This window comes from Chryseobacterium sp. FH1, assembly GCF_000735135.1.
Taxonomy (GTDB): Bacteria; Bacteroidota; Bacteroidia; order Flavobacteriales; family Weeksellaceae; genus Epilithonimonas.
The window spans coordinates 1-57,671 of sequence record NZ_JPLZ01000004.1 but is presented as its reverse complement, the minus strand read 5'-3'; the positions used below and the strand labels follow the sequence as shown (position 1 = coordinate 57,671).

Sequence of the window (57,671 nt, the reverse complement as noted above, 5' to 3'; positions counted from 1 at the left end):
TACCAGATCATCAATGAAAGAATAGAATTTCAGGTCGCAGGAGGTGAAGTTCATGCTTACTCCAAAATGAAAAAAGAAAAGAAGAAAGGCCTTTTTTGGTAAGTCTGTTAGTACAAAGTAAAATGTATCAAGTACAAAGTATTACATTATAAATACATTTTACATCATACATTAATACAATTTTAAATGATTCAACTAAAAACAATAGAGGAGCTTCGGTTGATGAAGCAAAGTGCAAGATTGGTTTCCCAGACTTTGGGGATGTTAGCTAAGGAAATAAAGCCGGGAGTTACAACTTTACATCTTGACAAATTAGCTTACGATTTTATCAAAGATCACGGTGCAGAACCAGCATTTTTAGGTTATGGCGGATTTCCTGCATCGCTTTGTATTTCTCCGAATGACCAAGTTGTTCACGGTATTCCAAACACAGAACCGGTAAAAGAAGGGACGATTTTGTCCGTAGATTGCGGTGTTTTCTGGAATGGTTTTGTAGGCGATCACGCTTATACTTTCGAAGTCGGTGAAATTTCTGCGGAAGACAAAAAATTGTTGAAAGTTGCGAAAGAATCACTTTATAAAGGAATCGAGCAGTGTGTGAGAGGAAAACGTGTTGGTGATATTTCCAACGCGATCCAAAAACATTGTGAGAAAGAAGGCTATGGCGTGGTTCGCGAATTGGTTGGGCACGGCGTTGGTAGAAAAATGCACGAAGATCCTCAAGTTCCTAACTACGGAAAACCTGGAAGTGGAAAAGTCCTGAAAGACGGAATTGCACTTGCTATCGAGCCAATGATCAACCTTGGAACCGAGAAAGTGAAGTTCCACAATGACGGTTGGACGGTGACGACTTTGGACAACAAAACATCTGCGCATTTCGAACACGATGTTTGCATCATCAACGGAAAACCTGTTTTGCTTTCTACCTACGATTACATCTACGAAGCTTTGGGAATCAAATCCGATGAGGAAAAAGCGTTTCAGCTGGATTTTTAATTAATGAAAAAATTCACCAAATTTCTACTCAATAAAATTCCAAGACCAATGCTTATTAACTTAAGCATTTTTTTGCGTCCTTTGATTGTTCTCTTTTTCAAAGGTGATAATTTTACCGATCCGATCGATGGTAAATCTTACCACAAATTCTTACCATACGGCTACGGAAAACAACGTGCAAATGCGCTTTCGCCAGGAACTTTGTCATTAGAAAGACACCGCCAAATGTGGCTTTATCTTCAAAATGAAACTGATTTTTTCACAGCTAAACTGAAAGTTTTGCACATCGCTCCGGAACAGGAATTTTTGAGAAAATTCAAAAAAATGAAAAATCTGGATTACACGTCGGCCGATCTTTTCTCACCGATTGTGGATGTGAAAGCGGATATTTTGGATCTGCCTTTTGCAGATAATACTTACGATGTCATTATTTGCAACCACGTTTTGGAACACATCATCGATGACAGAAAAGCAATGTCAGAACTTTATCGCGTGATGAAACCAAAAGGCTGGGGAATCGTGCAAGTTCCGATGAGAAATTCTCTCGAAACAACTTACGAAGATTTCACAATTACAGATCCGAAGGAACGTCAAAAACATTTTGGACAATACGATCACGTTCGTTGGTACGGAATGGATTACTTCGATCGATTGAAAAGTGTTGGTTTTGAAGTTGATGCTAATTTCTATTCTCAAAAATTCTCAGAAACGGAAATCAAAAGATTTGGTTTGAACAAAAATGAGATTCTGCCCGTTGTGAGGAAATCCTAATTTACATTCAATTATTTTTCGGTCAGAAATTTATACTTGTTAACGAAATAATCCAAGATGCCGACGCTCAAATAGTACACGCCTCCAAATAGCATATTCATCAAAATATCATTGTCATTAATCAAAAGATATGACAGCGATAAGATCAAAATGAAAAACCACAACAGCAATTTTCCTGCATAAACACTCGCAAATCTCGCAATCATTTCCTCATCTCTCACTGCTTGGGATTGAATCAAACATTGTATCAAAATTACCAAGTAACCACACAAAAGTTCCTCTTGTTGGAATAAATCAAAGGTGTAGAAGTACAAAACCGGACCAGATAAAACCAATCCGAAAATCAAAAACTTGAGAAACATATTCGCCTTTGTCATTTTCGAAAAAATTAAAATCGAGAAGATGAAAAGCGGATAAACCAAGAACACGGAATAAAGCGCATATTTATAAATCAGAAGCTGAGGTGTTTCCATGCCATCCGAAATCCAAAATAACCTAAAGTAGAGCAACGATAAGTAGAGGGAATTGAGGCTGAAGAGGATTGGGAGTGGTTTGTTTTTATCAATCATTACAGCCGTAAGATTTCCATTTTTTTTCTTCATTATCATATTTTTCTGAAATTAAAAATCCTCTATAATACTGGATAACAAAGCTATTGTTCTTCAATTTGTGATACTCGATTCCAAAATTTGCTGTTGGAGTCAAAGTTATGGCAATTTCTTTTCCTTCAATTTTCTTAATGATAATATCACTTCTAAATCTTTGAATTCTGTCAACCGTGAAGGTCGAGATTAATTGTGAAGTTAAGAAAATAGGAAGTAATGGGAGTAGAACTGTTGATTTTTTTTTGAATACTTCTTTTTTATATTTAATTAGATTAAAAAAGAAAGTGACTATTGAAATAAACAAAATCGCAACGAAAGGAATTAACAATTTGAATTATAACAGCATAATCTATAAATGGTGTAATGATTCCAAGAATTATAATCACCCATGTGAAATATTTCAAATTACTTTTCATTTGCAGAGTATTTTTTAATTTTCATCAATGTCAAATCTCAAATATCCAATTAAATTTTGATTGCCAAATTACTTCACAGTACAATTTTTTATAAAATTTATTATAAGTAAAATTGGTAATCATTTTTGTAGCTCAGGTAAGTGGTTTGTGAAAATTAGAACATAGTTTTGTTACGAGCAAATTTATCAACATCAAAGATGAATATTGAGATCAATTTTGATTTGAATAAGGAGCATATATCGCTTCAAGGAAATCAAAATTAAAGAATTGTTTCAAACAATTGTTTGATTGCAATATGTTAAATATTCATTAAAATTATTTTTTAACTTATTGAAAGTCAATTGTCATAGTTTTGTTGATTATATTTGATAGATTTTATTATTGAATACGTAACGTGTATTTTGTATTTAATCAATAAATTTGAACGTTTGTTTGAAAACATATCTAAAAAATTAGTATTTATGAGGAATATCGCGCTTGGCTTTTTTGTTGTTTTAGGTCTTTTGACTTCTTGTTCCAAGTCAGAAAACAAAGACGAGAAAAAAGAATTACCGCCTCAACCATATCAATATATTGTTGCGAAAAGTGGGCCCGCTGAAAATTTGACACAATATCCTGCCAGATTGGAAGGTGTAGAAAACGTAGAGATCCGTCCGAAAATTGACGGTTTTGTAGAAAAAATCTACATCGACGAAGGTAGTCAGGTCAGCAAAGGACAATTGCTTTTCCTCATCAGAAATCCTCAATACGAACAGTCTGTTTTAGCCGCACAAGCTACGATGAACAGCGCAAGAGCAGCGGTTGCTACTGCACAGATGCAAGTCACCAAAACCAAACCTTTGGTTGATAAAAAAATCATCTCGGCCTATGAACTTCAAGCTGCAGAATTGGGTCTCAAATCTGCAAAAGCATCGTTGGCCGAAACGCAAGCTCAGTTGACCAATGCTCAGGTCAATGCAGGCTACACCAAACTTTACAGCCCAGTAAGTGGCGTAGTTGGAACATTGCCTTACAAAGCAGGAAGTTACATCAGCACAGCGACTACGCAGCCGTTGACTACGGTTTCAAATGTTTCAAAGATATTCGCTTATTTTTCAATTAATGAAAAACAGCAGTTGGATTTCTTCAAACATTCCGAAGGCGCAACAATCAAAGAAAAACTGAAAAATTCACCATTGGTGGATTTGATTTTATCAGACGGAAGCAAATATGACGAAAAAGGAAAAATTGAATCCATCAGTGGATTGGTTGATCCAAACACAGGTTCATTCTCTATGAGAGCAACGTTTGCAAATCCTAAAGGCTTGCTGAGAAGTGGCTACAGCGCAACAGTTCAATTGCCAAACAATCTGGAAGACGTGATCATCGTTCCTCAAGCGGCAACTTACGAACTTCAAGGGAAATTTTTCGTTTACCTGATTGGCGCGGACAACAAAGTGAAATCTGCAGAAATCAAAGTTGAAGATCTTCCAGACGGATTGACTTACGCTGTGACTTCCGGATTGAAAGCTGGTGACAAGGTGGTTGTAGAAGGTGTTGGACTTTTGAAAGATGAAACCGTCGTAGTGCCGAAAGAAACGACTTTGCAAAATGTCATCAATAAAAAATAGTCTTTCCAAATTATTTTATTAATGTCAAAAGTGAGAATTTGAAAGCTTTTAATGCTGAAAGTCTTTTATCCTTCATCTTTTTTCTTTTAGTCTAAAAATATATGTTTAAAAAATTTATAGAACGTCCGGTATTATCCACCGTTATTTCAATCATCATCGTGATCCTTGGTGTATTGGGAATCGTGACTTTGCCGGTTTCTCAATATCCAGATATCGCGCCTCCAACCGTAGTGGTGAACACAAGTTATCAAGGTGCGAATGCCGATGTTATCTTGAAAAGTGTAATCGTTCCCCTCGAGGAGCAGATCAATGGTGTGGAAGGAATGACGTATATGACTTCTTCCGCGACCAACGACGGGTCGGGATCGGTGACTGTTTATTTCAAGCAAGGTGTTGATCCGGATATCGCCGCGGTAAACGTTCAAAACAGGGTTTCCAGAGCGAATTCTCTTCTACCTCGAGAAGTTACACAAGCCGGAGTTACCGTTTTGAAGAGACAAAGTTCCAACGTATTGATCTTCTCGCTCTACAGTGAGAATCCTGCGTATGATATGACTTTCCTTCAGAATTACACCAACATCAATATCGTTCCACAAATCAAAAGGGTAACGGGCGTTGGTGATGTGACGGTTTTTGGTTCTAAAGATTACTCGATCAGAATTTGGTTGGATCCAAACAAAATGGCTTCCTATGGACTTGTGCCATCGGATATCAGTACGCTTTTAGCTGAACAAAATATCGAGGCGGCGCCAGGAAGTTTAGGTGACGAGAGTAACCAGAGTTTCAGATATACTTTAAAATATAAAGGAAGATTAACCGAGATTCCAGAATTCGATAATATCATCATCAAAGCTACTGAGAATGGACAAACCTTGAAACTGAAAGATGTGGCAAGAGTTGAACTTGGTGCGCAAGATTATACAGGAACTAGTGTCACGGACGGAAATCCTTCCATTGGTATGGCGGTTGCACAAACAGCAGGTTCCAATGCTCAAGAAGTTATCGACCAATCGATTGCGGTTCTTGATAAAGCACAGGAATCATTTCCGAAAGGTGTGAAATATGTTGCGCTTGTCAACGCCAACGACTTTTTGGACGCGTCCATCGAGAAAGTGATCCATACTTTGTTTGAGGCGTTTATCCTTGTATTCATCGTGGTTTTCTTATTTCTGCAGGATTGGCGTTCAACTTTGATTCCGGCGATTTCGGTTCCGGTTGCAATTGTGGGAACATTTTTCTTTCTAAGTATTTTTGGATTTACGATCAATCTATTAACACTTTTTGCCTTGATTTTGGCGGTGGGAATTGTGGTCGATGATGCAATTGTAGTTGTAGAGGCTGTTCACAGTAAATTGGAAAATGGCGAAAAATCACCACTACGAGCTTCTGTGAATGCAATGGATGAGATCAGTGGCGCGATTATCAGTATTACTTTGGTAATGGCGGCGGTTTTCATTCCGGTGAGTTTTATCTCTGGTTCTGCCGGAGTTTTCTACAAACAATTTGGATTGACATTAGCGATCTCAATTATATTATCCGCCGTCAATGCATTGACGTTAAGTCCAGCTTTATGTGCGATTTTCCTCAAGCCTCATTCTCACGAAGAAAAGAAAAAGAATTTCTTGGAAAGGTTTTTTACCAATTTTAATATCATTTTTGATGCGATGGTGAAACGTTATACACGGGGAATTTTATTTTTATTAAGAAAAAAATGGATGGCCTTCGCAGGACTGGCGGTTTTTGCTGGAATTTTTGTTTGGTTAATGAACACGACACCGAAATCCTTCGTTCCAAGTGAAGATATGGGCGGGATTTTTATGGACATCTCGCTTCCAATTGGTTCCAATGAAAATCGGACGAGAGAAGTGATGCAGAAAGTGGAAGACATCGTCAAAAAACAACCGGAAGTTCTACACATCTTCAAAGTTTCTGGTCGAGGAATGATCAGTGGAAGTGGTTCCAACAACGGAATGCTCATCGTAAAACTGAAAGACTGGAAAGACAGAACAGATAAAGGAACCGACTTGCAATCTTTTGTTGCGAGGATGTACAAAGAAACTGCTGGAATCAAGGATGCAAAGATGACTTTCTTCGGAAGGCCAACGTTGCAAGGTTTTGGTAATGCCGCAGGTTTCGAAATGCAGATCCAAGATCAGAAAGGTGGAAGCATCGCAGACTTGACCAAAGTGACCAATGATTTCATCGATAAAATGAATCAACAACCGGATATTCAAAGAACTTTTACCTCTTTCAACCCGAATTATCCGCAATATATGATTGATATTGATATTGCTGCAACCAAAGCTGCAGGATTTACCATCAATGATATTTTAACGACAATGCAAGGTTATTACGGTGGTGTTTACGCGTCGAATGTCAATCTCTTTGGGAAGCAATATCGTGTAATTTATCAAGCACCTTTTGAGGACAGAGAAAATCTGGAGAGTTTCAATATGATCCAAGTTCGAAATTCGAATGGCGAAATGGCACCATTAAGCAGATTCATTACCGCAAGAAAAGTTTATGGTCCGCAAGCAATCGGAAGATTCAATCTATTTACAGCAATATCACTGAACGGAACACCAAATCCTGGTTTCTCTTCTGGAGACGCAATCAACACCGTTGAAAGAGTTGCAAAAGAAACCTTGCCACAAGGTTACGGCTACGAATTTTCTGGTTTGACGAGAGAGGAAGTTACCGCGGGAGGACAAACCGTTTACATCTTTATTTTATGTTGTGTGTTCGTTTATTTCCTTTTGGCAGCGCAGTATGAAAGTTACATTTTACCATTTGCAGTAATGTTGTCGTTGCCGGTTGGTTTGGCTGGGGTAATGATGTTCAGCAGCTGGATTGGTGGTTCTAATAATATTTACACTCAGATTTCACTCATTATGTTGATTGGACTCTTGGCCAAGAATGCGATCCTGATTGTAGAATTTGCCCTGGATGCGAGGAAAAAAGGTTACACAATTGCACACGCGGCAATTAGTGGTGCTAAACAAAGACTTCGTCCGATTTTGATGACCTCGTTTGCGTTCATTTTCGGTTTGATTCCATTGGCGATTTCCACTGGAGCAGGAGCGGTTGGTAACCAATCCATCGGAATTGGAGCGATTGGAGGAATGCTTTTCGGAACTATATTCGGTGTGTTTTTTATTCCGATTTTGTTCGCTGTCTTTATGTATCTGCAGGAAAAAGTGAGCAGCAAGAAAGTGTCTGATAAATATGAAGGCGAACTTAGCGAATAATCCAAAGCCACGTAGTGGCGCAATCAAAAAGCCTAGGGTAAAGCCCTAGGAATGCGCAATTAAACTTGAGAAAAATGAAATTAAAAAATCTAATCATATTAGCAGGTGTCGCTGGTTTCTTTTACTCGTGTAAAGTCACGGATACTTACAAGAGTCCAGACATCGAGCAAAGTCGACAGGACAATCTGTTCCGACAAAAAACCAATAATGACAGTACTTCTGTAGCCAACGTTGCGTGGAACCAAATCTTCACAGATGTCAAACTTCAGAATATCATCAATAAAACCATTCAGAATAATCTGGATTTGAAAGTAGCGGTCGCCAGAATCCAGGAAGCAAGTGCCGTTTTCAAACAATCCAAATTGCAGAATCTCCCAAGTCTGGATGGCATTGCTTCTGTGACAGAAACCAAAAATAGTGCAGCGGCGCAAGGTGGAAACTTCGTGATGCCCGATTTGCTGGTGTACAGATTAGGAATCTCAACAGGTTGGGAAATCGATGTTTGGGGAAGAATCAAAGCGCTTAAAAACTCGGCCTACGCAGGATTTCTTCAAACTGATGCGGCAAAACGCGCCATTCAAACACAAATGGTAGCGCAGGCGGCGACGTTATATTATCAATTGATTTCGCTGGATAAGCAATTGGAAATTACAAAACAGACCATTGAACTTCGTAAACAAGATGTAGAATCTGTAAAGTTGTTGATGGACGCGGCATATCTGACAGGAGCTGACGTGGAACAAAGTAAGGCAAATCTTTATTCGGCGCAATTGTCGGTTCCGGATTTGGAAATGCAAATCCAGCAAACCGAGAATTCCCTGAATATTTTAATGAATGATAATCCGCAATCGATTGACAGAAATTCCATCGATTCTCAGGTAATTTACACAGATTTAAAAACTGGAGTTCCTGCTTCATTATTGAAAAATCGTCCTGATGTTCAGTCGGCCGAATTAACTTTCCGTCAGGCTTTCGAGAACAAAAATATGGCGATGGCGCAGGTTTATCCAACGATTAGCATCACAGGAACTTTGGGATTGTCATCCAGAACTTTGGAAAGTTTTTTCACTAATTCTCTGTTCTACACACTTGGAGGAACGGTGACACAAAATATTTTCCAAATGGGAACCAGAAAAGCACAGGTAAGAATTATGGAAGCCCGTAAAATGCAGGCTTATTATACATTCGAAAAAGCTTTACTAACTGCAGGTTCCGAAGTTTCGAACTCATTATTGTCCTATCAAAAAGCGAAGGAGAAAGAAGACACAAGACAATTACAAATCCAATCTTTGGAGAAAGCGTTAGAATTCAACAAAGAACTATTAACCTATTCATCCAACGTGAATTACGTCAATGTTTTGACATCCGAGCAAGCTTTGCTACAAGCCAGACTTTCCGGAGTGAATGACAAATTGCAACAACTTCAGGCCGTTACCGAATTCTACAGAGCACTCGGAGGCGGACAATTTTAGACACCAAATTTTTACCTATTATATTTAAAACCTAACCGTTCTTGTTAGGTTTTTTTCTTGAGTCAGAGTCCCTCTCCTTTGGAGAGGGATTTAGGGTGAGGATAATCCATTTTCAAATATTTAATATCAATCCTATCAAAAAAATCCTTAGCTTGGTATAACTAAAAAAATACAAACTATGAGCAAATTTTCAATCGAAGCTTTCGTCAACGAGACCAAAGAAAATTCACAGGAAAAAGACCATTTCGAGCTGGAGAAACCAGAACTTCTGGAAATCAACCTCAACAACCAAGCGGTTTGGACTAAGGCCGGAAGTATGGTCGGCTACGTTGGGAACGTCAATTTCGAAAGACAAGGAATGCTTTCCGGTGGACTGGGCAACCTTCTCAAAAAAGCAATTTCTGGCGAAGGCACAAAACTGATGAAAGCCGAAGGAACCGGCAGATTGTACGTTGCAGACAACGGCAAAAAAGTAAGAATCCTTTACCTCGAAAATGAATCCATCTCCGTCAACGGAAACGACGTTTTGGCCCACGACCAAAGCATCAAAAGCGACATCAAAATGCTAAAAAGCATCGCAGGCGTTATGGCAGGCGGACTTTTCCAAGTGAAACTTACGGGAACCGGCCACATCGCCATCACCACGCACGGCCATCCTTTGACGCTTTTGGTAACGCCAGACGCACCTGTTTTCACCGACCCAAACGCAACAGTCGCGTGGTCCGGAAACCTGACACCAGAACTCAAAACCAACGTTTCTCTCAAAAGCCTCATCGGCAGAGGAAGTGGCGAAGAATTCCAAATGAAATTTTCCGGCAACGGTTGGGTGTTGATTCAGCCGTACGAGGAAGTTTACATCGTAACAAAATAAATTTTTAGGAGCTATTTGACTCCGTCGAACAGTTTGCTTAATTTTTGTTTAGGAGCTGTTTCCCGCTATCCACTATTACTCCTCGCGCCAAAGCTTTTCCCAAGGCTTGCTGTGGGGTAACCGTTACTATCGGGGCTATGAATGTCCAAAAACCTCAGAACATTTTCTCTGAGGTTTTTCGTTTTTAAGAATCTTTGATGAGTTCTAACGTCTTTGCGAATCTTAAAAGCAGTCACTTTTACCAAAAAATATTTGCGTGCTTTGCGTTTAAAAATCAGCCATAACTCCACAAAACACTAAATTTGCCTTATGTCCGCTTTAGAAAAATTCGGGGTTGAGATTTTTACGCAACATAATATTTTTGAAAGAATCTCTGCCGACAAACCTTTCCGTCCCGATAACCCTGCTTTTATCTTTATTAGAAGCGGTTGTATCAAACTGCGACAGCATTTCAGCGACCTCGAACTGTCGGCCAATATGTTTATGGTGACCGATCCGCAGACCGTTTACGAACTCATTTCTGTAAGTGACGATTTCCAGTCGAGGATGGTTTCTTACAAACGGGAATTTATTTCCGCTTTGTCTTTGAAATTTAATCGGTTAATAACGTACCGATATTTCCGTCAGCAGATGAATGTGGGCGTTCCTTTTCATCAGGATGATATGGATATGGTTTGGAAAAGCGTAAACTTTTTAAAATATATTCTCGATTCTCAGACTGAAATGACTTATAAAAAGGAAATGGTGGAACATCTCTTCTCGGTTTTCTGTTACCAGATGGCTGGAATTATATCCAGCGAGGACAGCAATTCGATGAATCAGATGTCGAGACAGGAGGAGATTGTTTTCGTTTTTCTCAATGATTTGGCTTCTCATCATCATAATGACAGAACGGTAGAGTTCTACGCCGAACGACAGTCGATTACAACCAGACATCTTTCGTCAGTCGTCAAAACTATTACGGAAAAGTCAGCGAGTCAGATTATTGCTCTAATTGTAATCAATGAGGCAAAAGTGTTATTAAACTCTTCTAAAAAGCCAGTTTCAGAGATTTCTACAATTCTTGGTTTCAGCGACCAGTATTCGTTTTCCCACTTTTTTAAAAAACATTTGGAAGTAAGTCCTTCTCAATACCGAAATCAGTTCGAAGGCTAAAATCCTACATTTGAACATCTTTTTCCAAATCTCAAACATTTGTTTGATATTGCATCCGTCGTAACTTTGCTACGTAAAACAAGGTAAAATGACAAAGAATATAAAAACAGCACTGTCACTCGTGATGGCTATCTTTCCTGCGCTGTTTTTTTCACAAGAAATAAAACAGATGACAGCAAATGAAGTTGCCGAACTTGCGCTTCAAAACCACTACCAATTGAAAGTTTCGGCACAGAATATCAATATTGCCAAACAGCAGATCGATATCACCAAACTTCAGAAACTCCCTTCCATCACAGCTTCTACAACTCAATTTTATTTGGGAAATGTGGTGGCAATCGACAAAGATTTCTCAAACTCAACCGCGATTCCGATGCCTCATTACGGAAGTACGTATGGTGTGCAGGCAACTCAATTGATTTTCAAAGGTGGATTGGTCAATAAATCGATTGAACTGGCGGGACTTCGCGAACAGCTTTCTGAACTGGATTTAGAAAAGAATCAGCAGGACGTGAAATTTTTAGTGATTTCTAATTATCTGGATGTTTATAAAATCATCAATCAACAATCGGTTTTTGATAATAATAAAAAACTGGCTCAGCAACGTTTGAAGAACATCAACGATTTTTACAAACAGGGAATGGTAACGAGAAATGAAGTCATCCGTGGTGAACTGGCGATTAAAAATCTTGACCAAAGCATTCTGACTTTAGCCAACAACAGAAAAATCCTCAATTACAATTTAAATATCGGTTTAGGATTGCCAGCCGATACCGAAATTATTCCGGTTGAAAATTTGGAAAATAAAGAATCAGGAATAGGGATGGATTATTATTTAAATCTCGCTCACGACAGCAATCCACAATTGAAATCTGCACAAACCAACATTGGTGTTGCCGACAAAAATATTGAAATCATCAAAACCGACAGGATGCCCACGCTTTCCGGTTTCGGTGGGTACAGTCTGCAAAGACCGATTACCAATAGAAATCCTGTATTGGATATGTATGCGAGCGGTTGGCAAGGTGGAATTTCTTTAAGCTACAACATCGATAATCTGTATAAAACCAAAGAAAAAGTAAAGCTGGGCGAATTCCAGAAAATGCAGGCTAATGACGCTTTGACTTTGACCCAACAGAATATTGATATGAATGTTAATGCTTCGTATGTAAAATATCAGGAAGCAATTCAGCAGGCCGATATTTTAAATGATGCGAAAAGGCTGGCGGAAGAAAACTATAAAATCACCGAAGCGAAATACCTCAATCAATTGGCGGTACAGGCAGAAATGATTGATGCGCAAAACCAGAAACTACAATCTGAACTGGACTTTGCGAATGCGGAAATCAATGTGCTGTATCAATATTATAATTTACTGAAGTCGACTGGAACACTTTGATTTCAAATGTAAATTTTCAAAGAATTTTTCTTCGCCCCAACATTAAAGGGAGGAAAAATTCTCTTGAAAATGAGTCAAAATTACTCCCTTTAGGGCTGGGGAAATAATTTTGACCAATTTTTAAATGACTAAAAGTAGTAATAGAAAAAAAATAAATAAACATAAATTCAACAAGTTGATTTTACTAAGCTTGTACATAAGCTTCGCGAAGCAAATTTATTTGCCTTTGCACTATTAAAATTTAGCGGTTTCAAATGAAGTCTTTGCGTTTAAAACGGCATTGCGAACTTAAAACATTTATAAAAAAAAACCTCTCTGAACTTTATGTTCAAAAAAATATAAAAACAATGGAAAACAAGGAACAAAATACTCAAAATACTCAAAATACACAACCACAAGCGCCGGTAAAACCTGTGGTATCAAGCGCTGAAGCTAAGAAGAAACAAAACAGAAAGAATAAAATCAGAGCCATCATTTCAAACGTTATCGTTTTTGCAGTGATAGGTTTCGGATTGTTTTGGCTGATTCGTCAGTACTTTCACATCGGTGACAAAACCTATACGGAAGCGGCTCAGGTGGAGGAATTTATCAATCCAATCAACACAAGAGTTTCGGCTTATATTAAGGAAATAAAATTCATCGAACATCAGCAGGTGAAAAAAGGCGATACGTTGGCCATTTTGGATGACCGTGAAATCATCACGCAACTCGGACAGGCGGAAGCAGCGTATCAAAACGCATTGGCTCAACGTTCGGCTACAGGTTCTTCAATCAATACCGTTTCCAACAACGTCAGCGTGATGGAATCCAACATCGCCGGAGCAAAAGCAAGATTGTGGAACGCCGAACAGAATTTAGGCCGATACAAAAACCTTTTGGCGGCAGAAGCGGTGACGAGACAGCAATTTGACCAGGCCAAAACCGAATACGATGCGCAAAAAGCAGCCTACGAAACGTTGGTCAATCAGAAACAGTCGGCCAACCTTTCGACAACCGAAGTGAAAAGCAAATTAGGCATCAACGATGCAGAAATCAAAAGAACAAAAGCCGCTTTGGATATGGCGAAAATCAATCTTTCCTATACCGTTATCACTGCGCCTTACGATGGTGTGATGGGAAGAAGAACGATTTCTGAAGGACAGTTAATTCAACCCGGACAGCAAGTTGCCACCATCGTTTTAAACAATCAAAAATGGGTAACTGCCAATTTCCTTGAAAGCCAGATGCCAAATATTAAAATAGGTGAAAAATTAATGATGACTGCCGATGCCTTAGGCGGAAAACAGTTTGAAGGAAAAGTCACCGCAGTTTCCGCAGCAACAGGTTCAAGATATTCAAGTGTTCCGACGGACAACTCAACCGGTAACTTCATCAAAGTACAACAGAGAATTCCCGTAAGAATTGAGTTTACAGATGCCAACAAAAAAGAAGACGTGGCGAAACTGAGCGCGGGAATGAATATGAATGTTTCTTTAAATGCAGACAGATAGAGAATCGACGAATAGATAATAGAGTTACAGACAAAGTTTTTAAGAACCCTTATCTATCATCTATCGGTCTATTATCTCTAAGTCTTAAAAAAAAATTATGTACAACAAAGGTCTTTTCAGCGATTGGGTTCCGAAACCCGTACAGCTTCTGATAATGGTTTTACTGCTTATCGTGGTGATGCCGTTGGGAGGCGTTTACACCGGAAACATCAGTTTTATGGTGGGCGGAACCGGTGTGATGCAGGAATATTTTCTGTGGGCAAACTATGCCACCACCATTGGGATGGGAGCGTGTATGCCTGTGGTTTTAAGAATGAAAATGCGGTTCAAAGTCCGTGATAAAATAGTGATGTTATTGGTGCTTCTCGGTGCACTAAGTTATATCAACGCCACCACTTTCGAACCGATGGTGATTGTAATGACCTCTTTGGTTATCGGATTTTTAAAAATGATGATTACTATTGAATTATTTTTACCTTTAATGGCAATGCTGGGCGGACGTGGGATTTTTTACGGCGTTTTCTACACATTTGTTTTAATATTAAATCAGGTCTCCGCGTATTATGCAGTGGAAGTTTCGATACTTAAAAACTTTCAGCAGTTCTTTATTTTGGCAGCGGTGTTGTGTTTCGTCCTGGCATTATTGTGTTGGGTTTTGATGCACGATAAATATTTTGCCTTAAAAGTTCCGTTGCATTACATCGATTGGCTCAGCATCATTCTTTTTGTGTCAACGTTTATGTTTTCGGCGTACGTATTTTCGTTTGGGAAACAGCAGGATTGGCTCATTTCAAAAAACATCATCAACGCAAGCATCGCTGCATTTGTGAGTTTCGCTTTATTGGCCATCCGACAGCTGACTTTGAAAAGACCGTATATTTCATTTCATATTTTTACCAAAAGCAATGTGCTGAACGGACTGTTTATGCTACTTTGGCTGGGAATGTTTTTGGGAACAACGTCGCTTCAAAACATCTATTCTGTAGGAGTTTTGGGCTACGACCAATTGACGAATGCAAAACTGAATGTCATGATGACGCCAGGATTATTACTAGCCGGAGTCATCGCTGTATTTTGGTTTAAAAAAGAAAGACCGCTCAAAATGTTCATCTTTTCAGGCTTTGCTTCAATGACGGCTTATGCTATCATTATGTACTTTTCGATGGTGCTGGAATTCAATTATGAAAGCTGGTACTTACCGATGTTTTTGAAAGGCTACGGAATGTGTTCGCTCTTTATCTCGGTTTGGTATTACACGTTAGACAAATTGGAACTCAACGAAATGCTGGCCGCCATCGGACTGGTTTTGGTATGGCGAACATTTCTTGCGGTAGGATTTTTCTCAGCCTTGTTTTCGTGGTTTCAGTATCAATTTCAAATCGTCAGTTTAGGAGATTTGGCAGTCTATATGGACGGAATGACCATCACGCCACAAACCATTACCACCAATATGAAAACCATTCAGCTCAACGCCATTATCTCCGCCAACAAAAAGATATTTGGCTACGTCATCATTGCCGGTTTTGGAATAATGCTCTACGTGATCACCCATCATTTCGGAAAACGCACTGAGTATTTAAAAGTCATCAGAATCCTCAATGGAAAATCGGTCATCGCCAGACGCAGAGCGCGTGAAAGAAAGAAATTAGAGGAAGACCTCAAAGGCGCCACTGGTCCGGCCTTATAAAGAAACCTTGTTTTTACCCGTAAAGTCTCGTTTTGTTTTCAAAGCGGGGCTTTGCTTTTCATTAATACTAAGCTTTATTTTTTCGTTTTCGCCATTTTCTAACTGCAAATATAATTGTCGGAATGATCAATAAAAATGGCCAGTAAGAAATCAATCCAAGCAAAAATCCTATAAAATTATTCCATCCAGCTGCAACTGAATCTGCAAATTGACTCCCAAATCCAATCTTTGAAGTCACGGAATCTCTCGGTTTGTTTTTTATTAATGTGAGTTCAATTGTGCTGTATTTTACCTTATCATCAATGAACTTTAATCTTCCCTTTGACGATTCTATTTCCTCTTCCAGTGCGCGAATATTCTCCTGGATTTCGAGAATGTCTTTTGTCGAATTGCTTTTTTTAAGAAGATCGCGGTATTTTTCTAAGTAAGTCAGTTTGTTCTCAAGTCTGATGGAAACATCGGTGTACTCTTCTGTAACATCGTCTGTGCCTACGTTTTTTGAGATAACATTTCCAAGACCTTTATCCATAGATTGCAAAAGATTATCAAAATTCTGATTAGGAACTCTGATCGTCATTTTCAACATTTCATGATCTTCGCTGTTGCTGAAGAATTCTCCCTGCTTATAGGCGTTATTTTTTTTAAGATTTTCTGTAATGATTTTTTGAGACTTATTAATATCTCCAACTTCTATTTCTATTCTTCCGTTCTTGATTATTTTGCTTGATGTCTTTAGCGATTCGGATGGAGGAGAGGCAGTTTTTTCTGAAATGCTATTTGGAGGAGGTGGAGATTTATCTACTTCGGTTTCATCAATTACTGAAACCAGAGAAGCGTCTACAGAAACTGCCTCATCATAATTTTCTTGTTTTCCGCAAGAAATAAAGAAAATTAAAATTAACAAATATAAATTTCGCATAGATTGTTTGATATTTCGGAAACGACAGCAATAATTGTGCGAAAAAAAAGATCTTTTAGATGAATACTAAAAGATCTTTTGAATATTAAATAAAATTTTAATTATTATCCTATTTCAATTCCATTTCCAACAGTCTCATCTGGCGTTACAAAAGTCAATTTGCCATCTGATTTTGTAGTTAATAAGAACATGCCTTGAGATTCAATGCCACGGATTTTTCTTGGAGCGAGATTCAGTAAAATCATCACTTGTTTTCCGATCAATTCCTCTGGTTTGAAACTCTCTGCAACACCGGAAACTACGGTTCTTACATCAACGCCGGTATCAACCGTGAATTTTAAAAGCTTGTCTGCTTTTTCTACTTTTTCTGCGGTAAGAATAGTTGCAGTTCTCAAATCGATTTTCATAAAATCATCGAACTGAATTTGATCTTTTTCAGGCAACAAAATTTTAGGAATTTGAGCTTCTGCTTCCGCACCTTCAGCTTGTGAAACTGTTTGTAGCGCAATTGCCTTTTTGTTTTCCTCTTTTGTATTCTCTAATTTTTGTATTTGGAACTCTATTGTTGAATCTTCGATTTTTGAGAAAAGAAGAGACGCTTCATTGATTTGATGTCCGATTTCGATTAAGATATTTTTGGTTTCAATATCTTCCCAATTCAGCTTTTCAACATTGAACATTTTCAATAATTTGTCTGAACTGAAAGGCATAAACGGTTCTGATAATTGAGCCAAAGCCACCGCAATCTGGGCTCCAACAAATAACGAATGAGCTGCTTTTTCAGGATCAACCTTAATGGTTTTCCAAGGTTCTTCAATCTGAAGATATTGATTTCCAAATCTAGCCAAGTTCATCAACGCGGTCAAAGAATTTCGGAATTCGAAGTTTTCTAGATATTGTGCAATTTCTGCCGCTGCTCTTTTGATTTCAACTAATTCTTCTGCGTTTTCATTTCCTGCAGGAACTACGCCATCGTAATATTTATGGATCAAAACCGCAACTCTATTTATAAAGTTACCGAAAATTCCCACCAATTCAGAATTGTTTTTGGTCTGGAAATCTTTCCATGTGAAATTGTTATCTTTAGTTTCAGGCGCAGACGAAAGCAATGCATATCTTAAAACATCCTGCTGTCCTGGAAATTCTTCTACATATTCGTGCGCCCAGACTGCCCAATTGCGAGAAGTTGAGATTTTTTCATTTTCAAGGTTCAAAAATTCGAATGCTGGAACGTTGGTTGGCATGATGTAATCGCCGTGCGCCTTCATCATCGCTGGAAAAATGATGCAATGGAAAACAATATTGTCCTTTCCGATGAAGTGAATTAAATCAGATTCTGGGCTTTGCCAGTAGTCTTTCCAGTTTTTGCCGGTTTTTTCCGCCCATTCCTGAGTGAAAGAGATGTAACCAATTGGCGCATCGAACCAAACATAAAGCACTTTTCCCTCCGCATTTGGCAATGGAACTGGAACGCCCCAGTTGAGGTCGCGTGTCATTGCCCGTGGTTTTAGACCATCGTTTAGCCAAGATTTTACTTGTCCGTAAACATTGGTTTTCCAATCGTCGTGGTGGCCTTGTATGATCCAAGAATTCAGGAAATCTTCGTACTCATTCAAAGGCAAATACCAGTTTTTGGTTTCTTTCAGAATTGGAACATTTCCACTCAACATAGAATGTGGGTTGATTAATTCTGAAGGAGAAAGGGTAGAGCCACAATTTTCACATTGGTCTCCGTAAGCATTTACATTACCACAATTTGGGCAAGTTCCAACGATGTAGCGGTCTGCCAAGAACTCGTTGGCTTGCTCGTCAAAGTATTGCTCAGAAATTTCTTCCGTGAATTTGTCCTTATTATATAGTGTTTTGAAAAAATCCTGACTTACGTCGTAATGTTTCGGAGATGTTGTTCTGGAATATTCATCAAAAGAAATTCCCAAATCGCTGAAAGATTTTTTGATGATGCCGTGATATTTGTCCACAATATCTTGAGGGGTTACACCTTCTTTTTTTGCACGAATGGTAATTGGAATCCCGTGCTCATCGCTTCCGCAAATAAAAGCCACGTCTTTTCCCAATCTTCTTTGGAATCTTGCATAGACGTCTGCCGGAATGTAAACACCCGCCAAATGTCCTATATGAACCGGTCCGTTTGCGTAAGGCAATGCGGCGGTGATCAATTTTCTGTCTGACATTATAATCTAAAATTAGAGATGCGAAAATACGATTTTCTGTTGGAAAATGATAGTTGAAGTTTTATTATTAATTTGATGATTAATGTTAATAAGTGTTCTAAAATTGATAATTATAATTTTAACATTTGTTGGTTTTAATTTCATTTTTCATTAATATAGGATTAATATTGGTTAATTTAGGAGTATAAAACGTTAAACAATCGTTTAAAAATATGTTAAAATTTCACATTTGTATAAAAACTGTTAAATGTTTTAAGGTTTTGTATATCAATTAATTAAACTGGTATTAATGTTGAAAATATCTTCGCAAACTTACATTAATTCAGAAATTTCAAAATATTTTAACAGAATGATGATTTTTTTATAAATTGCGAAACAGGATTAAATGTAATTCTAAAAACAAATTTGAAAATAATATAAACCTTAAAAATTTATTTTTTGTGAGAAACTATAATGTATTAAAAATTGCTCCTGCATTCCTATTGCTCGGATCAATGTTGCATGCACAACAAACCACAGATACGGTAAGTAAAGAAACCGAGATCGAGCAGGTTGTGCTGATTGGTTATGGTAAGCAGAAGAAAACGGATCTTACAGGATCTATAACTTCTATTACAGCGAAAGATTTTAATAGTGGAGCAAACTCTCCTGCTCAGCTTATCCAAGGGAAAACACCAGGTGTGACTATTGTAAATAATAGTGGTGCGCCAGGAGCTGGTGCTTCTATCAGAATTAGAGGTATTGGATCCTTAGGTGGAGCGCAGGCTCCATTGATTGTGATTGATGGAGTACCGCAGGATTTTAGTGGCATCAGTGGTGCTGCAGATCCGTTATCATTGATTAATCCAAATGATATTCAAACATTTGACATTCTAAAAGATGCGTCTGCTACTGCTATCTATGGTAATAGAGCATCCAACGGGGTAATTTTGATTACAACAAAGCAAGGGTCGGCAGGAAAGCTAAAAGTGAACTTTTCTACGATGATGTCGGTTTCTACTAAAATGGGAACCACACCAGTTTTGAATGGAGATCAGTATCGTGATTTTGTGAACAGTTTTGCATCTGATAATTACAAATCAAAATTAGGGACATCTAATACAAATTGGCAAGACTTGATTTATCAAGAAGCTTGGGGAACAGATAATAATTTGTCTTTGACAGGCGGTATCAAAGGATTGCCTTACAGATTATCAATCGGTTACAATGACCAAAATGGTATCGTGAGAACCAATTCTTTTAAAAGAACATCTGTTGGTTTGAATTTGAATCCAAAATTCTTTGATAATCACTTAACAGTGAATGTTAACTTAAAAGGAACTTTCAATGACAATAGATTTCCTGCAGAAGGCGTGATTGGTAGTGCCACTTACTTCGATCCAACTCAGCCAATCTACTCTGGAAATTCTAATTATGGTGGATATTACGAGTGGCTTTTGAATAATACTTTAAATGTAAATTCTAATGCCAATCCGTTAGCCCAATTGGATGCAACGCGCGATATATCTTCTGTTTGGAGAGCATTGGGTAATATTCAATTGGATTATAAATTTCATTTTTTACCAGATTTGCATTTTAATGTGAATGCAGGTTATGATTATTCCAAAGGGGAAGGTTCAAAAGTCATAAGCCCTATTTATAAATCAGGATTCTTATTTCAAGGATCAGATAGATCTTATTCGATAGAAAAGCAGAACAAATTATTGGAAACATATTTCAATTATGTTAAAAACATAGAAGCAATTGATACCAATGTAGATATTACTGCTGGTTATTCCTACCAAGACTTCCAAACACAGAGTCCTTTAATTGTTACAAATCAAGGAAATGGGCAACCTGGTGGAACAACTGCTCAAGTGGATAAGAAAGCTGTTTTGCTATCATTTTTTGGAAGAGGTATTTTTACAATTGCAAATAAATATATCATTTCAGCTTCTGTAAGAAGAGACGGTTCTTCTAGGTTTTACAATGGAACAAGAGATAATTTGTGGGGTAATTTCCCAGGAGTATCTTTAGCTTGGAAAATCAACGAAGAAAATTTCTTGAAAGATTCATCAATCAGTACATTAAAGCTGAGAGCAGGTTGGGGTAAAACAGGACAGCAAGAATTGGGTGACAATTATTACCGTGCATTTGCAAACTATTCTCCAAGTCAGCCGGGTTCTTATTATCAATTCGGGTCAGATTATTATTATATGTTGAGACCAGATATCTATAATCCATTGTTGCAATGGGAAACTACAACTACACAGAATATTGGTATAGATTACGGATTTGCTAATAACAGAATTACTGGGTCGATAGACATTTATCAGAAAAAAGCAAAAAACTTATTGGTTACTGATGCGCCAATTGCTGCTGGAGATTTAAGTAATACTAATACTATCAACGCCGGGAATATGGATTCCAAAGGTATTGAAGGATCTATCACTTTTGTACCTATTAAAAATGAAAATACAAATTGGGAAGTTTCATTCAATGCGACACATTATAATTCAGAGATTACAAATCTGATACAAGGTGCTAGTGATTCTTATTATTTGCCAGTTGGAGGTATTGCAGGAGGTGTAGGTAATACGATTCAAGGCCACGCTGTAGGATACAATCCTTTTGCATTCAGAGTTTTCCAACAAGCTTATGGAACAGATGGAAAACCTTTAGATGGTGTTTTTGTAGATAGAAACGGAGATGGAATCATCAATGCAGATGATATGTATTATTACAAATCAAACCAGCCGGATGTGACTTTAGGCTTTAATACAAAATTTGCATATCACAATTGGGATGCAAGCCTAAGTGCAAGAGCAGTACTTGGAAACTACGTGTATAACAATGCTTCTTCCAATAGCTCACTTCAATCTGCTGCAACCAATGATTATCTTCAAAATGTGTATTTCACAGCAGCAGATTACAGACTGAATACGCCACAATTTACCTCTGATATCTTTGTGGAGAATGCTTCATTCTTCCGATTGGATAATGTAAATCTGGGTTATAATTTCAAAGATATTTTTTCTCCAGGAACTAATTTGAGAGTATATGCAATGGCGCAAAATGTATTTGTCATTTCTGATTATACAGGCGTAGATCCTGAAGTATTTGGCGGTATCGATAATGGTTATTATCAAATGCCTAAAATTTATTCACTTGGATTTAATTTTAATTTTTAATAAGAGAAAAATGATACGTAAAAATTTTAAAATAATAACACTATCAGCTGTTCTTGGACTTTTGTCGTTGACATCATGTGTTAAAGATTTGGAACAAGAACCAAATATAGGAATGACTTCTTCTAATTTATTCAGTGATTTTTCAAATTACCCGAATGCTTTAGCTAAGATTTATGGAGGTTTCGCTAATGGAGGCCAAGAAGCAAATGGAGGAAATTCTGATGTTGGAGGAATTGATGGTAACTTTTCCCAATACACTAGAATGCTATATACTTTGCAAGAGTTACCAACTGATGAAGCTGTAATAGCTTGGAATGACGGTAATCTGCATACAATGCATAAGATGACTTGGGACTCTTCCAATGAGTTTATCGCAGGAGCATATTACAGATTTTATATCCAAATTGCTACTTCAAATGAATTCTTAAGAAACGTAACAGACGATAAATTAGCATCTAATAATATTACAGGGGCAAATCTTACAGAGGCAAAATACATGAGAGCCGAGGCAAGATTTCTTAGAGCTCTTTCTTACTATTACGTTCTGGATTTATTTGGAAATGGACCATTTGTGGATGAGTCTTATTTGCCAGGTTCTGTAACTCCTCCTCCAAGAATTGCACGTGCAGATCTATTCAAATTTGTAGAATCTGAACTATTGGCAGTTTCTGATGAATTGAGAGATGCAAGAACAGGGCAATACGCAAGAGCTGATAAAGCCGCCGCATGGGCGTTATTGGCAAAATTATACCTCAATTCAAAAGTTTATGATGGTAGCGATCACAATAATGATGTCATCACTTATTGTAACAAGATTATAGAAGCTGGATATGGACTAAAGTCAAAATATGAAGATTTGTTCCTAGCAGATAATGATCTTAATAATCCTGAGTTTATCTTCCCAATTGCTTTTGATGGTGTGAATACACAAACATCCGGAGGTAGTACATATATGGTTCATGCCCCAGTTGGTGGTACAATGCCTGCTGAATCTATGTTTGGAGTTGCCGGTGGATGGGGAGGTCTTAGAACAACTTCTGCATACGTAGGATTATTTACTTCTAATGACAAAAGAGGTAACTTCTACACAGATGGTCAAACTTTAGAAATCAATGATTTGGGAAGTTTTAATGACGGTTATGCCTTCGTAAAATATAAAAATCTTACAAGTACTGGAGCTTTTGGAAAGGATGCTGCAAAAAACTTTTGTGATGCAGATATACCATTGTTTAGATTAGCAGATGTTTACCTTATGTATGCGGAAGCTACTTTAAGAGGCGGAAACGGGAACTTAACAACTGCTTTAGGATATGTGAATGCACTAAGAACAAGAGCAGGTTACACTTCATCTTTGGGATCCATCAATTTAGATTTTATACTTGATGAGAGAGGTAGAGAGTTAGGATGGGAAATGACGAGAAGAACAGACCTTATACGTTATGGTAGATTTACAACAGCTGCGAAACTGTGGCCTTGGAAAGGTGGTGTGAAAGATGGAACTGCGGTAGCAGATTACAGAAATCTATATCCAATTCCTGCGAAAGACATTATTGCAAATCGTAATCTAATTCAGAATCCTGGCTACTAAATATATTATACAAATGAAAACAAATATTTTAAATAAATTAATTCTTGCTTTTGTGGCTATGTTAAGCTTAGTCACTTGTAGCGATAGAGAATTAGTGATGGTAGAAAGTACAGCACCACCTATCGTTATGGATTTATCAACAAAGCAATTATTTTTGGATCAGAATTTTCCAAGTAATCCAGCGTTAACTGTTACTTGGTCTGCAGGTGAATATTCTGTACCCGTAGCTGTTAACTATAGTGTTGAAATTTCTTCTGATGAAGCATTTACTGCACCTTATCAACTGAGTGTTGTCACAGAATCTAAGACTAATTCTACATTTACAGTCAATCAATTGAATGAGGCTGCGAAAAGAATTGGATTAGTTCCAGACGCACCACAAATGATGTATTTTAGAGTGAAATCCTATTTAGGAGCAAATGATCTGGTTGCGACATCTAATGTTACTAATTTGACCATCACACCTTACCTAGCGAGTCCAACATATGATTTTACTGATATATTCCTGATCGGTGATGCTACTGCAGGAGGATGGGATAACTTAACTACAAATGGTAATTTGCTCCCACTTACAAAAACCTCAGATGCTACAAAATATACTTTTACAGGATATTTCAAAGTAGGAGGTTTCAAGATGATCAAGGTTAAAGGTTCTTGGGATGCGCAATTTGGATTAGGAGCATCTAATGGACAACTGAGTACAGATGGTGGTTCTGGAAATATAGCAGTAGCTGCTGCGGGTTACTACAAACTTACAGTTGATACTGCTGCGCTAAGTTATACATTTGAAAAGATCACAGATCCTGTTTCAACCTATGCGAATATTTCGATTATTGGTACTGTAAATGGTAATTTCGACACAGATACGCAACTTACAAAATCAACTTTTGACCCACACCTTTGGACTGCATCATCCTTAAATTTAAAGTCTGGTGAATTCAAATTTAGAGCGAATAATGCTTGGGATGTAAGTTGGGGCGCAGATTCTGAGTTCTTTGGAACTGCTACTACCAGTGGAGGAAATATCCCTTTGGCAGCGGAATGGATCTATGACGTGTACTTCAATGATGTTTCAGGTAATTACACATTGATCCCTGTTAGATAATCTCCTATATAATTTAATATTAATTTAGATTTTATGAAAAATATTATAAAACTACTATTCGCATCTTTCTTTGTAGTGCTTACAACTTTAGCTTGTACAGATGATGCAGATAGAGACTGGACTAAGCCTGAAGCTAGTTTTAGATTGAACGACACTTCTCTCGGAAGTAACATTCTTTATGAGACCATGAAAAACAACCCATTTGTTTTAACTTGGGACAAAGCAAGTTCATCAGATTACACAATCGTTTTTTCTGACACAGAAGATTTTGCTAATAAAGTGACACTAGGAACAGCAACGACAAACACTTTTGTAACTACAGTTGGGGATGTAAATAGTAAGTTGCTCCAAGCAGGATATTCGCCCTATGCTTCAAAATCTGTGTACATTAGAATAGAGTCCGGAGCAGAAGTTTCAAATGCTATTACTTTTGCAGTAACTGTATATCCTGTTGCAGGTCCAATTATCACAGCACCAACTGCTGGCTCTGCTTTGGTACTCAACTCGGCAGATCAAACTGCGATTGCAACTACAATCACTTGGAATGATTATTCCAATTATGGAGTTGATGTTAAGTATTTGGTGGAAGTGGCTAAAAAAGACGCAACTACTTTTACTTCTATAGGAGAAGTGACAAATGTTAAATCTTTAGCGGTAACAAACAAAGATCTTAATACAGCAATTGTAAATTCTGGCGCGACTATGAATCAGCCAAATGATATTGATGTAAGAGTTACTGCAAGCACAACTTCAACTGGTGGTTCTATCGGTTTGAAATCTGCGATTGTAACATTCAAAGTGACACCTTACCAAGTAGACTATCCTAACTTCTTCTTAGTTGGACAAGCTTCTGCAGCTGGTTGGGATGCGGCAACTTCGATTTCTCTACACAAGAATGATAACTTTGCAGAAATCTACACTTATCTAGAGCCTGCTGAATTCAGATTCTTGGGTCAAGCAGATTGGAATCCATTAAACTATAGCATTGATGCTGATGGCATCAAGGATGCTTACAAATATTTCAAAACAGTCTCTTCTAACGTGGAAAAAGCTGGCGGAGACGAGAATATGAAATTTACGGGAGCTGCAGGAATCTATAAAGTAGTTGTTAACGCAGATTTCGGAGTTAAATCATTGACTGTTACGCCAACAACGAGTGTTTGGGATGTTCCCAATCTCTATATTGTTGGGACTATCAATGGTTGGGCAGCAGATGCCGCTCTTCCATTCAGTCCACTTGGAAATGGAAAGTTCGAGTACATTGGTCAATTGGCAAATGGTTCTGCTTTCAAATTCCTTGGTCAGCAAGCTTGGGATGGTTTAGAATGGGGTAATATCCATTCGGAAGGCAACACTGGCTACTTAGGAATCAAAGGAGATAACAACAATATCAAATTTGACGGAGGAGACAATTACTTCAAAATCACTGTTGATCTTAAAGTTGGAAAATACACTATCACTCAGCTTTAAAATTGAATAAATCAGATGTAAAAGTGTTGCCAATGTGCAACACTTTTTTTATATTGTAAGACATATATAAACCTTAAAAAAAATGAAAAAATTCACCATTGGAGCAGCTTTGCTTACTATGATGTTTAACGGAGTCTATGCTCAGAGTTTAAAGTCGCCAGACGGAAAATTTGAGATGAATTTCCAACTGAAAAATGGCGTTCCAGTTTATAATTTAAAATATAACGGAAATGTGGTTGTAGAGGATTCTAAATTAGGATTGAGATTGTTCAAAGATTCATCTATCAAGTTTGCCTCCGAGATTGCAAAACCGGAGGACGCCAGTTTCGATCTCAACAATGGCTTCACAAAAACTGCCGAAAAAAGAGATTCCAAAAACGAAACCTGGCAACCAATTCTTGGAGAAAAGAAAAATTATATCAACCATTACAACGAGCTAGCATTGACGCTGAATCAAACTTCTTCCGACAGAAGCATCGTTGTGAAATTCAGATTGTTCAACGACGGATTAGGTTTCAGGTATGAGTTTCCTCAACAGAAAAACCTTAACTATTTCGTCATCCGCGAAGAAGATTCCGAGATTGATTTTCCGACAGATATGAAAGCCTGGTGGATCGTGGCAGATTACGATTCTCAGGAATATCAATACCAAACTACAAAAATCTCCGAGATTCCAGCGCAGTGGCCAAAGGCTTATGACTCGAATGCATCGCAGACTTTGATCAAAAATGCCGTTCAGTCACCTTTGATGTTGAAAAAAGAAGGCAAAGAACCACTTTACGTGAATGTTGGAGAAGCGGCAGTTCTGGATTATCCGGCTTCCCATTTGGAAGTGGACGCTCAGAATTTCAAATTCAAAACACATTTGACGGCTGACAGACAAGGGGCAAAAGCTTATGTTCAAACGCCATCTACGACACCTTGGAGAACCATCATTGTTTCGCCAAAGGCTGAGGTGGTGATGGATTCCAAAATGATGTTCAATCTGAATGAGCCAACAAAATACAAAGACACATCATACATCAAACCAACCAAATATATGGGCGTTTGGTGGGAAATGATTATCGGAAAATCACAATGGGCATATTCCACAGCAGAAAATGTTCACATCGATAAAACCGATTTCTCAAAACTGACACCCAACGGAAAACACGCCGCCAACAATACAAAAGTCAAAGAATATATCGATTTTGCATCTGCAAACGGTTTCCAAGGATTGCTGATAGAAGGCTGGAACACAGGTTGGGAAGATTGGTTCGGTCATTCCAAAGAATTCGTTTTCGATTTCATCACACCATATCCAGATTTCGATATCAAAATGTTGAATGACTACGCACATTCCAAAAACATAGATTTGATCATGCACCACGAGACTTCTGGCTCTGCAACAAACTACGAAAGATGGGCAGACAAAGCTTTCCAATTGATGAACAAATACGGTTACAAATCTGTGAAAACAGGCTACGTGGGCGACATCATTCCAAGGGGTGAGCACCATTATTCGCAATGGACCAACAACCATTACTACAGAATTGCAGAGAAAGCAAACGAATACAAAATTATGGTCAACTCGCACGAATCTGTGCGTCCCGGCGGAGAAAGCAGAACCTATCCAAACTGGATTTCTGCAGAAGCGGCGCGTGGAACGGAATATGATGCCTTCGGCGGAAACAATCCAGATCACCACGTTATCTTGCCATTTACAAGATGGATGGGCGGTTCTATGGACTACACGCCTGGTATTTTCCAAACCAAATTGGACTATTATTTCCCAGGCGACAAGCGTTTCGTGAAAACCACACTGGCAAAACAGTTGGCACTTTATGTGACGATGTATATGCCTCTTCAAATGGCGGCTGATTTACCCGAGAATTATGCAAAACATATGGACGCTTTCCAGTTCATCAAAGATGTGGCGGCAGATTGGGACGATACCAAAATCCTTTCAGCGGAACCGGGCGAATATGTACATACTGCAAGAAAAGCAAAAGGAACAGACAACTGGTTTGTAGGAGGCATCACAGATGAAAATGCTAGAGACTACACCGTAGATTTCTCGTTCCTGGACAAAGGCAAAAAGTACGAAGCAACAGTTTACGAAGATGGTAAAGATGCCGATTACATCACCAATCCGCAGAGTTACAAAATCTACAAAAAAACAGTGGACAGCAAAACCAAACTTCCAATCCACTTGGTAAGAAGCGGTGGTTACGCCATTTCCCTGAAACCAATAAAATAAAAATTCCCCTTCAACGCCCTCTCCATTTGGAGAGGGTTGGAGTGAGGATTTTTTAGGAGCTTAATCCCGCTTTCCGCTACTACTCCTCGCGCCAAAGCTTTTCCCAAGGCTTGCTGTGGGGTAACCGCTACAATCGGGGCTATGGGCTTTCAATACCAATCAACACTTTGTCAAATCGAAGATTCGGCGTAGCCAAAGTTTCAAATCTTTGACAAAGTGTTTTTCTCTCAAATTTTTTTCAAAATCCTACGATATGAACTGGATTTCCAAACTTTTCAACAAACAGAATACCTTTCTTTTCCTTTTGATAGGAATGGTCATATTGGCGAAAGTCATTCCGTTCCACGAGTCTTACAACCAATATTTCAATCTGGCCGGATTCATAGATTGGGGAATCGCCGGAATTTTTCTGTTGTATGGACTGAAGCTTAATCTAAAAGAAGTCGTAAAAGATGTCTCAAATTGGAAACTGCATTTACTGATTCAATCTGGAACTTTCATTATTTTTCCATTGCTGGCGTTGCTGTTTTATCCGTTTTTAAAAGACACATCTTACTATAATATTTGGCTTTCCGTTTTCTTTTTGGCTTGCTTGCCTTCTACGGTTTCATCCTCCGTTGTAATGGTTTCAATTGCAAGAGGAAATGTAACATCAGCGATTTTCAATGCTTCGATTTCAGGAATTATTGGTATTGTGATGACTCCACTTTTGATGAGTTTCTTCTTAATCAAAAATGGAGAATCGGGTGACCAAGGCGAGATTATTCAACAATTGTTGTTAAAGGTTTTGTTGCCGATTATTTTAGGCGTTTTGCTCAATCCAATCTTCAAAAAATGGGTAACCAAATACGCGAATGTCATTTCAGAATTCGACAGACTGATTATCTTATTAATCGTTTATGAAAGTTTCTCTACGGCATTTATAGAAAATATCTTCGTTGCGGTACCTTCGTTTGTATTCTTGGCTTTGGCGTTTAGCGTTGTCTTTTTATTTTTCGCCACTTATTATATCCTGAAATTCATTGCAGAGAAACTAAACTTCAAACCAAAAGATGTCATCACGACAACATTCTGTGGTTCAAAGAAATCCTTGGTTCACGGAAGTTTATTTCTCTTAGTGTTGGGAATTCCGGATGAGCAGAAAGTTTTGTTTTTGTTGCCGGTAATGATATATCACAGCTTCCAATTATTCTACGTAAGTTGGCTCGCCAACAAAATCGCAAAAAGAACGGATGTTTCTGAAAATTAAATTTTCAATAGTATCTGAAATTTTGTTTAAATTTAATATAGACCTTAAAAAAATATTTTATGAAAAAAATAATCACATTTTCTTCAATCATACTATCTTCCATTTTCTACTCCCAAGTTCAAAAAGTAGAACCTGCATTCTGGTGGAGCGGAATGAAGAATCCAGAACTTCAACTCCTGGTTTACGGAAAAGACATCAACAACCTCCAACCCGAATTCTCAACAGGAATCAAAATCAAAGAAGTTAAAAAAGTAGAAAACCCAAACTATCTTTTTGTTACGATTGATACAAACGGCGTTCAACCAGGAAAAACAAAATTGAACTTCAAAAACGGAAACAAAACAGTCAAAACCATAGATTACGAATTCAAAGCAAGACAGCAGAATTCGGCAAACAGAGATTCTTACACGTCTGCCGATGTAATGTATCTCATTATGCCAGACCGTTTTGCCAATGGAAATCCGAAAAATGACAACACACCAGACACAGCCGAGAAATCTGACAGAACAAAAACTGGCGGTCGTCACGGTGGTGATATCGCCGGAATTGTAAAAAACCTCGATTATCTTAATGAGTTAGGTGTTACCACAATTTGGAACACGCCTTTGCTGGAAGATAATGAACCAAGCTATTCCTACCACGGCTACGCACAAAGCGATTATTACAAAATCGACCCGCGCTACGGAACCAACGAAGACTACAAAAACCTGGCGGACGAACTTCACAAACGAAAAATGAAACTTGTGATGGATTACGTGACAAACCATTGGGGTTCAAAAAGTTGGATTATCCAAGATTTGCCAGCAAAAGATTGGATTCATTATTGGGAAGGTGGTAAAGATGGTTTCCAAAGAAGCAATTACAGAATGACAACACAGTTTGATACGAACTCGGCAAAAGTTGATGAAGAGGCTTGTATGGACGGCTGGTTTGACACCACAATGCCGGATATGAACCAAAGCAATCCAATGGTTGTCAATTATATGGCTCAAAATGCGATTTGGTGGATAGAATACGCTGGTTTGGACGGTTTCCGTGTGGACACCTATTCTTACAACGATAAAAAAGGAATCGCCGATTGGACAAAAAAAATCACGGACGAATATCCGAAATTCAACATTGTTGGTGAGGTTTGGATGCACGACCAGGCGCAGATGTCTTATTGGCAAAAGGATTCCAAGATTTCAGCAATCGAAGGTTACAATTCATATCTGCCGTCTGTGATGGATTTCACTCTGCACGACGCGCTTGGTCAGGTTTTTCGTGAAGATGCCGGCTGGGATTCGGGAATGCAAAGGGTTTATGACAATTTGGCGAACGATTTTCTGTATCCTGATATCAATAATCTTTTGGTTTTTGCTGAGAATCACGATACGAATAGATTTAACCAGATTTTCCCGAATGTTGCAGATTACAAACTGGCGATGAGCTTAATCCTAACAGTTCGTGGGATTCCGCAGTTGTATTACGGCTCCGAGATTGGAATGGCTGGCGACAAAAACAATGGTGGCGATGGCGAAATCCGAAAAGATTTCCCGGGCGGTTGGGCTGGAGATAAAAACAACGCTTTCACAAAAACCGGAAGAACAGCTTCTCAAAACGAATACTTCGATTACACCAAAAAACTCTTGAACTGGAGAAAAGGAAATGAGGCGATTCACTCAGGGAAAACTTTGCATTACATCCCGAATGACAATGTCTATGTTTATTTCCGATACACAGATAGCAAACGCGTTATGGTTGTCATCAATAATAATAAAAACAATCAAAACTTAGATTTGAAGCGATTTTCCGAAGGCATCAAAAACTTCACAAAAGGAAGAGACATCCTTTCTGACAAAGATTTCGATTTGAAAACAAATTTGTCTGTCGCTGGAAAATCTTCATTAATTTTAGAGCTTAAATGATAAATTAATTATGCCGAATTCGACATAATTAAAAATTTAGATTAGTTTTAAAAATAAAATTAAAATGAAAAAAATAATTTCACTTTTCATCCTGACGTTTCTAATATTTTCAGGTTCAATTTCTGCCCAGAAAAAAGGCTTCTACGAGAATGTTCAGAAGAAGAATATCAACAAATTGCTGGATGATTTCAACACATTTGCGGGCAATGCGGATTTCGATAAATACTTCGACTGTTTTGCGGAAGAATCGACTTTCATCGGAACAGACGCGACTGAAGTATGGAACAAAAAGGAATTCAAAGAATGGGCAAAACCATTTTTCGATAAGAAGACAACCTGGAATTTCAAATCGTTGAAACGAAATATCTACTTCAGCAAAGACGGAAATTACGCTTGGTTTGACGAAATCCTTGATACCCAAATGAAAATCTGCAGAGGTTCTGGCGTTGTCGAAAAAATCGGTGGGAAATGGAAAGTGAAACAATATGTTCTCTCTGTAACAGTTCCAAATGAAGTAGTGGACGAAGTGACAAAAATCAAAGCACCAATTGAGGATGCTTTAATTCAAAAATTAAAAATCACAAAATGATATCAAAACAAAGTAATACGATATTTACAAAACGAGTTAAGCCAAATCTCTCCATCGCTCAGATTATCAATATGAGTATGGGATTTTTGGGAATCCAGATGGCCTTTGGATTACAAAACGGAAATGCGAGTCGTATTCTCGCAAACCTTGGTGCTGACGTTCACGAGCTTTCGTGGTTCTGGTTGGTGGCGCCTGTCACGGGACTGATTGTGCAACCAATTATCGGTCATATGGGCGATAATACGTGGAGTCCGCTTGGTCGTAGAAAACCGTACTTTTTGATTGGTGCCGTTCTCTGTGCGATTGGATTAGTTCTCCTTCCAAACGCAGCTTCCGTAACGCATATGATTGCTGCAAATGTTTTATTGCTTGCCGTTATTTTCCTTGCGATGATGGACTTTTCTGTCAACATTGCAATGGAGCCTTTCCGGGCTTTGGTGGGTGATATGTTGCCGAAACATCAGGGAACTTTAGGGTTTTCCATCCAAACCATTTTGATTGGAGTTGGAGCCGTGATTGGTTCAGAAATGCCAAATTGGTTAACGAAATTAGGTGTTTCAAATGTAGCAGCAGAAGGTTATGTTGCAGATAATGTGATTTATGCATTTTATGTTGGCGCAACTGTTTTGATTGTTTCAATTTTGTACACGATTTTCACGACAAAAGAATATTCTCCAGCAGAGTTTGCAGAATTCGAAGGTGGAAAAGACGTGTTAGAGGAACCTTCGAAGTTTTCTGATATGTTCAGAGATTTTGCAAATATTCCGAACTTGATGAAGAAATTGGGAATCGTTCAATTCTTTTCTTGGTTCGCGCTTTTCACGATGTGGGTTTTCACAACCAGTGCTTTGGCAACGCATCATTTCGGACTTTCTCCGCAAGACACCAAATCCGTTGACTTTAATAAAGCTGGAGATTTGACTGGACATTTGTTCGGACTTTATAATTTATTTGCAATTCCTTTTGCATTTTTATTGACACCGATTGCTAAAGCGATTGGAAAAAAACAAACCCACGCATTGGCTTTGGCGAGTGGTGGTTTGGGATTGATTTCAATGTATTTCATCAAAGATACTTCGATGCTTTGGATTTCGATGGTAGGATTGGGATTTGCTTGGGCAAGTATTTTGGCGATGCCTTATGCGATGTTGATTGACGCTATTCCACAAAGAAAAATGGGCGTTTATATGGGGATTTTCAATTTCTTCATTGTTGTTCCTCAAATCATTAACGGTGTTTTTGGAGGACCAATAGTTTCAAAACTTTTCGGAAATATGGCGATTGATTATGTGGTTGTTGGCGGTGCTTGTATGTTGTTAGGTGCTTTGATTACTTTGATTTTCATTAAATCTCAGGAAGAATCACCGAAAGAAATTGAAGAAGAAATTCAACAGGTTCATTTTTAATAATAAACTAAGTCACACTGAGCTTTTCGAAGTGACTACAAATATAAAATCCACCAATCGGTGGATTTTTCGTTTTTATTGATTAAAATTTCATCAAAAATTGAAATTTAAAACCAAAATTTTAGATTCAAAGTAAAATTTTAGGCATCGTAATTTTTTCAGCTTTCAAAACTTGACAATCAATACTTTATATCTGATTTTGGTTTTGATGAATATCGTATAAAAAGGAATATTTTATGTGTTTTTAATATCATTGAAAAGAAATTTTTGTGAAAACATCAATGTTTATTGGAATTAGTTTATACATTTGTACCGTTGAAAACAAACAGATGAATAGCACAATCATTATTCTTGTCATTCTTGTCATTATCGGATTCCGGTGGTGAGTGATGGCTTGTGATAATTATTGAATTGAAATAATACAAACCATTCTCACTGCGAGGATGGTTTTTTATTTTCCTAAATCTAACAAACAAATATAAAATCGATACAAAATGTATTACAATGACGACAGTGTTCTCTTTTTTGATGGGGAATATGTAAAAGCAAAAGAAGCCAAGACCGATTTGTACGGTCAATCGCTACACTACGGATATGCTGTTTTCGAAGGGATTAAATCTTATAAAACCGCCAACGGAACCAAGATTTTCAAAGCGGAGGAACATTACGACAGGCTCAGAAGGTCTGCACAAACGATGATGATGCCGTTCGATTATTCTACCCAAGAAATGGTGGAAGCAACTTACAAATTATTGGAAATTAATAATTTATCAAACGCATACATTCGTCCACTCGTCATTTGTTCTCCAAATATGGCCTTGTCAAAAGGACAAAAAAGTTTTCTCGTCATTGAGGTTTGGAATTGGGACAATGGTTATATGGCCAATCAAATGAGAATTATGACATCGTCATTCGAACGTCCAAATCCGAAAGCTTTCAAAGTTGAAGCAAAAGTGAGCGGTCATTATGTAAACTCGATTTTGGCTTGTCAGGAAGCAAAAGACAAAGGTTTCGATGAAGCTTTAGTTCTGGACGCTGACGGAAACGTGGCAGAGAGTTCCGGCGCTAATATCTTCTTCGAAAGAGACGGCAAACTTTTCACACCTGCAAAAGGCAGTATTCTTCCCGGAATCACACGAGCAACGGTTTTCGAAATCTGCGACCAACTGGGAATTCCTTACGAGGAAAAATTCTTCAAACCAGAAGAAATGAAAGGTGCAGACGCCGGTTTTTTCTGTGGAACTGCCGCCGAGATTGTAGCGTTAGGTTCTCTTGACGATGTTCCCTTCAAACTGAATTGGGAAGAAAGTTTAGCATCGAAAATTCAACAGGCTTATCGTCATTTGGTGTTAGAAGAAGATTATTCATACTTGAAATCAAACCTGCAATATGTGTAACGTAGAACTGAACAAATATTCCAAAACACTTACGAAAGACCCGACACAACCTGCAACTCAGGCAATGTTTTACGGAATCGGTTTTGAAGAAGAGGATTTCGACAAAGCGCAAATTGGAATCGCAAGTATGGGCTATGACGGCAACACTTGTAATATGCACCTGAATGGTTTGGCTGAGATTGTGAAAAAAGGCGTCAAAGAACAAAACCTAGTTGGCTTAATGTTCCACACCATCGGCATCAGCGACGGAATGACCAATGGAACGGACGGAATGCGTTATTCGCTCGTAAGTCGCGACATCATTGCAGATTCCATCGAAGCCGTTTGCGCTGGTCAATATTATGACGGATTGATTACCGTTCCGGGTTGCGACAAAAATATGCCGGGTTCTTTGATGGCAATGGCTCGTCTCGACCGTCCTTCGATAATGGTTTATGGCGGAAGTATTGCGCCTGGACATTACAAAGGTCAGGATTTGAACATCGTTTCCGCTTTCGAAGCTTTGGGAAACAAAATCGCAGGTAAAATTTCTGACGAAGATTTCAAAGGCGTGATAAAAAATTCCTGTCCAAGCGCCGGTGCGTGTGGCGGAATGTACACGGCCAACACAATGGCTTCAGCAATCGAAGCACTCGGAATGAGTTTGCCGTATTCGTCATCTTATCCAGCATTGGGTAAAGAGAAAAAGGAAGAATGTCAGTTCGCCGGACATTACGTGAAAATCCTTTTGGAAAAAGACATCAAACCATCCGACATAATGACGCCAAAAGCGTTCGAAAATGCTTTGAGGTTGATTATGATTCTTGGTGGAAGTACCAATGCAGTTCTCCATTTTATCGCCATCGCAAAATCCATCGGTTATGATTTGACTTTAGATGATTTTCAAAAAATCAGCGACGAAACACCATTTTTGGCAGACCTCAAACCAAGCGGAAAATACCTGATGGAAGACCTTCATAACGTTGGTGGCGTTCCAGCGGTGATGAAATATCTATTGGATTTAGGCTTGCTTCACGGCGATTGTTTGACAGTAACAGGAAAAACAATTGCTGAAAATCTGGAACACGTCACTTCGATTATCGATAGACAACAAAATATCATTCACGATATCAAAGACCCAATCAAAGCGACGGGACATATCAGAATTTTGTACGGAAATCTTGCTGAGAAAGGCTCTGTTGCAAAAATTACAGGTAAAGAAGGCAATTATTTCAAAGGAACAGCCATCGTTTTTGACGGCGAAAAAGAATTTATCAAAGGCATCGAAGATAAAAAAATCCAAGAAGGAAATGTAGTCGTTATCAAAAACGAAGGTCCAAAAGGTGCTCCAGGAATGCCGGAAATGCTGAAGCCAACTTCCGCTTTGATGGGTTCTGGTCTCGGTAAAAATGTAGCATTGATTACCGACGGCAGATTTTCCGGAGGAACACACGGTTTTGTAGTCGGCCATATCACGCCGGAAGCCTTTGCCGGAGGATTGATTGGTTTAATAAATGATGGCGATGTGATAGAACTGGATGCTGAAAAAAATACCATTAACGCATTGTTGTCTGAAGAAGAAATTGCAAGAAGAAAATCCGAATTTCAGCAACCAGATTATAAAGTGAAGCGTGGTGTGTTGTACAAATATGCGAAGTCTGTAGCCGATGCGTCACAAGGTTGCGTCACAGATTTATAAAATTTTAATTAATGAGATATTATTTTGGGCAGCTATTTCCGCCCTCCGCTCCCAATCTTTTTGCCTCCGCTTTTCCAGCCGCAAAAAAGGATTTCCGCTCAGGTCGGGCTGCAATCATATTGGGTTTCAAAATAATATAATCACAGCGAATCCGAAGGATTCAATATCAGTAGCCGTAGGTGCAACCTATGGAAGAAATGAAATATAATCAAACAGAACCCGAAGGGTTCAATATCAATAGGTAAAACTATGGTAGAAATAAAAAGACATTAAAATGAGTAATACCATTTCACAAATAGAAAACACAGAATTAGAACAACAGAAAGCCGTAGAAATCTCCGGTTCAAAAGCCGTTTTAGAAGCCTTGTTACAGGAAAATGTACATACTGTTTTCGGTTATCCGGGTGGCGCAATTATGCCAATCTATGATGCTCTGTACGACTATTCTGACAAACTAAAACATATTTTGGTTCGCCACGAGCAAGGCGCAATTCACGTGGCTCAAGGATTTGCGAGAACTTCTGGGAAAACGGGAGTTGTGTTTGCAACAAGTGGTCCGGGCGCAACCAATTTGGTGACAGGTTTGGCCGATGCAATGATAGACAGCAATCCCATTGTGTGCATCACAGGTCAGGTTTTTGCCTCACTTTTGGGAACGGATGCTTTTCAGGAAACAGATGTCATCAACATCACAACGCCAGTCACAAAATGGAATTATCAAGTTACCGATGCAACAGAAATTCCGGAAGCAATTGCTAAAGCTTTTCACATTGCAAGTACAGGTCGTCCAGGTCCGGTTTTGATTGACATTACCAAAAATGCTCAGATACAATTATTCGAATATTTGGGATATAAGAAATGCAACCATATCAGAAGTTATCGTCCCGAACCGGAAATTAGAAACGAATATATCGAGCAAGCTGCAGAACTCATTAACCAAGCCAAAAAACCATTTGTCATTTTTGGACAAGGCGTGATTTTAGGAAAAGCAGAAGAGGAATTCAAAGCATTTATTGAAAAAACAAATCTTCCAGCAGCAGCGACTGTAATGGGATTGAGTGCCTTGGAAACCAGTCATCCTTTGCACGTTGGAATGTTGGGAATGCACGGCAATTACGCGCCAAACGTAATGACCAACGAATGCGATGTTCTGATTGCGGTCGGAATGCGTTTCGATGACCGAGTGACTGGACGTTTGGACAAATATGCGAAACAAGCTAAAATCATTCATCTTGATATTGACCCTGCCGAAATCGATAAAAATGTGAAAACCACAGTTCCGGTTTGGGGAAATTGCAAAAAGACTTTACCGATGTTGACGGCGCTTCTCACAGAAAATGACCATTCAGCTTGGCTAAACGAATTCCGTGAGTTGGAAAAAGACGAAATCAAGGAAGTTATCCAGGAAGAACTCAATCCAACATCTGAAGTTTTGACGATGGGAGAGGTTATCAAAGTTCTGAATGATTTAACGAACGGCGACGCAATCATCGCAACAGACGTTGGTCAACATCAGATGGTCACGTGCCGATATGCAAAATTCAATCATTCAAAATCCAGCGTAACATCAGGTGGTTTGGGAACAATGGGATTTGGTTTGCCAGCTGCGATTGGCGCTTGGTATGGCGCACCGGAAAAAACAGTTGTTGCCATCATCGGAGATGGCGGATTCCAAATGACCTTGCAGGAGTTGGGAACGATTATGCAGTTTGGAGCGAAAGTCAAAATTATGATTCTCAACAACGAGTTTCTTGGAATGGTAAGGCAGTGGCAACAATTGTTCAATGAGAGACGCTATTCTTTCGTGAATATCACAAGTCCGGATTTCGTTGCAGTGGCAAAAGCTTATTACATCGATGGACAAAGGATTTCTGACAGAGAAAATCTGAAACCCGCTTTGGAAACAATGCTCAACCACGATGGCGCTTATCTTCTGGAAGTAATGGTTGGAAAAGAAAATAATGTATTCCCAATGGTAACTCAGGGTTCATCGGTTTCCGAAATTCGTTTAAAATAAATTTTCAATAAAGGTCTGAAAGGCCGATTTAATATAAGGATAGGATGAAAATCCTACCAATAAAATTTATAAATATCAGAAAACCCGAAGGGTTTAAATATCAGTAGCCGTAGGTGAAACCTATGGAACATAAATTAACCTTCCCAAGAACCCGAAGGGTTCAATACCAATAAGATAATGGGAACTTTGGAAAAACAAAACAATGGAAAAACAAGAATTTACCATCACCTTATACACCGAAAATTCTGTAGGATTAATCGGCAGAATATCAGGAATTTTCTCACGAAGAAAAATCAATATCGAAAGTTTAAACACTTCGCCTTCCGAGGTGGACGGCATTCACAGATTCACGATTGTCATTAATGAAAATGATGAAGTTGTAAGAAAACTTTGCCGACAATTAGAGAAGCAGATTGACATTATGAAAGCCTATTTCAACACAGACGACGAGATTGTCTGGCAGGAACAGGCGCTTTACAAAGTTCCGGCAAGTGTGGTGACAGAAAAGGTTTATGTGGAAAGATTGCTTCGTCAATACGGCGCTTCGACGGTTGTGATTCGGAAAGATTACATCGTCTTTGAAACAGCAGGTCATCGTGAAGAAATTGACCGTTTGACCGAAGAACTCAACAAGTACGGACTCATCGAATTTGTCCGAGGCGCAAGAATCGCCATCATCAAAAACAGCAGAGGAATCCACGACAAAGTCCTCGAGTTCGAACGAAGAGAACCTTCCGCCGAAATCGTAGAAAATGAATTCCTGGACAAACGAGACGACGTCTTCACAATGTAGTTTCAAAGAAAAATTTAAAAATTATAAAAAAATATTAATCCTAAAAAGTAGTACAGTAATTCTCATTACTTAGTACATCATACTTTTTACTTTTTACAAAAAAATATGGCAAATTATTTCAATACCTTATCACTTAGAGACCAGTTGCACCAGTTAGGACAGGCAGATTTTATGGACAGTTCAGAGTTTTCTGACGGCGTTTCTGCGTTGAAAGGAAAGAAAATCGTAGTCGTAGGTTGTGGCGCTCAAGGTCTGAATCAAGGCTTGAATCTTCGCGACAGCGGACTGGATGTTTCTTATACATTACGTCAGGAAGCCATCGACCAAAAAAGAGATTCCTGGAAAAATGCAACCGACAATAACTTCAAAGTCGGCACTTACGAAGAACTGATTCCAACTGCGGATTTGGTCATCAATCTGACGCCCGACAAACAACATACTTCCGTAATCAATGCCGTTCAGCCTTTGATGAAAGAAGGCGCAACCTTGTCCTATTCCCACGGCTTCAATATCGTGGAAGAAGGAATGCAGATTCGTAAAGATATCACCGTAATTATGGTCGCTCCAAAATGTCCAGGTTCCGAAGTTCGCGCCGAATATCTACGAGGTTTCGGCGTTCCAACCTTGATTGCCGTTCATCCCGAAAATGACCCGCAAGGCAAAGGCTGGGCAGAGGCAAAAGCTTATTGCGTGGGAACTGGCGGTCACAAAGCCGGCGTTTTGAAATCATCTTTTGTAGCTGAGGTGAAGTCCGATTTGATGGGCGAACAAACCATTTTGTGCGGACTTTTGCAAACGGGTTCTATCCTTTCGTTTGATAAAATGGTGGAGAAAGGAATCGATGCAGGTTACGCTTCCAAATTGGTTCAGTACGGTGTCGAGGTCATCACGGAAGCCTTGAAACACGGCGGTGTAAGCGGAATGCTGGACAGACTTTCCAATCCTGCCAAACTGAAAGCCTTCGAATTGTCCGAGGAACTGAAAGACATTATGCGTCCACTTTTCCAAAAACATCAGGACGACATCATCTCCGGCGAATTCTCCAAAACAATGATGGAAGACTGGGCAAATGGCGACAAAAACCTCCTGAAATGGCGTGCAGAAACCGGCGAAACCGCTTTCGAAAAAACACCTGCAGGCGATGTAAAAATAGATGAACAGGCCTATTTTGACAATTATCTTTTGATGTCAGCCTTCATCAGAGCCGGCGTTGAACTGGCGTTCGAAACGATGGTCGAAGCTGGCATCAAACCGGAATCTGCTTACTACGAATCGCTTCACGAAACGCCTTTGATTGCCAACACCATCGCCAGAAAAAAGCTCTTCGAGATGAACCGTGTGATTTCCGACACCGCAGAGTACGGCTGTTACCTTTTCGACCAGGCTTGCAAACCTTTGCTGGCGGATTTTATGAAATCGGTGGACACAGATTTGGTCGGAAAAGACTTCAACAAAGGGAAAAATGCGTCGGTTGACAACGCCCAACTGGTTCACGTGAACGATATTTTGAGAAATCATCCCGTTGAGGTTGTCGGTAAAAAATTACGTCAGGCAATGACGGCGATGAAGTCCATCAAAACAGTTTAAAATTAGGAGCTAATCCCGCTTTCCACTATATCTTTTGCTCTTCGTTTCTCATCACAAAAGGATGCCGTTGCAAAACGAGGAACGAGTTTCGACGATTCAAATAAAAAAATATAAACTGTGAGTCAATCGGGGCTATGGGATTTGTCATAAAAATAAAGTTGGTTCCTGAATTCAAATTTTGTCATTCTATTGGAAACCTAAAGCAGTGATTCGACAAAGTCAATCGCAATAGTCCTTATTTCTACCGGAATGATAAATTATATGCAAAACACTTTTCTAAGCGAAGCGCCTTTGTGAACCTTAAAATATTTTCAATAAAAATAAAAAAAACCTTCGCGCCCTTTGCGTTTAAAATTAAAAATAATGTCAACCCCAATCATCCAAATTTCAAATCTCAATTTCCAATATAGCAAACCCATATTGGAAGATTTAAACTGGGAAATATCTTCCGGCGAATGTTGGATGCTTGGCGGTTTGAGTGGAAGCGGAAAAACAACTTTAGCCAAAATCATTTCCGGCGAACTCAAAAACTTTGAAGGAAAACTGAAAGTCAGTTTTGATGAAAAGTCAAAGTTGCCAAAGAAGGTTTTGTACGTTTCAAATTGGTTTCAGTTCAGCAATCTGGAAGGCGACCGAAATTTTTACTATCAGCAACGATATAATCAACAAGTAAAAAATGACACGTTAACTGTTTTCGCAGAACTCAGTCATTTCGCAAAAGAAGAAAATCTTGATTTCGGAATATTAGAATCATATTTAGAATCATTTGGATTTGAGAATTTCAAAAATCAACAATTGATAGAACTTTCCAGTGGCGAACACAAAAAGTTACAATTGCTGAAAGCGCTTTGGCTCAAACCTCAAGTTTTGATTATCGACCAGCCTTACACAGGTTTGGATGTCAAATCAAGAAAGTTTTTGAATCAGGCGTTTGATGATTTAATTAAAGACAATGTCACATTGGTTTTAATTAATAATGACGATGAATATCCCGAAAGTGTTCAATATTTTGTAGAGATAGAAAATGGAAAATTAGTTCACAGAAAATCTCCAAAAGACTTTTCCAAAGGCGAAGAAAGAACACCAAAATCACTTCCTTTTTTTCTTCAAAACAATAATGAAAGTCAGAGAGAAAACTTAATCAAATTAGAAAATATCAGTATTTCTTACGGCGAAAAACAAGTCCTGAACAACATCGAATGGGAAGTGAATTCCGGCGAACAATGGCTGTTGCAGGGTCACAATGGTTCTGGAAAATCAACCTTGTTGAGTTTGCTGAATGGCGACCATCCACAAGCTTACGCCAATGAAATTCATCTTTTCGGACAGAAGCGGGGAAGTGGCGAAAGTATTTGGGATATCAAAGAAAAAATCGGAATGATTTCGCCCGAATTGCACTGGTATTTTGATATGAATGCGAATGTCGGACAAACGATTGCTTCTGGTTTTTTTGATTCAATGAGTTTGTATCAGAAACTGAGTTTTGACCAACAGCAACAGTTGGAACAGATTCTATATTTCTTCGATTTGAAGGACGATAAAAATAAGAAGTTAAAGACTTTACCACTTGGAAAACAACGCTTGGCTTTACTCGCAAGAACATTGATTAAAAAGCCAAAACTTCTGATTCTGGATGAGCCTTGTCAGGGAATGGATAATGAGCAGACGCAATATTTCAATCAGGTGATTGATGATTTGGCAAGTCAGGGACAATCGTTGATTTACGTCGGACATTTTGAATCTCAATTGCCAAAAAAACTCAGCCACAAACTTGTTCTGGAAAACGGAACTACACAAATCAAAAGTCGCTTTGAATTTTTAAATATTGAGAGATGATTACGCTCGCAGATTTAGCAAATTCAGCAGATTTCAAAATTTTAAATCTACCTAATCAGCTAAATCTGCGAGAATTAAAAATTTTAGAATAAAAATTAAAAACCAAAATCAAAGAATCTGTAATATAAATGAAGATGAACGAAACGCTCGTATTTCCAACCCTGGAAGCGGTAAAAGAAGCCCGAAAAAGTATAGAAAATGTCGTGAACTACACGCCATTGCAATACAATGCAAGATTGTCAGAAAAATTTGGAGCTAATATTTTCCTCAAAAGAGAAGATTTGCAACCTGTGAGGTCGTACAAATTGCGGGGTGCTTATAACAAAATCAAAACGCTGTTCAACGAAGGCAAGGTTTCTCAAGGAATTGTCTGTGCTAGTGCGGGAAATCACGCTCAAGGTGTGGCTTTTTCCTGCAAGCAACTTCAAATCAAAGGAACGATTTTTATGCCGGTGACAACACCAAAACAAAAGTTGGAACAAGTTGAAATGTTTGGCGGAAATTACGCCGAAATCAGATTGGTCGGCGATACTTTTGATGCTTCAAAAACGGCGGCTTTTGAGTTTGCGGAAACTTCGGGTGCGGCTTTCATCCATCCATTTGATGATGTTCAGATTATCGAAGGTCAGGCGACTTTGGCTTTGGAAATTTTGGAGCAGAATAAAAATCTTATTGATTTTATTTTTATTCCAATTGGCGGCGGCGGTTTAGCTTCAGGGATTGCAACGGTTTTCAAAGAATTGTCGAAAGAGACCAAACTGATTGGCGTTGAACCAAAAGGCGCACCGTCGATGAGATTGTCCATCGAAAATAACATCAATACAGAATTGTTGGAAGTCGATAGTTTTGTGGATGGTGCGGCTGTGAAAAGAGTAGGTGATTTGACTTTTGAGATTTGTAAAACTGCGCTGGAGGATTGTATTTCTGTGGATGAAGGAAAGATTTGTGAAACGATTTTGCAGTTGTATAATAAAGATGCGATTGTTTTGGAACCAGCCGGAGCACTTTCTATATCGGCTTTGGAACAATACAAAAATCAAATCAAAGGGAAAAATGTGGTTTGCATTGTCAGCGGAAGCAACAATGACATTACGAGAATGGAGGAAATCAAAGAGCGCGCTTTGCTGTACAATGGTTTGAAACATTATTTTATGGTCAAATTCCCTCAACGACCTGGCTCTCTTAAAGATTTCGTTCTGAATGTCCTCGGCTCAAACGACGACATCACGCATTTCGAATATACCAAGAAAAATTCACGAGAAACCGCTTTGGCAGTCGTTGGAATCGAACTTTCCAATCCTGAAGATTTTGAAGGTCTTAAACAGAGAATGCACGAACTCGGTTATTTTGAATCTTACCTTAATGATAATCCTGATGTTCTTAATATGCTCGTTTAATCATTGATCAAAACAAATAAACTCCGGCAATCGCTGGAGTTTGTCGTTCTTACCGTACATCAATGCTTAAAGATTTTGAAAGCTGGAAATTTGTGTAATCAAAAAAATCAAACACATTAAATCAATTAAAATGAAAACAGTTTATCATAAATCAGACAGCAGAGGTTATGCTAATCACGGTTGGTTGAAAAGTCACCACACGTTCAGCTTTGCAGGTTATCAAAATCCGGAAAGAATCCATTTCGGCGTTCTCCGGGTTTTGAATGACGATTTTGTACAAGGCGGAATGGGCTTCGGCAGACATCCGCACCGCGATATGGAAATTATTTCTATTCCGCTGGAAGGCGATTTGCGTCACGGCGATAATATGGGCAATTCCGGAATCATCAAAAAAGGAGACATCCAGGTAATGTCTGCAGGAACCGGAATTATGCACAGCGAAGAAAACGCGACCGAGCAACCTGTGAAATTTTTGTAAATCTGGATCATCCCAAACAAAACCGACGTCACACCAAGATATGACCAAATGGACATCGAGGAAAAATCGGTTAAGAATGACTTTCAGCAAATATTATCTCCCAATGTAGATGACGCAGGCGTTTGGATTCATCAAGATGCTTGGTTCAATTTGGCGAAGTTTGACAAAGGTTTTTTAAAAGAATATAAAATCCACAAATCTGGGAACGGCGTTTACGCTTTTGTCATCAAAGGCTCAGCCAAAATTGGAGAGCAGGTTTTGAATGAGAGAGACGGATTTGGAATTTGGGATGTGGAAAGTTTTGTATTGGAAGCTACAAAGGATTCAGAAGTTTTATTGATGGAAGTTCCAATGCAATTGCCAGTCTAGTTCAAATTTTATATTTATTTAAGAAAAATACCTCAAACTAGGTATAAGATTTGTCCTCAAAAAATCTTAAATTTGACACTTTAAAAAGTTAAACTGAAAACTAAGTGAAATGCAGATCATTAGAGTTTCTTTCACAGGAGGAAAATATGATTCGGCGTTTCATTTGACAAAAAAGATTTAAATAATAGCAAATGAGATTACTTATTGTTGGCAATGGTGGCCGTGCTTCGGCTCTAGCTTTGAAGCTGAGTGAGGATAGCAAAATCACAAAAATGTTTTTCGCACCCGGAAACGCCACTACCGAAAAATTAGGAGAAAATATCAACGAATCCGATATATTGGCATTGAGAGATTTTGCCATCAAGAACAAAGTCGATTTGACAATTGTAGGCCCAGAAGCACCTTTGGTAGAAGGGATTGTTGACGAATTCAAAAAAGTTGATCTCAAAGTATTTGGTCCAACTCAGAAGGCGGCGTCATTGGAAGGTAGCAAATCTTTTTCCAAGAAGTTTATGCAGACTTACGGCATCAAAACAGCGAAGGCCGTTATTTTTGATTCTTACGCAGATGCCAAAGAATATTTGCAGACTCAGGAGTTTCCTGTCGTGATCAAAGCGAGCGGACTTGCTGGTGGAAAAGGCGTTGTCATCGCCGAGGATCTGGAAGAAGCAGAAGGAACGATCCACGATTTTATGATCAAAAGGATCTTTGGAGATGCCGGAATTCAAGTCGTGATCGAGGAATTTCTTGAAGGTTTCGAAGCTTCAATTATCGGAGTTTCCAATGGTGAAAAATTATTCCCTTTCGTTTCAGCAAAAGATTATAAAAAAGCTGGAAACGGCGACAAAGGGCCAAACACTGGCGGAATGGGTTCTGTGGCGCCAAGCCCGGAATTTACAGACGCTCACAATCAGGATTTCATCCAGAATATTATGAATCCAACGGTAGAAGGACTTAAAAAAGAAGGCCTTAACTTCAAAGGATTTATCTTTTTCGGATTGATGATCACCAAAAACGGAACTTACCTTCTAGAGTACAATATGAGATTGGGAGATCCGGAAACGCAGGTGCTTTTGCCACTTTTGGAAAACAATTTGGTAGATGTCATCGAGGATTGTCTTAATGGAAAAGAATTGGATCTGAAGTTCAAAGACAAAAAAGCGGTGTGCTTGGTCGTTTGCTCTGGCGGTTATCCAAAAAACCACGAGACAGGCTACGAGATCACAGGTGTAGAAAAAGTGAAAAACAGCAAAGTTCTCTATGCTGGCGCAGATTACAGAGGAAGCAGAGTGGTTTCCACAGGCGGACGAGTGTTGAACATCGTGGCTTTGGGCGACACCTATGACGAGGCACGCAAAAAAGTGTACGAAGACGCCGTTCCGGTTCAGTTCGACTACGCCTTTTACCGAGACGATATTGCGAAATTTTAAAATATAAAGAGATGTTGGGCAACTAACGTCTCTTTTTTTTAGGAGCTTGATCCCGCTTTCCACTATATCTTTTTTTGTTACGACGTTTGGTCATCAAAAAGTAATTGATCCAAAAACAAAAAAAGGATGCCGTTGCAATCGGGGCTATGGGTTTCTTCAAAAATTGAAGTTTTGTCAATCAATAGAACATTTACAGATATTTAAAAATTATAGAATTAAGTGAGTTGAAAGCTTTGATGAGTTTGTAGTTTATACTGAGTTTGTCGAAGTGTCCTTGCGAACCTTAAAATATATTCAATAAGTCCAAGAAAATCTTGCGGACTTTGCGTTAAAAAAATAAGAATTAACTTCACTATCAACTATCAACTATCAACTATCAACTATCAACTATCAACCATCAACCATCAACCATTAAAAGATGCCCTGGAATCCGGAAACATACGAACAATTCAAAACAGAACGCTCAGCGCCCTTTTTTGACCTTTTGAATCTCGTAGATTCAAAACCGAATTTGTCTGTCATCGATCTAGGTTGCGGAACAGGCGAACTGACTTCGGGAATTTTTGGTTATCTGGAAAATCCAAACATTATTGGAATCGATTCTTCAGCCGAGATGTTGGAGAAGGCGGAAAAACATTCCACAGAAAATTTAAAATTCTTCCAAAGAGGCGTTGAAGAACAATTGGAGTTGGACGAGAAATTTGATCTCATCATCGCCAACGCCAGTTTGCAATGGTGCACAGAGCATACGGAACTTTTTCCAGACCTCATTTCAAAACTAAATGAAGATGGACAATTGGCAGTTCAAGTGCCCTCCAATCATAATTTTATCGTTCATCAATTGCTTTCGAAAGTAGCAGAAATGGAACCTTATAAAAAAGAATTCAAAGCTTGGGTCAGAGAATATCCAGTTTTGAAAATCGACGAGTACGCCAAGATTTTATATGACAACAACGGAAAAGACATCAATGTGTTCGAGAAAGTCTATCCACACGTGATGGAAAATTCAGATGCCGTTTTCGAATGGGCTTCCGGAACAGCCATCATTCCTTTTTTAGAAAAATTACCAGAAGAATTGAGAGAAAACTACAAAGCGGATTACAAGGCAGAACTTAAAAAAGTGTTTTCAGGTTCGCCTGTTTTCTATCCATTCAAAAGAACATTTATTTACGCAAAATTTTAAAAATATTACAACAACTATATGCACAACGGAATTATCATTTTAGACTTCGGTTCCCAATACAATCAACTCATCGGAAGAAGGATCCGTGAGATGGAAGTCTATTCAGAAATATTACCTTTCAACACGCCATTGTCAGAGATCTTGGAGAAGAAACCAAGAGGGATCATCCTTTCTGGCGGACCAAGTTCTGTGAATGCAGAGAACGCCCATTTGGTAGAAAAAGAAATCTACGAACAAGGAATTCCAGTTCTTGGAATCTGCTACGGAATGCAATTGACCGCACATCTTTTGGGCGGTAAAGTGGCAAAAGGTGACAAAGGTGAGTACGGAAAAGCACATTTGGAAATCGTAAAAGAAAATGATTTGCTGAAAGGCGTTTATCAAAATTCCATCGTTTGGATGAGCCATTTCGATGAGGTTTCGCAATTGCCAGCAGGTTTCGAACTCAATGCAAAATCTGGCGTTATTGCTTCCATTTCAAATCCTGAGAAAAAAATCTACGGCGTTCAATTCCATCCTGAAGTTTCGCATTCTGAGGAAGGTGGAAAGATGATAGAGAATTTTGTTTTCGAAATCTGTAAAGCGGACAAAAACTGGAAACTGACCAATTACATCGAAAAAACGGTTGCCGAGATCAAAGAAAAAGTGGGCGACCAAAAGGTAATTTTGGGATTGTCTGGTGGCGTGGATTCTTCCGTTGCCGCGGTCTTGATTCATAAAGCCATCGGTGATCAACTGAATTGCATCTTCGTAGACACAGGACTTTTGCGAAAAGATGAAGACAAAAAAGTAATGGAAAATTACGGCAAGCATTTCAAAATGAACATCAAGTTGGTGGAAGCTTCCGAAAGATTCTTATCCAAATTGGCTGGCATTGGCGATCCAGAACAAAAAAGAAAAATCATAGGCAACGAGTTCGTTCACGTGTTCGACGAAGAATCCAAAAAAATTGAAGGCGCCAAATTCTTAGCACAAGGTACAATCTATCCAGATGTCATCGAATCTCAGTCTGTCAAAGGACCTTCTGCGGTGATCAAATCGCATCACAACGTGGGCGGATTGCCAGAAGAAATGGAATTCGAATTGTTGGAGCCTTTGCGAGAATTGTTCAAAGATGAGGTAAGAAAAGTAGGAGAGGAATTAGGTATTCCACACGAGTTGGTTTACAGACATCCGTTCCCAGGACCAGGTTTGGGAATACGAGTTCTTGGAGAAGTGGATGCTGAAAAAGTAAGAATTCTGCAAGAAGCAGACGATATTTTCATCGAGGAATTGTACAAAAATGACCTTTACGAAAAAGTGTCTCAAGCGTTCGTAGTTTTACTTCCTGTAAAATCTGTTGGCGTAATGGGCGACGAGAGAACTTACGAATATACAGCAGTTGTTCGTTCTGCAAACACCATCGACTTTATGACCGCAACTTGGAGCAGATTGCCTTATGAGTTTTTGGACACAGTTTCCAGCAGGATCATTAATGAAGTCCGTGGTATCAATAGAGTAGCTTACGATATTAGTTCAAAACCACCTGCAACAATTGAGTGGGAATAGAATATTGATAAATTATAAAGATAGATCCAGCAATTTTTTTGTTGGATTTTTTTTTTGATTAATTTCCCAAAAACAGATCCTGATATTTTTCTCCAAATCTTTTCTTCAATCGTTGCTTGGATTTTTTCACCGCTTCGATCGTAATTCCTAGCAACGATGAGACTTCTTGGTTGGACAATCCCAATTTCATCAAGCTTGTAATTCTCAGATTTGATTCGGTGAGGTCTGGGAAATCCGTCATCAATAATTTAAAATAATCTGGATATTCGTGTTGGAAAGCATCTTTGAAATTCATCCAATTCTCATCCGTCATCAGATGGGAATCCAATAGTTTTTGCAATTGTTGTTTCTCTTTTTCGATGGAAGAAGAAGAGGAGTTTTTGATTTTCAGCAATTCTTTGTTCAGCAATTCTATCTGCTCATTTTTTTCGGTGAGATAAGTGCTGTAAGACGACAAGGTTTTATTGGTCTCCAGAAATTTCTGTTCAGATTTTACCTTCTCAAGTTCAAGTCTCAGAACAGTTTTGTAGTACTTGTCCTTCCTTGTTTTAAGTTGTTTTCGATTGAAAATAATCAACAGGATAATGATGAAAAATAACAAAACAGAGACAACGATAATTGCTTTGTTTTTCAGCTGTTCCTTTTCGAATTGAGCGTTTGCAAGGCTTAATTTGCTTGCGTATCTTTCTTTTTGGGCAAGAATATTACTGCGTTCCAAATTCTTTTCACTGTCGCTGTCCGTGAGTTCATCTTCCAGTTCGTTCAGTTTTCTCAAGGCAGATAATTCCTTTTCTGGATCGTTTTCTTTTTGAGCGATTTTCAGATTCAGCTGTTCAATTTCGAAGACAGATTTCTTTAGATGAGGTTTCGATTCCGCGTATTTTTTGGCTTGAGTCAGAAGTTTTTTGGCTTCGTCGATTTGATTTTTATCAATGAGAATTCTGCTCAGCAAAATCTCCGCGTAGTTTGTATTGTTGTGACTTTGAAGTTTTCTGGAAATCTCAAGATCCTGTTCCAATAATCTGACAGCTTTGCCAAGATTCCCTTTTTTATACTCCAAAAGTCCAAAATTCCCCAAAACTTTTGCATATCTTATTTGGTCATTGATAGATTTGGAAATAGTCTCCGCTTCCGAAAAGTATTTTTTAGCATTTTCAAATTGATTCAGTTCAAGATAGTAAAAACCAATATTATCTTTAATGGCGGATAATTCCTTAGAATTTGGTTCAGCAAACTGCTCGGCTTTTTGTAAATAATGGATGGCTTCATTTGTGTCGCCAATCGTTCCCATAAAGAAACCAATCTTTTTAAAACTATCACTAGGTAGAATGATGGCGCTGGCCTCGGTCTGTCTGATTTTGTTGTCAGCATCTAGATAAACTTGAAGTGCCTCGGTAGTTTTTTTGTAATCGTAGAGATAGAATGCATAATTTACCAAAGCCCAAATTTCCAATCCGTGGTTTTCTTCGGATTTTGCCAAAGCCAAAGATTTAGAAAAATTGTGATTGCTGGTTTTATTAATGCTTTCGTTAGCAGAAGCAAATCCACTTGCTAACATATTATAATAGACAATGTGGAGATTCTTGTCCGAGGATTTGATTAATGGCGATAAGTAAGATTTAAGAGCATTTGTATCTTTTCCAAAATTCTTGCTTTGAAGAATGATCGATTCTATTTTTTTCTTAGAATCCAGATTTTTATCGATGACAATATTCTGCGAAAAAATATTTTCGGAGAAGAAAAATAAAAGAATTATGATGTAAATCTGCTTCAAATAACCACTTATTCTTATGCAAATTACAATAAAACATTAGTTTTTCTATTGATTTTAGGATTAATTATTATTAAATACCAAAATTCGATTATTTAACTATTTGATTTTCAGTTGTCTTTATTTGTAAAATAATTTGTCCACCCGATGTCCACCCCTCATTTTTGCTAATAGATGGAGGAACTTCTAATTTTGAAGTATTCAATAACCATAAGAGCTTTCATTTCTTAACGAAATGGAAAATGAATTTTCTAAAAAGACCTATTCAAATCTGAATAGGTCTTTGATTTTTCTCAGCGTAAATGTAGATTACTTCCTTCTTACATTCTCCAAAATGTCTGGAAAATAAGTGTCAGACAAATGTTCAAACTCATCGCCACGCATAAACATAGAGGCATCTACTTGGTCGTAAGTTTCTCTTCCCGCGGCTGCTATCAGTTCGTTGCAAGTGTGCAAAGTGTTTTTATGGAACTGGTAAACACGTTCTGTCTTATCATTGGTATCAAGACCTTTGATCAGCATTTTATCTTGCGTTGCAACGCCTGTTGGACAAGTGTTGGTGTTACATCTCAGTGCTTGGATGCAACCCAAAGAAAACATAAAACCTCTAGCGTTGTTGCAAAGGTCGGCGCCCATCGCAACGGCTCTTAAAATATCCAACGAAGTCAGGACTTTTCCACTGGCAATGATTCTTAATTTGTCTCTAACTTCATAATTCATCAAAGTTTTATTCACAAAAATCAAGGCCGGTTCCAAAGGCATTCCAACACCATCTGAGAACTCTGGCGGTGCAGCGCCGGTTCCACCTTCTGCGCCATCTACGGTAATGAAGTCTGGATAAATATTTAAAATGTTCATCTGCTCACAAATGTCTTCAAACTCTTTGGTGTCGCCGATGCAAAGTTTAAAACCGGTTGGTTTTCCACCAGACAATTCACGCAATTGATCTACAAATCTCAACAAACCTGCAGCATCGGAAAAAGCGCTGTGCGATGGTGGCGAAAGAATCGTAACGCCAGGTGGTACGTGACGGATAGCGGCAATCTCCGGCGTATTTTTCACAGCTGGCAAAACACCGCCGTGACCTGGTTTGGCACCTTGAGATAATTTGATCTCGATCATTTTCACATTTTCCAGATTCGCATATTTTTTAAACAATTCCGCATCGAAGTTTCCTTCTTCATTTCTGCATCCAAAGTAACCGGTTCCAATTTGCCAGCAAAGGTCGCCACCTTCCAAATGATGTGGAGAGATGCCTCCTTCGCCCGTGTTGTGGTAGAAATTTCCTTTTTTCGCACCTCGGTTCAGCGCCATCTGAGCACGGTCACTCAAGGCTCCGAAACTCATTGCAGAAATGTTGAGAAGCGACGCATTGTATGGCTGTTTGCAATTTTCGCCAATCAAAACTCTCGGCAATTCCTCTTTCGGATGTTTGGCGTAGATAGAATGTTTGATGCCTTCATATTTCCGATGGTTGATTTCCAGCTGGGTTCCGAACGGCACAGTATCGCTCACATTTTTGGAACGTCTGTAAGCGGCTGATCTTTGATGTCTTGGAAATGGTTTTCCGTCGGTTTCTCTTTCGATGAAATATTGTTGGATCTCTGGCGAAATCTCCTCAAAGATATAACGGAAATAACCGAGAACAGGGAAGTTTCTGAGAATGGCGTGTTTGGTTTGATACGTATTGTAAATTCCTAGAAGATAAATGAACGTCAAAAAAATCGGAATCCAATAATGTGCTTTTATAAGCAAAGCGGTTGTCCAAGTCACTATTAACAAAACAATTCCCCAGAAAATGAATTTATTTCTCATATCGATTTTTGATTTTTTTAATCGGTGTTAAATATAAAACCATTCCAAAGATAATTTTGAAATGGTTTTAATAAATTAAATTTAGTGAAATCTTAGTAAACTTGATTTACCTCGATGTAATAATTTTTATTGAATTCCACGGGTTTGTCAGATTTCAAAGTCGTGGTTTGAGATTGTTCTGTCGGTTTCAATTCTTGTCCGTCTGCCAATCTAATTGGGAACTTCAAATTCGGAATCACGTTGGTCCATTTGTACGTCAGTTGATTTCCTGTTTGCTTATATTCCAAAGTTGGGATTTTCGCTGTTCTTAGATATTGATCAAAAATTGACTTTAGATCAATTCCACTTTTTTCAATGAAATAGTTTTGAATTTGTTCTGCCGTCACAGTTTGATGGTAGAAATCTTTATTAAGTCCTCTCAAAATTTGACGAAACTTGTCATCATTATTAATGACAGTTCGAATCGTGTGAATCATATTCGAGCCTTTTGGGTACATATCTCCACTTCCTTCGTTTCTCACGCCATATTGCCCGATGATCGCTTTGTCGTTTTGAATGTTGTTTCTTATGCCTTGTGTGTACTTGTCTCCATCAGCTTTTCCCCAAAGGCTTTCCACATAAAGCGTTTCGGAATAAGTTGTGAAACTCTCGTGAATCCACATATCCGCTTGATCTTTCGCCGTAATGTTATTCGCAAACCACTCGTGTCCGGTTTCGTGGATGATGATGTAATCCCACTTCATTCCGATGCCCGTTCCAGACATATCATGACCCAGATAACCGTTCATATATTTATTTCCGTATGCCACGTTGCTTTGATGTTCCATCCCAAGATGTGGTGACTCTACCAGTTTGTAAGAATCTTCATAAAAAGGATAAGGACCAAACCAACTTTCGAAGGATTTCATCATCGGTTTCACTTGCTCGAATTGTTTTTTAGCTTTGTCAAGGTTGTAATCCAAAACCCAATAGTCCAAATCAAGTTTTCCTTTTTCGCCATCAAAAGTATCTTTGAAATTCACATATTTCCCGATGGACGGAATAATGGAATAAGCATTGATCGGATTTTTAACTTCCCAAAGCCAAGATTTTTTATCACCAATATTTTCTTGTTTAATGAGCCTTCCGCCTGCAACTCCAACCAGATCTTTTGGCGTAATGATTTTGAAAGTTGTTCCATTATCTGGTTCATCGCTCCAAATATCTTTGCAAGGAAGCCAAATGCTCGCGCCAATTCCTTCGTCTGCAACCGTCATCCACGGATTGCCGTTTTTGTCTTTTGCGAACATCCAACCGCCGTCCCAAGGTGCATTTTTTGCAATCACGGGATTTCCGGAAAAGTCAATGTCAATCACGAATTTTTCTCCTTTCTTGAAGCTTTTTTTCGTGTGAAGGAATATAAAATCACCATCAACTCTTTGCTCCACGATAGGAAAGTTTGCTTTGATTCTATCAGCCTTCATTGGATTTTGAAGGTCAATCTGAAAAATAGGATTGGTCACATTTTTTTCAATTTCGATGCTGATTTTGTTGCTTCCTTTGATGCTTTTTGCTTCGAAGTTCGGTTCCAAGACGATGTCATATTTTTTCACATCCCAAAAGTTCCTGAATTTCGTATTGGAACCTTTCAGCGAATCTGTCTTGGTGAATTTCTCCGGCGACTCGAAAAACTGAGCTTTGGAAAATCCCATCGCCAATATGGAAAGAAGAAGTAGTTTTTTCATTTTTATTTTTTTGAGACTTAATAAGTTGATGGTAAACTGTTAAAAGTTACAAGAAGTTTAAATAATATTTTCCTAGAATCTAAAGTTTGTTTAAGTTTTTAGAATCTTGAGGATTTGGCAGATTAAGTAGATTTTTCATTTTAAAACAAATCTGCAAGATTAGCTGAATCTGCGAGAGCAATCATTTCTTTGATATATTAGAGCCTGTTTGAATTTCATCAAAATTATTTCCCCGACCCTAAAGGGAGTAATTTTGATGAAATTTTCAAGGTGTTTTTCCACCCTTTAGGGTTGGGGAAAAGAAAAATGCTTTGAAAATTTTATTTTTAATCATTTTTAAACAGGCTCTTAATTGGGTCAAATTTAAACATTCTCTTGACAGGTTTTAACCACAAAGAACACGAAGATTTTCACGAAGTTCACAATTTATTTTGATTTCGTGCACTTTGTGAAAAACCTTGTGTCCTTTGTGGTTAAAGAAAATTAAATTGCATTTTCCAAATAGAAATGCTTCGTCTCCTCGATGATTTCATCAATTTGTTCAAGCGTCAAAGCCTGAAGAAACTTAGTTTTAAATTCTTTGAAATGTGGAATTCCGCGGAAGTAATTGCTGTAGTGTTGTCTCATTTCCACAATTCCGGGACGTTCGCCTTTCCATTCCACAGACCAAAGTGCGTGGTTTTTCACAGCATCCAATCTTTCTGCAATGGTTGGTTCAGGAAGAATTTCGCCAGTTTTGAAAAAATGTTTCACCTCATTGAAAATCCAGGGATATCCAATCGCGCCACGACCAATCATAATGCCGTCACAGTTGTATTTGTTTTTGTATTCCAAAGCTTTTTCAGGAGAATCGATATCGCCGTTTCCAAAGATCGGGATTTCGATATTCGGATTGTTTTTGATTCTCGAAATATGTTCCCAATCGGCTTCGCCTTTGTACATTTGGGCACGTGTTCTGGCGTGGATGGTCAAAGCTTTGATGCCGACATCCTGCAATCTTTCAGCCACTTCATCAATATTGATAGAATCATTGTCCCAACCCAACCTGGTTTTTACGGTCACAGGTAAATGGGTGGAGTTCACAACGGCTTTGGTCAATCTTACCATCAAGTCAATATCTTTCAAAACGCCTGCACCTGCGCCTTTGCAAACCACTTTTTTTACAGGACATCCATAATTAATATCGACAATATCTGGCTCAACAGTTTCCACAATCCTTGCTGACATTGCCATTGCTTCTTCATCGCCTCCAAAAATCTGAATACCGACAGGTCTTTCATAATCAAAAATATCTAGCTTTTTGCGACTTTTTATCGCATCACGAATCAAGCCTTCAGAAGAAATAAATTCTGAATACATCAAGTCTGCGCCGTGCATTTTGCACAATTTTCTGAAAGGCGGATCACTCACATCCTCCATCGGAGCCAAAAGAAGTGGAAAATCCGGAAGTTCTATGTTGCCAATTTTTACCATTCTGCAAAGATAATGATTCCTTTTCGGACTAATTTAAAATCAATCTTAATTCGTAATTCGATAAATTTGTGATGTAATATTTTGAAATGAAAAAAATAATCTCATTTGCTCTGGTAGCTGTTTTATTCTCTTGTTCTAAAAAAGACAACAATGATTATGCTGAAGATTTGACAGTTGAAGAAGTAACGCCAACAGTTGTTACAGACCCGATTGCAGAAGGAAAATCTTTGGTTGAAGGTGCAGACTGTTTGGGCTGTCATAAAATGGATGAAAAAATGATAGGACCATCCTACAAAGAAGTTTCTGCGAAATATGAAAACACGCCGGAAAATGTAGAAATGCTGGCCGAAAAAATCATCAAAGGAAGTTCTGGAATTTGGGGCGATGTTCCAATGCCGGCACACAATGGAATGAGCAAAGAAAATGCGAAATATATGGCGCAATATATTTTATCTTCGAAATAATGACCGATAAATCCAGTCTCCATCCCAGAAATCTCCACCGCAATTCCTACGATTTCGAAGAATTGATTGTCTCAGTTCCCGAACTGAAACATTACGTTTTCAAAAATGATTACGATACGTTGACGATTAATTTCAGTCTTCCACAAGCGGTGAAATTGCTCAACAAAGCTTTGCTCTTGAAATATTACAATGTCAAAAATTGGGATATTCCGGAAGGTAATCTTTGTCCGCCGATTCCTGGTCGTGCAGATTACGTCCATTATTTAGCGGATTTATTGGCGGAAGAAAATGGCGAGATTCCAACTGGAAATTCAGTGAAAGGTTTGGATATTGGAACGGGCGCCAATCTCGTTTATCCATTGATTGCAAATAGTTTTTATGGCTGGGAAATGTTGGGAACAGATATTAATAAAGATTCTCTTGAAAACGCGCAGAAAATTTTGGATAATAATTCTGAATTATCAGAAAATATTCATTTAAAATTCCAACCTGATTCTGATTTTATTTTCAAAAACATCATTTCGAAAAACGACAAATTCGCATTCTCGATGTGCAATCCGCCTTTCCACGAATCTGAGGAAGATGCAATGTTGGGAAATCGACGAAAAAATAACAATCTCAGAAAAAAGAAAGTAGAGAAACCCAATCTTAATTTCAGTGGCAATGCCTCCGAACTTTGGTGCGAAGGAGGCGAGGAAGCTTTCATCAAAAGTATGATCATCGAAAGTGTAGAATTTTCTTCAAACGTTCTTTGGTTTACGAGTTTGGTTTCTAAAAAAGACAATCTTCATCAACTGACAACACTTCTGAAAAATCTCAAAGTACCAGAATTTAAAACCATTGATATGGCGCAAGGTCAGAAGATCAGCCGTATTTTGGCTTGGACATTTGTCCTGAAAGACAGTAGGAGAGATTGGTTTTAGAATTATTTGGCAGCTTTTTCCGCCTTCCGTTCCCAATCTTTTTGCCGTCGCATTTCCAGCCGCAAAAAAAGGATTTCCACTCCTTTAGATTTGCAATAATAAAATATGATTGGAAAATATTAAATTTAGAAAAGAGAAAAGCATTTAATTAAACTTTGCTCCGCTCCGGGAAAAACCCATGGCTTGATTTAGAATTAAATGCTCTTTCTTTCATTGAGATTCAAATAGAAATTA

The 57,671-nt window shown here is 38.5% G+C and carries 39 protein-coding genes and 1 pseudogene (1 of these 40 running past the window's edge); 33 read left to right on the top strand and 7 right to left on the bottom strand.

Annotation, left to right across the window (positions count from 1 at the left end; all coding sequences use genetic code 11):
• The 3 genes from IO90_RS05610 to IO90_RS05600 all read left to right on the top strand — a co-directional run.
• Nucleotides 1-102 carry the final stretch of a BT0820 family HAD-type phosphatase gene (locus IO90_RS05610; protein ID WP_034964902.1) on the top strand. The gene continues 330 nt to the left of window position 1, outside the view, so the window shows 102 of its 432 coding nt (coding positions 331-432); the start codon falls outside the window, past its left edge; it ends in the stop codon at nt 100-102.
• An 84-nt stretch (nt 103-186) separates the two neighbouring features.
• Nucleotides 187-996 carry a type I methionyl aminopeptidase gene (map, locus tag IO90_RS05605; protein ID WP_034964834.1) on the top strand — a complete coding sequence of 270 codons (810 nt, stop codon included), beginning with the start codon at nt 187-189 and terminating at the stop codon, nt 994-996.
• A gap of 3 nt (nt 997-999) precedes the next feature.
• A complete protein-coding gene (locus IO90_RS05600) occupies nt 1,000-1,767 on the top strand; it encodes a class I SAM-dependent methyltransferase (protein WP_034964833.1) in 768 nt (255 codons plus the stop codon).
• Nucleotides 1,768-1,778: 11 nt separating this feature from the next.
• Here IO90_RS05600 and IO90_RS05595 read toward each other — a convergent pair whose 3' ends face one another.
• Nucleotides 1,779-2,369, bottom strand: a complete 591-nt coding sequence (locus tag IO90_RS05595; protein WP_034964831.1) for a hypothetical protein — start codon at nt 2,367-2,369, stop codon at nt 1,779-1,781.
• 880 nt (nt 2,370-3,249) lie between these two features.
• On the opposite strand from IO90_RS05595, the gene IO90_RS05585 reads away from it, so the two are divergent.
• The 8 genes from IO90_RS05585 (at nt 3,250) to IO90_RS05550 (ending at nt 15,720) form a co-directional block, all read left to right on the top strand.
• Nucleotides 3,250-4,398: an efflux RND transporter periplasmic adaptor subunit gene (locus tag IO90_RS05585; RefSeq protein ID WP_051878341.1), complete on the top strand. Its 1,149-nt coding sequence runs from the start codon at nt 3,250-3,252 to the stop codon at nt 4,396-4,398.
• Nucleotides 4,399-4,499: 101 nt separating this feature from the next.
• The gene (locus IO90_RS05580) at nt 4,500-7,646 is read left to right on the top strand and encodes an efflux RND transporter permease subunit (protein WP_034964826.1); all 3,147 of its coding nucleotides are present in this window, start codon (nt 4,500-4,502) and stop codon (nt 7,644-7,646) included.
• A 74-nt stretch (nt 7,647-7,720) separates the two neighbouring features.
• Nucleotides 7,721-9,118, top strand: coding sequence for an efflux transporter outer membrane subunit (locus IO90_RS05575; protein WP_034964824.1), 1,398 nt, complete (start codon nt 7,721-7,723; stop codon nt 9,116-9,118).
• A gap of 178 nt (nt 9,119-9,296) precedes the next feature.
• Complete coding sequence (locus IO90_RS05570) at nt 9,297-9,989, top strand: AIM24 family protein (RefSeq protein ID WP_034964823.1); 693 nt, start codon at nt 9,297-9,299, stop codon at nt 9,987-9,989.
• A 309-nt stretch (nt 9,990-10,298) separates the two neighbouring features.
• Nucleotides 10,299-11,144, top strand: a complete 846-nt coding sequence (locus tag IO90_RS05565) for a helix-turn-helix domain-containing protein (protein WP_034964821.1) — start codon at nt 10,299-10,301, stop codon at nt 11,142-11,144.
• 88 nt (nt 11,145-11,232) lie between these two features.
• The gene (locus IO90_RS05560) at nt 11,233-12,543 is read left to right on the top strand and encodes a TolC family protein (protein WP_034964819.1); all 1,311 of its coding nucleotides are present in this window, start codon (nt 11,233-11,235) and stop codon (nt 12,541-12,543) included.
• A gap of 347 nt (nt 12,544-12,890) precedes the next feature.
• Entirely contained in the window at nt 12,891-14,033 is a 1,143-nt protein-coding gene (locus IO90_RS05555) for an HlyD family secretion protein (RefSeq protein WP_034964899.1), read from the top strand.
• A gap of 97 nt (nt 14,034-14,130) precedes the next feature.
• Nucleotides 14,131-15,720 carry a hypothetical protein gene (locus tag IO90_RS05550; RefSeq protein ID WP_034964817.1) on the top strand — a complete coding sequence of 530 codons (1,590 nt, stop codon included), beginning with the start codon at nt 14,131-14,133 and terminating at the stop codon, nt 15,718-15,720.
• A 67-nt stretch (nt 15,721-15,787) separates the two neighbouring features.
• Here IO90_RS05550 and IO90_RS05545 read toward each other — a convergent pair whose 3' ends face one another.
• Nucleotides 15,788-16,639 (bottom strand): DUF4349 domain-containing protein, encoded by an 852-nt coding sequence (locus tag IO90_RS05545; protein WP_034964814.1) that lies wholly within the window; start codon nt 16,637-16,639, stop codon nt 15,788-15,790.
• 104 nt (nt 16,640-16,743) lie between these two features.
• Nucleotides 16,744-18,831: a methionine--tRNA ligase gene (gene metG, locus IO90_RS05540; RefSeq protein ID WP_034964813.1), complete on the bottom strand. Its 2,088-nt coding sequence runs from the start codon at nt 18,829-18,831 to the stop codon at nt 16,744-16,746.
• Nucleotides 18,832-19,271: 440 nt separating this feature from the next.
• On the opposite strand from metG, the gene IO90_RS05535 reads away from it, so the two are divergent.
• The 20 genes and pseudogenes from IO90_RS05535 (at nt 19,272) to guaA (ending at nt 49,267) form a co-directional block, all read left to right on the top strand.
• Nucleotides 19,272-22,001 (top strand): SusC/RagA family TonB-linked outer membrane protein, encoded by a 2,730-nt coding sequence (locus IO90_RS05535; protein ID WP_034964810.1) that lies wholly within the window; start codon nt 19,272-19,274, stop codon nt 21,999-22,001.
• A 10-nt stretch (nt 22,002-22,011) separates the two neighbouring features.
• Nucleotides 22,012-23,589 (top strand): RagB/SusD family nutrient uptake outer membrane protein, encoded by a 1,578-nt coding sequence (locus IO90_RS05530; RefSeq protein WP_034964898.1) that lies wholly within the window; start codon nt 22,012-22,014, stop codon nt 23,587-23,589.
• Nucleotides 23,590-23,602: 13 nt separating this feature from the next.
• Complete coding sequence (locus tag IO90_RS05525) at nt 23,603-24,694, top strand: SusE domain-containing protein (protein ID WP_081871777.1); 1,092 nt, start codon at nt 23,603-23,605, stop codon at nt 24,692-24,694.
• Nucleotides 24,695-24,727: 33 nt separating this feature from the next.
• Nucleotides 24,728-26,164, top strand: coding sequence for a SusE domain-containing protein (locus IO90_RS05520; RefSeq protein ID WP_081871776.1), 1,437 nt, complete (start codon nt 24,728-24,730; stop codon nt 26,162-26,164).
• An 82-nt stretch (nt 26,165-26,246) separates the two neighbouring features.
• On the top strand, nt 26,247-28,403 hold the full coding sequence (locus IO90_RS05515) for a glycoside hydrolase family 97 protein (RefSeq protein ID WP_034964808.1): 2,157 nt from the start codon (nt 26,247-26,249) through the stop codon (nt 28,401-28,403).
• A 253-nt stretch (nt 28,404-28,656) separates the two neighbouring features.
• On the top strand, nt 28,657-29,652 hold the full coding sequence (locus IO90_RS05510) for a bile acid:sodium symporter family protein (protein WP_034964807.1): 996 nt from the start codon (nt 28,657-28,659) through the stop codon (nt 29,650-29,652).
• Between the two features lie 59 nt (nt 29,653-29,711).
• Complete coding sequence (locus IO90_RS05505) at nt 29,712-31,559, top strand: glycoside hydrolase family 13 protein (RefSeq protein ID WP_034964805.1); 1,848 nt, start codon at nt 29,712-29,714, stop codon at nt 31,557-31,559.
• Between the two features lie 64 nt (nt 31,560-31,623).
• Nucleotides 31,624-32,148, top strand: coding sequence for a nuclear transport factor 2 family protein (locus tag IO90_RS05500; RefSeq protein ID WP_034964804.1), 525 nt, complete (start codon nt 31,624-31,626; stop codon nt 32,146-32,148).
• Nucleotides 32,145-33,554 carry an MFS transporter gene (locus IO90_RS05495; protein ID WP_185094381.1) on the top strand — a complete coding sequence of 470 codons (1,410 nt, stop codon included), beginning with the start codon at nt 32,145-32,147 and terminating at the stop codon, nt 33,552-33,554. Before IO90_RS05500 ends, IO90_RS05495 begins: the two co-directional genes overlap by 4 nt.
• A gap of 494 nt (nt 33,555-34,048) precedes the next feature.
• Nucleotides 34,049-34,951 (top strand): branched-chain amino acid transaminase, encoded by a 903-nt coding sequence (locus IO90_RS05490; RefSeq protein ID WP_034964802.1) that lies wholly within the window; start codon nt 34,049-34,051, stop codon nt 34,949-34,951.
• Nucleotides 34,944-36,629, top strand: a complete 1,686-nt coding sequence (gene ilvD / locus IO90_RS05485) for a dihydroxy-acid dehydratase (RefSeq protein WP_034964801.1) — start codon at nt 34,944-34,946, stop codon at nt 36,627-36,629. The genes IO90_RS05490 and ilvD overlap by 8 nt, the downstream gene beginning before the upstream one ends.
• Before the next feature lie 274 nt (nt 36,630-36,903).
• A complete protein-coding gene (gene ilvB / locus IO90_RS05480; protein WP_051878326.1) occupies nt 36,904-38,646 on the top strand; it encodes a biosynthetic-type acetolactate synthase large subunit in 1,743 nt (580 codons plus the stop codon).
• Between the two features lie 202 nt (nt 38,647-38,848).
• Nucleotides 38,849-39,439: an acetolactate synthase small subunit gene (gene ilvN, locus IO90_RS05475; RefSeq protein ID WP_034964799.1), complete on the top strand. Its 591-nt coding sequence runs from the start codon at nt 38,849-38,851 to the stop codon at nt 39,437-39,439.
• Between the two features lie 105 nt (nt 39,440-39,544).
• Nucleotides 39,545-41,026 (top strand): ketol-acid reductoisomerase, encoded by a 1,482-nt coding sequence (ilvC, locus tag IO90_RS05470; RefSeq protein WP_034964798.1) that lies wholly within the window; start codon nt 39,545-39,547, stop codon nt 41,024-41,026.
• A gap of 363 nt (nt 41,027-41,389) precedes the next feature.
• Nucleotides 41,390-42,862: an ATP-binding cassette domain-containing protein gene (locus IO90_RS05465; protein WP_185094380.1), complete on the top strand. Its 1,473-nt coding sequence runs from the start codon at nt 41,390-41,392 to the stop codon at nt 42,860-42,862.
• A gap of 128 nt (nt 42,863-42,990) precedes the next feature.
• Nucleotides 42,991-44,259, top strand: a complete 1,269-nt coding sequence (gene ilvA / locus IO90_RS05460; RefSeq protein ID WP_034964796.1) for a threonine ammonia-lyase IlvA — start codon at nt 42,991-42,993, stop codon at nt 44,257-44,259.
• A gap of 130 nt (nt 44,260-44,389) precedes the next feature.
• Nucleotides 44,390-45,106, top strand: a pseudogene (locus IO90_RS05455) (pirin family protein).
• 191 nt (nt 45,107-45,297) lie between these two features.
• Nucleotides 45,298-46,536 (top strand): phosphoribosylamine--glycine ligase, encoded by a 1,239-nt coding sequence (gene purD / locus IO90_RS05450; RefSeq protein ID WP_034964794.1) that lies wholly within the window; start codon nt 45,298-45,300, stop codon nt 46,534-46,536.
• A 418-nt stretch (nt 46,537-46,954) separates the two neighbouring features.
• On the top strand, nt 46,955-47,719 hold the full coding sequence (locus IO90_RS05445) for a methyltransferase domain-containing protein (protein ID WP_034964792.1): 765 nt from the start codon (nt 46,955-46,957) through the stop codon (nt 47,717-47,719).
• A gap of 18 nt (nt 47,720-47,737) precedes the next feature.
• The gene (gene guaA, locus IO90_RS05440; RefSeq protein ID WP_034964789.1) at nt 47,738-49,267 is read left to right on the top strand and encodes a glutamine-hydrolyzing GMP synthase; all 1,530 of its coding nucleotides are present in this window, start codon (nt 47,738-47,740) and stop codon (nt 49,265-49,267) included.
• 58 nt (nt 49,268-49,325) lie between these two features.
• Here the strand turns inward: guaA and IO90_RS05435 are convergent, their stop codons facing one another.
• The 4 genes from IO90_RS05435 to dusB all read right to left on the bottom strand — a co-directional run bounded on the left by IO90_RS05435 (nt 49,326) and on the right by dusB (nt 56,050).
• On the bottom strand, nt 49,326-51,041 hold the full coding sequence (locus IO90_RS05435) for a tetratricopeptide repeat protein (protein ID WP_034964786.1): 1,716 nt from the start codon (nt 51,039-51,041) through the stop codon (nt 49,326-49,328).
• A 306-nt stretch (nt 51,042-51,347) separates the two neighbouring features.
• Complete coding sequence (locus IO90_RS05430; protein ID WP_034964784.1) at nt 51,348-52,853, bottom strand: FMN-binding glutamate synthase family protein; 1,506 nt, start codon at nt 52,851-52,853, stop codon at nt 51,348-51,350.
• 92 nt (nt 52,854-52,945) lie between these two features.
• On the bottom strand, nt 52,946-54,577 hold the full coding sequence (locus IO90_RS05425) for a M1 family metallopeptidase (RefSeq protein ID WP_034964782.1): 1,632 nt from the start codon (nt 54,575-54,577) through the stop codon (nt 52,946-52,948).
• Nucleotides 54,578-55,060: 483 nt separating this feature from the next.
• Nucleotides 55,061-56,050 (bottom strand): tRNA dihydrouridine synthase DusB, encoded by a 990-nt coding sequence (dusB, locus tag IO90_RS05420; protein ID WP_034964781.1) that lies wholly within the window; start codon nt 56,048-56,050, stop codon nt 55,061-55,063.
• Between the two features lie 86 nt (nt 56,051-56,136).
• Here dusB and IO90_RS05415 point away from each other — a divergent pair, with 86 nt between their 5' ends.
• Nucleotides 56,137-56,514: a c-type cytochrome gene (locus tag IO90_RS05415; RefSeq protein WP_034964779.1), complete on the top strand. Its 378-nt coding sequence runs from the start codon at nt 56,137-56,139 to the stop codon at nt 56,512-56,514.
• Entirely contained in the window at nt 56,514-57,437 is a 924-nt protein-coding gene (gene rlmF, locus IO90_RS05410) for a 23S rRNA (adenine(1618)-N(6))-methyltransferase RlmF (protein ID WP_034964777.1), read from the top strand. The genes IO90_RS05415 and rlmF overlap by 1 nt, the downstream gene beginning before the upstream one ends.
• Nucleotides 57,438-57,671: the final 234 nt, after the last annotated feature.

What these genes read in the sequence shown, in the direction of transcription:
- IO90_RS05505 (WP_034964805.1), top strand. Translation starts at nt 29,712, where the DNA reads ATGAAAAAAATAATCACATTTTCTTCAATCATACTATCTTCCATTTTC.
- IO90_RS05550 (WP_034964817.1), top strand. Translation starts at nt 14,131, where the DNA reads ATGTACAACAAAGGTCTTTTCAGCGATTGGGTTCCGAAACCCGTACAG.
- rlmF (WP_034964777.1), top strand. Translation starts at nt 56,514, where the DNA reads ATGACCGATAAATCCAGTCTCCATCCCAGAAATCTCCACCGCAATTCC.
- IO90_RS05515 (WP_034964808.1), top strand. Translation starts at nt 26,247, where the DNA reads ATGAAAAAATTCACCATTGGAGCAGCTTTGCTTACTATGATGTTTAAC.
- guaA (WP_034964789.1), top strand. Translation starts at nt 47,738, where the DNA reads ATGCACAACGGAATTATCATTTTAGACTTCGGTTCCCAATACAATCAA.
- IO90_RS05530 (WP_034964898.1), top strand. Translation starts at nt 22,012, where the DNA reads ATGATACGTAAAAATTTTAAAATAATAACACTATCAGCTGTTCTTGGA.
- IO90_RS05560 (WP_034964819.1), top strand. Translation starts at nt 11,233, where the DNA reads ATGACAAAGAATATAAAAACAGCACTGTCACTCGTGATGGCTATCTTT.
- IO90_RS05600 (WP_034964833.1), top strand. Translation starts at nt 1,000, where the DNA reads ATGAAAAAATTCACCAAATTTCTACTCAATAAAATTCCAAGACCAATG.
- IO90_RS05585 (WP_051878341.1), top strand. Translation starts at nt 3,250, where the DNA reads ATGAGGAATATCGCGCTTGGCTTTTTTGTTGTTTTAGGTCTTTTGACT.
- IO90_RS05500 (WP_034964804.1), top strand. Translation starts at nt 31,624, where the DNA reads ATGAAAAAAATAATTTCACTTTTCATCCTGACGTTTCTAATATTTTCA.
- ilvD (WP_034964801.1), top strand. Translation starts at nt 34,944, where the DNA reads ATGTGTAACGTAGAACTGAACAAATATTCCAAAACACTTACGAAAGAC.
- IO90_RS05525 (WP_081871777.1), top strand. Translation starts at nt 23,603, where the DNA reads ATGAAAACAAATATTTTAAATAAATTAATTCTTGCTTTTGTGGCTATG.
- IO90_RS05545 (WP_034964814.1), bottom strand. Translation starts at nt 16,639, where the DNA reads ATGCGAAATTTATATTTGTTAATTTTAATTTTCTTTATTTCTTGCGGA.
- IO90_RS05495 (WP_185094381.1), top strand. Translation starts at nt 32,145, where the DNA reads ATGATATCAAAACAAAGTAATACGATATTTACAAAACGAGTTAAGCCA.
- IO90_RS05490 (WP_034964802.1), top strand. Translation starts at nt 34,049, where the DNA reads ATGTATTACAATGACGACAGTGTTCTCTTTTTTGATGGGGAATATGTA.
- metG (WP_034964813.1), bottom strand. Translation starts at nt 18,831, where the DNA reads ATGTCAGACAGAAAATTGATCACCGCCGCATTGCCTTACGCAAACGGA.
- IO90_RS05425 (WP_034964782.1), bottom strand. Translation starts at nt 54,577, where the DNA reads ATGAAAAAACTACTTCTTCTTTCCATATTGGCGATGGGATTTTCCAAA.
- IO90_RS05430 (WP_034964784.1), bottom strand. Translation starts at nt 52,853, where the DNA reads ATGAGAAATAAATTCATTTTCTGGGGAATTGTTTTGTTAATAGTGACT.
- IO90_RS05580 (WP_034964826.1), top strand. Translation starts at nt 4,500, where the DNA reads ATGTTTAAAAAATTTATAGAACGTCCGGTATTATCCACCGTTATTTCA.
- map (WP_034964834.1), top strand. Translation starts at nt 187, where the DNA reads ATGATTCAACTAAAAACAATAGAGGAGCTTCGGTTGATGAAGCAAAGT.
- IO90_RS05510 (WP_034964807.1), top strand. Translation starts at nt 28,657, where the DNA reads ATGAACTGGATTTCCAAACTTTTCAACAAACAGAATACCTTTCTTTTC.
- ilvA (WP_034964796.1), top strand. Translation starts at nt 42,991, where the DNA reads ATGAAGATGAACGAAACGCTCGTATTTCCAACCCTGGAAGCGGTAAAA.
- ilvB (WP_051878326.1), top strand. Translation starts at nt 36,904, where the DNA reads ATGAGTAATACCATTTCACAAATAGAAAACACAGAATTAGAACAACAG.
- IO90_RS05520 (WP_081871776.1), top strand. Translation starts at nt 24,728, where the DNA reads ATGAAAAATATTATAAAACTACTATTCGCATCTTTCTTTGTAGTGCTT.
- IO90_RS05445 (WP_034964792.1), top strand. Translation starts at nt 46,955, where the DNA reads ATGCCCTGGAATCCGGAAACATACGAACAATTCAAAACAGAACGCTCA.
- ilvC (WP_034964798.1), top strand. Translation starts at nt 39,545, where the DNA reads ATGGCAAATTATTTCAATACCTTATCACTTAGAGACCAGTTGCACCAG.
- ilvN (WP_034964799.1), top strand. Translation starts at nt 38,849, where the DNA reads ATGGAAAAACAAGAATTTACCATCACCTTATACACCGAAAATTCTGTA.
- IO90_RS05415 (WP_034964779.1), top strand. Translation starts at nt 56,137, where the DNA reads ATGAAAAAAATAATCTCATTTGCTCTGGTAGCTGTTTTATTCTCTTGT.
- IO90_RS05570 (WP_034964823.1), top strand. Translation starts at nt 9,297, where the DNA reads ATGAGCAAATTTTCAATCGAAGCTTTCGTCAACGAGACCAAAGAAAAT.
- purD (WP_034964794.1), top strand. Translation starts at nt 45,298, where the DNA reads ATGAGATTACTTATTGTTGGCAATGGTGGCCGTGCTTCGGCTCTAGCT.
- IO90_RS05595 (WP_034964831.1), bottom strand. Translation starts at nt 2,369, where the DNA reads ATGAAGAAAAAAAATGGAAATCTTACGGCTGTAATGATTGATAAAAAC.
- IO90_RS05565 (WP_034964821.1), top strand. Translation starts at nt 10,299, where the DNA reads ATGTCCGCTTTAGAAAAATTCGGGGTTGAGATTTTTACGCAACATAAT.
- IO90_RS05465 (WP_185094380.1), top strand. Translation starts at nt 41,390, where the DNA reads ATGTCAACCCCAATCATCCAAATTTCAAATCTCAATTTCCAATATAGC.
- dusB (WP_034964781.1), bottom strand. Translation starts at nt 56,050, where the DNA reads ATGGTAAAAATTGGCAACATAGAACTTCCGGATTTTCCACTTCTTTTG.
- IO90_RS05555 (WP_034964899.1), top strand. Translation starts at nt 12,891, where the DNA reads ATGGAAAACAAGGAACAAAATACTCAAAATACTCAAAATACACAACCA.
- IO90_RS05575 (WP_034964824.1), top strand. Translation starts at nt 7,721, where the DNA reads ATGAAATTAAAAAATCTAATCATATTAGCAGGTGTCGCTGGTTTCTTT.